At 68.8% G+C, this 56,356-nt stretch carries 51 protein-coding genes (2 of these 51 cut by a window edge); 21 read left to right on the forward strand and 30 right to left on the reverse strand.

From position 1 onward, the window contains the following. On the forward strand, nt 1–591 hold the end of the coding sequence (locus V6M57_RS02760) for a lipoprotein-releasing ABC transporter permease subunit (protein ID WP_332813444.1). It extends 666 nt beyond the left edge of the window; the window shows 591 of its 1,257 coding nt (coding positions 667–1,257); its start codon lies off the left edge, out of view; it ends in the stop codon at nt 589–591. After that, the gene (gene lolD / locus V6M57_RS02765; RefSeq protein ID WP_332813445.1) at nt 584–1,258 is read left to right on the forward strand and encodes a lipoprotein-releasing ABC transporter ATP-binding protein LolD; all 675 of its coding nucleotides are present in this window, start codon (nt 584–586) and stop codon (nt 1,256–1,258) included. Before V6M57_RS02760 ends, lolD begins: the two co-directional genes overlap by 8 nt. An 84-nt stretch (nt 1,259–1,342) precedes the next feature. Here lolD and V6M57_RS02770 read toward each other — a convergent pair whose 3' ends face one another. The 4 genes from V6M57_RS02770 to V6M57_RS02785 form a co-directional block, all read right to left on the reverse strand. Next, the gene (locus V6M57_RS02770) at nt 1,343–2,383 is read right to left on the reverse strand and encodes a VWA domain-containing protein (RefSeq protein WP_332813446.1); all 1,041 of its coding nucleotides are present in this window, start codon (nt 2,381–2,383) and stop codon (nt 1,343–1,345) included. A gap of 12 nt (nt 2,384–2,395) precedes the next feature. After that, a complete protein-coding gene (locus V6M57_RS02775) occupies nt 2,396–3,466 on the reverse strand; it encodes a DUF58 domain-containing protein (protein WP_332813447.1) in 1,071 nt (356 codons plus the stop codon). Continuing rightward, the gene (locus V6M57_RS02780) at nt 3,447–4,454 is read right to left on the reverse strand and encodes an AAA family ATPase (RefSeq protein ID WP_332813448.1); all 1,008 of its coding nucleotides are present in this window, start codon (nt 4,452–4,454) and stop codon (nt 3,447–3,449) included. Before V6M57_RS02780 ends, V6M57_RS02775 begins: the two co-directional genes overlap by 20 nt. 106 nt (nt 4,455–4,560) lie before the next feature. After that, entirely contained in the window at nt 4,561–5,550 is a 990-nt protein-coding gene (locus V6M57_RS02785) for a S1C family serine protease (protein ID WP_332813449.1), read from the reverse strand. 125 nt (nt 5,551–5,675) lie between these two features. Here V6M57_RS02785 and V6M57_RS02790 point away from each other — a divergent pair, with 125 nt between their 5' ends. From V6M57_RS02790 to V6M57_RS02820, 7 genes are all read left to right on the forward strand, one after another. Then, complete coding sequence (locus V6M57_RS02790; RefSeq protein WP_332813450.1) at nt 5,676–6,503, forward strand: TatD family hydrolase; 828 nt, start codon at nt 5,676–5,678, stop codon at nt 6,501–6,503. A gap of 9 nt (nt 6,504–6,512) precedes the next feature. Beyond that, complete coding sequence (locus tag V6M57_RS02795) at nt 6,513–7,265, forward strand: spermidine synthase (RefSeq protein WP_332813451.1); 753 nt, start codon at nt 6,513–6,515, stop codon at nt 7,263–7,265. 7 nt (nt 7,266–7,272) lie between these two features. Continuing rightward, nucleotides 7,273–9,063: a GspE/PulE family protein gene (locus V6M57_RS02800; protein WP_332813452.1), complete on the forward strand. Its 1,791-nt coding sequence runs from the start codon at nt 7,273–7,275 to the stop codon at nt 9,061–9,063. Between the two features lie 111 nt (nt 9,064–9,174). Further along, the gene (locus V6M57_RS02805) at nt 9,175–9,663 is read left to right on the forward strand and encodes a tripartite tricarboxylate transporter TctB family protein (RefSeq protein ID WP_332813453.1); all 489 of its coding nucleotides are present in this window, start codon (nt 9,175–9,177) and stop codon (nt 9,661–9,663) included. Nucleotides 9,664–9,673: 10 nt separating this feature from the next. Beyond that, nucleotides 9,674–11,188, forward strand: a complete 1,515-nt coding sequence (locus V6M57_RS02810; protein ID WP_332813454.1) for a tripartite tricarboxylate transporter permease — start codon at nt 9,674–9,676, stop codon at nt 11,186–11,188. Between the two features lie 73 nt (nt 11,189–11,261). Next, nucleotides 11,262–12,188, forward strand: coding sequence for a DMT family transporter (locus tag V6M57_RS02815; RefSeq protein ID WP_332813455.1), 927 nt, complete (start codon nt 11,262–11,264; stop codon nt 12,186–12,188). A 50-nt stretch (nt 12,189–12,238) separates the two neighbouring features. Further along, complete coding sequence (locus V6M57_RS02820; protein ID WP_332813456.1) at nt 12,239–13,036, forward strand: SDR family oxidoreductase; 798 nt, start codon at nt 12,239–12,241, stop codon at nt 13,034–13,036. A gap of 13 nt (nt 13,037–13,049) precedes the next feature. Here the strand turns inward: V6M57_RS02820 and V6M57_RS02825 are convergent, their stop codons facing one another. Further along, complete coding sequence (locus tag V6M57_RS02825; RefSeq protein WP_332813457.1) at nt 13,050–13,949, reverse strand: DMT family transporter; 900 nt, start codon at nt 13,947–13,949, stop codon at nt 13,050–13,052. A gap of 99 nt (nt 13,950–14,048) precedes the next feature. Here V6M57_RS02825 and V6M57_RS02830 point away from each other — a divergent pair, with 99 nt between their 5' ends. After that, on the forward strand, nt 14,049–15,032 hold the full coding sequence (locus tag V6M57_RS02830) for a quinone oxidoreductase family protein (protein ID WP_332813458.1): 984 nt from the start codon (nt 14,049–14,051) through the stop codon (nt 15,030–15,032). A gap of 206 nt (nt 15,033–15,238) precedes the next feature. After that, nucleotides 15,239–15,625 (forward strand): response regulator, encoded by a 387-nt coding sequence (locus V6M57_RS02835; protein ID WP_332813459.1) that lies wholly within the window; start codon nt 15,239–15,241, stop codon nt 15,623–15,625. Between the two features lie 12 nt (nt 15,626–15,637). On the opposite strand, the gene V6M57_RS02840 is transcribed toward V6M57_RS02835, so the two are convergent. From V6M57_RS02840 to V6M57_RS02870, 7 genes are all read right to left on the reverse strand, one after another. Continuing rightward, nucleotides 15,638–16,408, reverse strand: coding sequence for a gamma-glutamyl-gamma-aminobutyrate hydrolase family protein (locus tag V6M57_RS02840; protein WP_332813543.1), 771 nt, complete (start codon nt 16,406–16,408; stop codon nt 15,638–15,640). A gap of 14 nt (nt 16,409–16,422) precedes the next feature. Beyond that, nucleotides 16,423–17,556: an iron-containing alcohol dehydrogenase gene (locus V6M57_RS02845; protein ID WP_332813460.1), complete on the reverse strand. Its 1,134-nt coding sequence runs from the start codon at nt 17,554–17,556 to the stop codon at nt 16,423–16,425. Further along, complete coding sequence (locus V6M57_RS02850; protein WP_332813461.1) at nt 17,556–18,917, reverse strand: glutamine synthetase family protein; 1,362 nt, start codon at nt 18,915–18,917, stop codon at nt 17,556–17,558. Before V6M57_RS02850 ends, V6M57_RS02845 begins: the two co-directional genes overlap by 1 nt. 65 nt (nt 18,918–18,982) lie before the next feature. Beyond that, the gene (locus V6M57_RS02855; RefSeq protein ID WP_332813462.1) at nt 18,983–20,653 is read right to left on the reverse strand and encodes a Na/Pi cotransporter family protein; all 1,671 of its coding nucleotides are present in this window, start codon (nt 20,651–20,653) and stop codon (nt 18,983–18,985) included. A 49-nt stretch (nt 20,654–20,702) separates the two neighbouring features. Then, nucleotides 20,703–21,212 (reverse strand): signal peptidase II, encoded by a 510-nt coding sequence (lspA, locus tag V6M57_RS02860; protein ID WP_332813463.1) that lies wholly within the window; start codon nt 21,210–21,212, stop codon nt 20,703–20,705. Continuing rightward, nucleotides 21,212–24,058: an isoleucine--tRNA ligase gene (gene ileS / locus V6M57_RS02865; RefSeq protein ID WP_332813464.1), complete on the reverse strand. Its 2,847-nt coding sequence runs from the start codon at nt 24,056–24,058 to the stop codon at nt 21,212–21,214. Before ileS ends, lspA begins: the two co-directional genes overlap by 1 nt. Before the next feature lie 90 nt (nt 24,059–24,148). Beyond that, nucleotides 24,149–25,147 (reverse strand): bifunctional riboflavin kinase/FAD synthetase, encoded by a 999-nt coding sequence (locus V6M57_RS02870; protein ID WP_332813465.1) that lies wholly within the window; start codon nt 25,145–25,147, stop codon nt 24,149–24,151. A 132-nt stretch (nt 25,148–25,279) separates the two neighbouring features. Here V6M57_RS02870 and V6M57_RS02875 point away from each other — a divergent pair, with 132 nt between their 5' ends. After that, nucleotides 25,280–25,837: an HNH endonuclease gene (locus tag V6M57_RS02875; RefSeq protein ID WP_332813466.1), complete on the forward strand. Its 558-nt coding sequence runs from the start codon at nt 25,280–25,282 to the stop codon at nt 25,835–25,837. Nucleotides 25,838–26,147: 310 nt separating this feature from the next. On the opposite strand, the gene V6M57_RS18500 is transcribed toward V6M57_RS02875, so the two are convergent. After that, nucleotides 26,148–26,468 carry a PaaI family thioesterase gene (locus V6M57_RS18500; protein ID WP_442968770.1) on the reverse strand — a complete coding sequence of 107 codons (321 nt, stop codon included), beginning with the start codon at nt 26,466–26,468 and terminating at the stop codon, nt 26,148–26,150. A 54-nt stretch (nt 26,469–26,522) separates the two neighbouring features. Beyond that, entirely contained in the window at nt 26,523–27,215 is a 693-nt protein-coding gene (locus V6M57_RS02880) for a TetR/AcrR family transcriptional regulator (RefSeq protein WP_332813467.1), read from the reverse strand. A 100-nt stretch (nt 27,216–27,315) separates the two neighbouring features. Between V6M57_RS02880 and V6M57_RS02885 the strand changes: the two genes are divergently transcribed. From V6M57_RS02885 to V6M57_RS02905, 5 genes are all read left to right on the forward strand, one after another. Next, the gene (locus V6M57_RS02885) at nt 27,316–28,461 is read left to right on the forward strand and encodes an ABC transporter substrate-binding protein (RefSeq protein WP_442968771.1); all 1,146 of its coding nucleotides are present in this window, start codon (nt 27,316–27,318) and stop codon (nt 28,459–28,461) included. 36 nt (nt 28,462–28,497) lie between these two features. Then, nucleotides 28,498–30,177 carry a CocE/NonD family hydrolase gene (locus V6M57_RS02890; RefSeq protein ID WP_332813468.1) on the forward strand — a complete coding sequence of 560 codons (1,680 nt, stop codon included), beginning with the start codon at nt 28,498–28,500 and terminating at the stop codon, nt 30,175–30,177. Nucleotides 30,178–30,266: 89 nt separating this feature from the next. After that, entirely contained in the window at nt 30,267–31,304 is a 1,038-nt protein-coding gene (locus V6M57_RS02895) for a branched-chain amino acid ABC transporter permease (protein WP_332813469.1), read from the forward strand. Further along, the gene (locus V6M57_RS02900; protein ID WP_332813470.1) at nt 31,304–33,088 is read left to right on the forward strand and encodes a branched-chain amino acid ABC transporter ATP-binding protein/permease; all 1,785 of its coding nucleotides are present in this window, start codon (nt 31,304–31,306) and stop codon (nt 33,086–33,088) included. Before V6M57_RS02895 ends, V6M57_RS02900 begins: the two co-directional genes overlap by 1 nt. Then, the gene (locus tag V6M57_RS02905; protein ID WP_332813471.1) at nt 33,089–33,829 is read left to right on the forward strand and encodes an ABC transporter ATP-binding protein; all 741 of its coding nucleotides are present in this window, start codon (nt 33,089–33,091) and stop codon (nt 33,827–33,829) included. 299 nt (nt 33,830–34,128) lie between these two features. Here the strand turns inward: V6M57_RS02905 and V6M57_RS02910 are convergent, their stop codons facing one another. Continuing rightward, entirely contained in the window at nt 34,129–35,244 is a 1,116-nt protein-coding gene (locus V6M57_RS02910; protein WP_332813472.1) for an acyl-CoA dehydrogenase family protein, read from the reverse strand. Between the two features lie 10 nt (nt 35,245–35,254). Beyond that, nucleotides 35,255–36,436 carry an acyl-CoA dehydrogenase family protein gene (locus V6M57_RS02915; protein WP_332813473.1) on the reverse strand — a complete coding sequence of 394 codons (1,182 nt, stop codon included), beginning with the start codon at nt 36,434–36,436 and terminating at the stop codon, nt 35,255–35,257. 157 nt (nt 36,437–36,593) lie between these two features. Between V6M57_RS02915 and purN the strand changes: the two genes are divergently transcribed. The 3 genes from purN to V6M57_RS02930 all read left to right on the forward strand — a co-directional run bounded on the left by purN (nt 36,594) and on the right by V6M57_RS02930 (nt 39,810). After that, complete coding sequence (gene purN, locus V6M57_RS02920) at nt 36,594–37,178, forward strand: phosphoribosylglycinamide formyltransferase (protein WP_332813474.1); 585 nt, start codon at nt 36,594–36,596, stop codon at nt 37,176–37,178. Between the two features lie 3 nt (nt 37,179–37,181). Beyond that, a complete protein-coding gene (locus tag V6M57_RS02925) occupies nt 37,182–38,447 on the forward strand; it encodes an RsmB/NOP family class I SAM-dependent RNA methyltransferase (RefSeq protein WP_332813475.1) in 1,266 nt (421 codons plus the stop codon). A 148-nt stretch (nt 38,448–38,595) separates the two neighbouring features. Further along, nucleotides 38,596–39,810, forward strand: coding sequence for a DesA family fatty acid desaturase (locus V6M57_RS02930; RefSeq protein WP_332813476.1), 1,215 nt, complete (start codon nt 38,596–38,598; stop codon nt 39,808–39,810). 114 nt (nt 39,811–39,924) lie between these two features. On the opposite strand, the gene rpmG is transcribed toward V6M57_RS02930, so the two are convergent. From rpmG to V6M57_RS02965, 7 genes are all read right to left on the reverse strand, one after another. Next, nucleotides 39,925–40,095, reverse strand: a complete 171-nt coding sequence (rpmG, locus tag V6M57_RS02935) for a 50S ribosomal protein L33 (RefSeq protein ID WP_055899695.1) — start codon at nt 40,093–40,095, stop codon at nt 39,925–39,927. 24 nt (nt 40,096–40,119) lie between these two features. Then, the gene (gene rpmB, locus V6M57_RS02940) at nt 40,120–40,353 is read right to left on the reverse strand and encodes a 50S ribosomal protein L28 (protein WP_332813545.1); all 234 of its coding nucleotides are present in this window, start codon (nt 40,351–40,353) and stop codon (nt 40,120–40,122) included. 174 nt (nt 40,354–40,527) lie between these two features. Further along, on the reverse strand, nt 40,528–41,709 hold the full coding sequence (locus tag V6M57_RS02945; protein WP_332813477.1) for an acetyl-CoA C-acyltransferase: 1,182 nt from the start codon (nt 41,707–41,709) through the stop codon (nt 40,528–40,530). Beyond that, nucleotides 41,706–42,914 carry a CaiB/BaiF CoA transferase family protein gene (locus V6M57_RS02950; RefSeq protein WP_332813478.1) on the reverse strand — a complete coding sequence of 403 codons (1,209 nt, stop codon included), beginning with the start codon at nt 42,912–42,914 and terminating at the stop codon, nt 41,706–41,708. Before V6M57_RS02950 ends, V6M57_RS02945 begins: the two co-directional genes overlap by 4 nt. 25 nt (nt 42,915–42,939) lie before the next feature. Then, nucleotides 42,940–44,118, reverse strand: coding sequence for an acyl-CoA dehydrogenase family protein (locus tag V6M57_RS02955; RefSeq protein WP_332813479.1), 1,179 nt, complete (start codon nt 44,116–44,118; stop codon nt 42,940–42,942). A gap of 17 nt (nt 44,119–44,135) precedes the next feature. Further along, nucleotides 44,136–44,987 carry an enoyl-CoA hydratase/isomerase family protein gene (locus V6M57_RS02960; RefSeq protein ID WP_332813480.1) on the reverse strand — a complete coding sequence of 284 codons (852 nt, stop codon included), beginning with the start codon at nt 44,985–44,987 and terminating at the stop codon, nt 44,136–44,138. Continuing rightward, entirely contained in the window at nt 44,984–46,249 is a 1,266-nt protein-coding gene (locus tag V6M57_RS02965; protein WP_332813481.1) for a CaiB/BaiF CoA transferase family protein, read from the reverse strand. The genes V6M57_RS02960 and V6M57_RS02965 overlap by 4 nt, the downstream gene beginning before the upstream one ends. Before the next feature lie 94 nt (nt 46,250–46,343). Here V6M57_RS02965 and V6M57_RS02970 point away from each other — a divergent pair, with 94 nt between their 5' ends. Then, entirely contained in the window at nt 46,344–47,192 is an 849-nt protein-coding gene (locus V6M57_RS02970) for a LysR substrate-binding domain-containing protein (protein ID WP_332813482.1), read from the forward strand. A gap of 19 nt (nt 47,193–47,211) precedes the next feature. On the opposite strand, the gene V6M57_RS02975 is transcribed toward V6M57_RS02970, so the two are convergent. The 7 genes in view from V6M57_RS02975 to V6M57_RS03005 are tightly spaced (at most 52 nt apart) and all read right to left on the reverse strand, a layout consistent with a single transcriptional unit that may run on beyond the window. Next, nucleotides 47,212–48,189: a Bug family tripartite tricarboxylate transporter substrate binding protein gene (locus V6M57_RS02975; protein WP_332813483.1), complete on the reverse strand. Its 978-nt coding sequence runs from the start codon at nt 48,187–48,189 to the stop codon at nt 47,212–47,214. A gap of 26 nt (nt 48,190–48,215) precedes the next feature. Then, nucleotides 48,216–50,063 carry an acyclic terpene utilization AtuA family protein gene (locus tag V6M57_RS02980; RefSeq protein ID WP_332813484.1) on the reverse strand — a complete coding sequence of 616 codons (1,848 nt, stop codon included), beginning with the start codon at nt 50,061–50,063 and terminating at the stop codon, nt 48,216–48,218. Next, nucleotides 50,060–52,045, reverse strand: a complete 1,986-nt coding sequence (locus V6M57_RS02985; protein WP_332813485.1) for an acetyl/propionyl/methylcrotonyl-CoA carboxylase subunit alpha — start codon at nt 52,043–52,045, stop codon at nt 50,060–50,062. The genes V6M57_RS02980 and V6M57_RS02985 overlap by 4 nt, the downstream gene beginning before the upstream one ends. A gap of 1 nt (nt 52,046) precedes the next feature. Then, nucleotides 52,047–53,210, reverse strand: a complete 1,164-nt coding sequence (locus V6M57_RS02990; protein WP_332813486.1) for an acyl-CoA dehydrogenase family protein — start codon at nt 53,208–53,210, stop codon at nt 52,047–52,049. A gap of 52 nt (nt 53,211–53,262) precedes the next feature. After that, nucleotides 53,263–54,066 carry an enoyl-CoA hydratase/isomerase family protein gene (locus V6M57_RS02995; protein WP_332813487.1) on the reverse strand — a complete coding sequence of 268 codons (804 nt, stop codon included), beginning with the start codon at nt 54,064–54,066 and terminating at the stop codon, nt 53,263–53,265. Between the two features lie 8 nt (nt 54,067–54,074). Next, nucleotides 54,075–55,058 carry a Bug family tripartite tricarboxylate transporter substrate binding protein gene (locus tag V6M57_RS03000; RefSeq protein ID WP_332813488.1) on the reverse strand — a complete coding sequence of 328 codons (984 nt, stop codon included), beginning with the start codon at nt 55,056–55,058 and terminating at the stop codon, nt 54,075–54,077. Nucleotides 55,059–55,103: 45 nt separating this feature from the next. Next, nucleotides 55,104–56,356, reverse strand: partial view of an acyl-CoA carboxylase subunit beta gene (locus tag V6M57_RS03005; protein WP_332813489.1) — the 3' portion only. It continues 364 nt past the right edge of the window; the window shows 1,253 of its 1,617 coding nt (coding positions 365–1,617); the start codon falls outside the window, past its right edge — the gene reads right to left on this strand; the stop codon is at nt 55,104–55,106.

Genomic DNA, 56,356 nt, shown 5'->3' on the forward strand with positions numbered 1-56,356 from the left:
GAGGGGCCCACCGGCGTGCGCCTGAAACTCAAGGATCTGCACCAGGCGCGCGAGGTTGCGGCCGAACTGGCGCAAACGCTGACCGGCCCGGTGGTGGTGCGCGACTGGACCCGCCAGAACCGCACCTGGTTCGCCGCCGTGCAGCTGGAAAAACGCATGATGTTCATCATCCTCACGCTGATCGTGGCGGTGGCCGCCTTCAACCTGGTGAGCACCCTGGTGATGACGGTCACCGACAAGCGCGCCGACATCGCGATCCTGCGCACGCTGGGCGCCAGCCCGCGCAGCATCATGGGCATCTTCGTGGTGCAGGGCGCCGCCGTCGGCGTGATCGGCACCCTGGCCGGCCTGCTGCTCGGGCTCGGCGTGGCGCTCAACATCGACGTCATCGTGCCGGCGCTGGAGCGGGCGCTCGGCGCCAGCTTCCTGCCACGCGACATCTACCTGATCAGCCGCATGCCCAGCGATCCGCAGGGCGACGACATCCTGCCGATCGCGCTGATCTCGCTGGTGCTGGCCTTCCTGGCCACCCTGTACCCGAGCTGGCGCGCCAGCCGCGTCAACCCGGCCGAGGCGTTGCGCTATGAGTGAGCCGGTGCTGCAGGCGCGCGGGCTGGCCAAGCGCTTTTCCGAGGGCGGGCTGGACGTGGCGGTGCTGCGCGGCATCGACCTGGACGTGCACCCCGGCGAAACGCTGGCCATCGTCGGCGCTTCCGGCTCCGGCAAGAGCACCCTGCTGCACCTGCTGGGCGGCCTGGACGCGCCCACGGCCGGCAGCGTGCAGCTGGCCGGCCGGGCCATGGCTGCCCTCAGCCCGGCGCAACAGGGCGAACTGCGCAACCGGCACCTGGGCTTCGTCTACCAGTTCCACCACCTGCTGCCCGAGTTCAGCGCGCTCGACAACGTCGGCATGCCCCTGCGCATCCGGCGCGAGCCCCCGCAGGCCTGCGCCCGGATGGCGACCCAGGCACTGGAGGCCGTCGGCCTCGGGCATCGGCTGGACCACCGGCCGGCCGAGCTGTCCGGCGGCGAGCGCCAGCGGGTGGCCGTGGCGCGGGCGCTGGTCACCCGCCCCGACTGCGTGCTGGCCGACGAGCCCACCGGCAATCTCGACCGCGTCACCGCCGATGCGGTGTTCGAGCTGATGCTGCAGCTGGCGCGCGATCGCGGCACGGCGTTCGTGCTGGTCACGCACGACGAGCAACTGGCCGCGCGTTGCGGGCGGCAGCTGCGGCTGGTGGAAGGGCGGCTTTCGTGAGCGGTCTGCTCCTCTCCCCGTCGGGAGAAGGATGGGGAGAGGGGGCTGCTGGAGCCGGAGCAGCCGGCCCCTTGACGCGAAGCGTCAAAAAATCCGGTTGAACCACAGCAGGGACAGCCCTCCCGCCAGCAGCGACAGCGCCGCGGCGGCCAGCGCCAGCAGGGCCGAGACCTCGGTCTCCTTCTTCTCCACGGTCAGCTTGGAGCTGAGCGTCTCGTAGACCTTCTTCAGGTCCTGCGCCGTGCCGGCGTAGAAGTACTCGGCTTCGGTCATCTTGGCGATGGCCTTGAGCGACTCCTCGTCCAGCCGCACGCGCATGGACCAGCCCTCGAAGCCGATGGTCTCGCCGTTCACCGTGCCGATGCCCACCGTGTAGACGCGCACCCCGCGCTCGGCGGCCATCTTGGCGGCCTCGAGCGGGTCGACGCCGGTGGTGCGCTGGCCGTCGGTCAGCATGATGATGGCGGCCGAGCTGTAGGAGCCGGGCGCCACCGGGGTGAACTCCTTCTTCTCCTTGCGCTCGGCATCGATGGCGAAGCCGCGCTGGCGATCGCGGCCGCCCTGCAGCGCGGCCAGCTCGATGTCCTGGTCGGGGAACAGCGTGGCCAGCGAGATCACGATGGCGTTGCCGGTGGCGGTGGCGCGCTGCAGCTGGAAGCGGTCGATGGCGGTGACCAGGTCCTCGCGGTTGACGGTGGGCAGTTGCGCCACCTGGGCCGAGCCGGCGAAGGCCACGATGCCCACTTTCACGTGGCGCGGCAGCTCGGTCAGGAAGGCCTTGGCGGCGTTCTGCGCCGCGATCAGCCGGTTCGGCTCGACGTCGGCCGCGCGCATGCTGCCCGACACGTCCATGGCCAGGATGATGGTCTGCTGGTTGGACGGCAGCGTGACCACCGCGGTCGGCCGCGCGGCGGCCAGCAGCATGGCGACCAGGGCCAGCAGGAACAGCGCCGGCGGGATGTGCCGGCGGATCGACTGGCCCGGACCCATGGCCGCCTTGACGACCGACAGCGACGCGTACTTCACCGCCATCTTCTTCTTGCGGCGCAGCAGCCAGAGGTACAGCAGCACCAGTAGCGGGACCGCCAGCAGCAGCCAAAGGAACTCGGGCCAGAGGAAATGCATGGGACCTCCCGTTCAGGCGGTGGCCGGCTGCAGGTGCGCGGGCATGCCGCCGCCGGCGGCCAGCCGGATGCGGCGCTTGCGCATCTCGGTGAAGCGGATCACGGCATCGACCAGGTCGGCGTCGGTGGACAGCTCCAGCGCATCCACGCCGGCGCGGCCCAGCGCCTCGCGCAGTTCGGCTTCGCGTTGCGCGGCCACGCTGGCGAAGCGCTTGCGAAAGCCCGGGTCGTGGGTGTCCACCAGCAACTGCTCACCGGTCTCGGCGTCGCGCAGGGTCAGCAGGCCGAGGTCGGGCAGCTGCAGCTCCAGCGGATCCATCACCCGCACCGCCACGACCTCGTGGCGCTGCGCCAGCAGGCCGAGCGGGCGCTCCCAGCCCGGCTCGCTGATGAAGTCGGACACCACGAAGAGGGTGGAGCGGCGCTGGACCACCCCGGCGGCCGAGTCGAGCAGGTCGCGCAGCCGGGTCGGCCCGGACTCGCGCCCGGCCGGCCGGGCCTGCAGCGTGTGCAGCAGGTTCAGCACGTGGCGGCGCCCGCCGCGCGTCGGAATCACCGTGTCCACGCCCGATCCGTACAGCAACGCGCCGACCCGGTTGCCGTGGCGGGTGAGCAGCCGGGCCAGCACCGCCACGAACTCGGCCGATACGTTGCGCTTGCGCTGCTCGCCCGAGCCGAAGTCCACCGACGGGCTGAGGTCCAGCAGGAACCAGGCCGCCATCTCCCGGTCCTCGGTGAACACGCGCACGTGCGGCGTGTCGGTGCGCGCGGTGACGTTCCAGTCGATGTGGCGCACGTCGTCGTGGTGCTGGTATTCGCGCAGGTCGGCCAGGTCCAGCCCCGCGCCGCGCAGCAGGGTGCGGTAATCGCCCTGCAGCAGGCCGTCGAGCCGGCGGATCACGGTCCACTCCAGCCGCCGCAGCACGGCGTCGGCCGAGGGGCCGCCGTGCGGAGCTGCCGCCTCGACATGGCCCCTGGGGGCCGCCGCGGAACCGGCTTCGCCGGGCCGCTGGCGGCGCCCCCCAGCGGGGGGAAGCGCCGAAGGCGCCTCGGGGGGCGTCCTGTTACGCCACCAGCTTCTCATGCTCGAGCGGGCGCGCGGGCGCCGGGATGCGGGACATGATCTGGCCGATGACGGCATCGGCGTCCATGCCTTCGGACAGGGCCTCGTAGGACAGCACCAGCCGGTGGCGCAGCACGTCGCCGATCAGGTCGGACATGTCCTCGGGCAGGGCATAGGTGCGGCCGCGCAGCATGGCCAGCGCGCGCGCGCCCTCGGTCAGGCTGATGGTGCCGCGCGGGCTGGCGCCGAAAGTGATGAAGCGGCGCAGTTCCTTCAGGCCGTGGCGCTCCGGATTGCGCGTGGCCGACACCAGCTTGACGGCGTACTGCACCAGCGAGGGATCGACGTAGACACGCCGGCATTCGTGCTGCAGCGCGGCCAGCTGCTCGGTGGTGGCCACTGCGGAGACGTGCACGGCGGGCCCGGTGACGCGCTCGACGATGACGTACTCTTCCTCGTCGCTCGGGTAGTCCACCAGCACCTTCATCATGAAGCGGTCGACCTGGGCTTCCGGCAGCGGGTAGGTGCCCTCGGTCTCGATCGGGTTCTGGGTGGCCATCACCAGGAAGGGCTCGGGCACCTTGTGCGTCTGGCCGGCGATGGTGACCTGGCGCTCCTGCATCACCTCCAGCAGCGCGCTCTGCACCTTGGCCGGCGCGCGGTTGATTTCGTCGGCCAGCAGCAGGTTGGTGAACACCGGGCCGAGCGAGGTGCTGAACTCGCCGCTCTTCTGGTTGTAGATGCGCGTGCCCACCAGGTCGGCCGGCACCAGGTCGGGCGTGAACTGGATGCGCTTGAAGTGCCCGCGCACGGTGCTGGCCAGCGTCTTGACGGTCAGCGTCTTGGCCAGGCCCGGCACGCCCTCGACGAGCAGGTGCCCCTGCGCGAGCATGGCAACCATGACGCGTTCGAGGAAGCGGTCCTGCCCCACGACGATGCGCTTGACTTCGTAGAGGATCTGCTCCATCAAGCGGGCGGTGGCGCTGTCCTGTCGGGTGTTCTCTTCCATGGCGGGGTGGATGACGGGTGAGGAATGATGGAAATCGATGGCGGGCGGCTCAGCCCTTGCGGTCGTCGGCCATCGGCGCGCAGGCGAGGTCCTTCGCCATGGCTGCTCAGAAGGGCGGCATGCCGGCGGCCTGCGCCGCGTTCTCGATCGGGACCGCGAAGCCTATGCCCAGGAAGGTGCGCGCCGGCGTGGGGTTGAGGATGGCCGTGACGATGCCCACCACCTCGCCTTCCATGGTGACCAGCGGGCCGCCGGAGTTGCCCGGATTGGCCGCCGCATCGAACTGGATCAGGTTGGTCATCTCCTGCTTGCCTTCGGGCGAGCGGAAGGAGCGGTTCAGCCCGGAGATCACGCCGCCCGAGGCGGACGGCCCGATGCCGAAGGGGAAGCCGACCACCAGCGCCTTGTCGCCCGGCGCCAGGTCGCCGGTCGAGCGCATGGTCGCCGCGATCATGTCGTCCGGGATCTTGTGGGCCTGCAGCACGGCGAGGTCGTTCTCGGGCTGGGCGCCGGTGATGGTGGCGGTGGCCTCCAGGCCGTCGAAGAACGTGACCTTGATGCTGTCGGCGCCCGAGACGACGTGCAGGTTGGTCAGGATGATCCCCTTGTCGACGATCACCACGCCGGTGCCGACGCCGGCTTCGATCTCCTCGTCGTCATCGCCTGCGGGGGCGCCGCTGCCGGCCGGGTCGAGCGGCTTGGGCCGGACCCCATGCATCCGGGGCGCCTGCTCGTCCTTGAGCCGGCTCTTCTTGACGTAGCCGACCACGCGCACGACGGACGGGCGGATGGTCTCGTAGGCCTTGGCGTACTCCGAAGGCAGCGGCTGCGTCTCCAGCGTCTTGAGCACGGCGGCGTTGATGTCGGCCTGCGTGATCCTGCGCGGCGCCGGGCCGCCGCCCAGCCCCAGGCTCAGGGCCAGCAGTGCCGCCAGCAGCGCGATGGCGGACCACATCACGGCGGGGCTGGCAGCGGCCAGCCTCAGGCGGCGCTGGCGGGGGGAGGGTTGCGCCGGTTCGGGCGCGGGCTGCGCGGCGGCAGGGGCCTGCTGCGCAGGAGCCGAACGGCTGGAGCTGTACAAAGCTGGCCTGCGCATCGGATCACCTTTTCGGACTGCGGGTCGTTCGGGAACCCCAAAAAGCGAGGGGACACGGTAGCACGGTTTGCCCGCCGGCGCACAGTCATCGCCGTCCTTGCAGGCTTATCCGGCATCATCCCACGATGCCCGCCTACGTCGACACGCACTGCCACCTCGATGCGCCGGAATTCGGCGACGAGGCAGCGGCCGTCCGCCAGCGCGCGCAGCGGGCCGGCGTGGCGCATTGCGTCATTCCCGCGGTCGACGTCGCCGGCTTCGGCGCCGTGCGCGCACTGGCCCACCGGGGCGGCGACAGCTATGCGCTGGGCATCCACCCGGTTCGCACCGGGGAGGCGCGCGAGCAGGACCTGGCCGAGCTCGACCGGTGCCTGCGCGAGCTGCGCGACGACCCGCGGCTGGTCGCCGTCGGCGAGATCGGGCTCGACCATTTCGTGCCGGGGCTGGACCGCGAACGCCAGGAATTCTTCTACCGCGAGCAGTTGCTGCTGGCGCGTCGCCACGGCTTGCCGGTCATCCTGCACGTGCGGCGTTCGGCCGACCGGCTGCTCAAGCACCTGCGCGAGCTGCCCGTGGCCGGCATCGCCCATGCCTTCAACGGCAGCGAGCAGCAGGCGCGCGCGTTCGTCGAGCTCGGCTTCAAGCTCGGCTTCGGTGGCGCCGTGACCTACGAGCGGGCGCTGCAGTTGCGCCGGCTCGCCGCCGGCCTGCCGCTGTCGGCGCTGGTGTTGGAAACCGACGCGCCCGACATCCCGCCGCGCTGGCTCTACCGCACCGCGGCCGAGCGCGCCGCCGGCCAGGCGCAGCCGCGCAACGAACCGGCCGAGCTGCCGCGGATCGCGGAGGTGGTGGCCGGGCTGCGCGGCGTGCCGGCCGAGGCGCTGGCCGAAGCGACCACGCGCAACGCCTGCGAGGCGCTGGCCAGGCTGGCGCCACTGCTGGGCGCCCGATAATCGGGCGCCGTGACCGTCCACCCTGCACCGCTGCCCGAGGTCAACTTCTCCGACCACGGCGACATCCGCTACCTGCACCTGGGCACGGAATGGGTGCAGGGCTCGATGCGGATGGACGAGCCGTTCGACATCCACCTCGAGTACGTGCAGCGCATGATGGCCTGGCTGCTGTTCGTGGAGCCGGACACGGTGGCGCGCCGGCATGCCATGCAGCTCGGGCTCGGCGCAGCCGCCCTGACCAAGTTCTGCCACAAGCGCCTGCGCATGAAGACCACCGCGATCGAGCTCAATCCGCAGGTGATCGCGGCCTGCCGGCTGTGGTTCAGGCTGCCGCGCGACGACTCGCGCCTGTCCGTGATCCTGGGCGATGCGGCCGAGGTGGCCGCGCACGGGCACTGGCGCGGCCAGGTGGATGCCCTGCAGGTCGACCTGTACGACCAGCAGGCCGCCGCGCCGGTGCTGGACAGCCAGTCCTTCTATTCGGATTGCCGCCGCCTGCTCGGCGAGGACGGCTGCATGACGGTCAACCTGTTCGGCCGCTCCTCCAGCTTCGAGCGCAGCCTGGCCCGCATCCAGGCGGCGTTCGGCCCGGGCTCGACCTGGGCGTTCCGGCCCACGCGCGAGGGCAACACCATCGTGCTGGCGCTGCGCACGCCGCAGCATCCGTCGCGCGCCGAGCTGGTGCGCCGCGCCGACGCGATCCAGTCGCGCTGGGGCCTGCCGGCCGGCAAGTGGCTGCGCGTGTTCAAGGCTGTGGAATGATCCGCCCATGAGCCCATCCGCCCGCCCCCGCCCCGCCGACCGCAGCGCCCCGCAGGGCCCGCTGGACTGGCGCTGGCTGGTCGAGTGGCTGAGCGAGGACGGCGTGATCTCGGCGGAAGAAGCCCGCCGCACGGTCGCGCGCTGCGCCCAGGCCGAGAGCGCCCAGCACCCGCTGGTGCGGCTGGCGGCGGTGGCGATGACGCGGGCCGGCGACGGCAAGCCGCTGGACATCGAAGCCCTCACCCAGTACCTGGCCGGCCGCGCCGGGCTGGACTACCTGCGCATCGACCCGCTCAAGGTCGACGTGGGCCGGGTCGCCGATGCCATGAGCGCGGCCTACGCCGAGCGCCACCGCGTGCTGCCGGTGCAGGTGGCGCCCAGCGAGGTGGTGGTCGCCACCGCCGAGCCCTTCGTCACCGACTGGGTGGCCGAGGTCGAGCGGCAGGCCAAGCGCCCGGTGCGGCGGGTGCTCGCCAACCCGCGGGACATCCAGCGCTACACCGCGGAGTTCTTCGCGCTCGCCCGGTCGGTGCGTGCGGCGCAGCGCACCGGCGGCAGCGCCGGCGCCGCCAGCTTCGAGCAGCTGGTCGAGCTGGGCCGCAGCAACAAGCAGCTCGATGCCAACGACCAGGGCGTTGTGCAGGTGGTCGACTGGCTGTGGACCTACGCCTTCGACCAGCGCGCCAGCGACATCCACCTGGAGCCGCGGCGCGAGCAGGGCGTGATCCGCTTCCGCATCGACGGCGTGCTGCACCCGGTCTACCAGATGCCCATGGGCGTGCTCAACGCCATGATCGCGCGCATCAAGCTGCTCGGCCGCATGGACGTGGTGGAGAAGCGCCGGCCGCAGGACGGCCGGATCAAGACCCGGAACACGCGCGGCGACGAAGTGGAGATGCGGCTGTCGACGCTGCCGACCGCCTTCGGCGAGAAGATGGTGATGCGCATCTTCGACCCGGACACCACCGTCAAGGACCTGGATGCGCTGGGCTTTTCGCCCCACGATGCGCAGCGCTGGGAGGCGCTGGTGCGGCGCCCGCACGGGATCGTGCTGGTCACCGGCCCGACCGGCTCGGGCAAGACCACCACGCTGTACTCCACCCTCAAGCGGGTGGCCACCGAGGAAGTGAACGTCAGCACGGTGGAGGACCCGATCGAGATGATCGAGCCGGCCTTCAACCAGACCCAGGTGCAGCCGCAGCTGGACTTCGGCTTCGCCGACGGGCTGCGGGCGCTGATGCGGCAGGACCCGGACATCATCATGGTCGGCGAGATCCGCGACCTGGAGACGGCCGAGATGGCGGTGCAGGCGGCGCTGACCGGCCACCTGGTGTTCTCCACGCTGCACACCAACGACGCACCCTCGGCCGTCACCCGCCTGATGGAGCTGGGCGTGCCGCCGTACCTGATCAACGCAACCGTGCTCGGCGTCCTGGCGCAGCGCCTGGTGCGCACGCTGTGCCGCAAGTGCCGCCAGCCCGACGAAGCCGGCCCGCGCGAGACGGTGGAGGAAGTGGTCAGGCCCTGGAAGCTCAGCGGCAGCTGGCGACCCTACCGCCCGGTCGGCTGCGTGGATTGCCGCATGACCGGCTTCCTGGGCCGGATGGGGCTGTACGAGCTGCTCACGGTCACCGAAGCGTTCAAGGAGCGGGTCGCGCACCAGCCCTCGATCGACGCGCTGCGCCGCCAGGGCATCGCCGACGGCATGCGGCCGCTGCGGCTGGCCGGTGCGCTGCGCGTAGCCGAGGGCCTGACCACGCTGGAGGAAGTGCTCACCGCCACGCCGCCGCTATCCTGACGCCGGCACCGCCGTCAGCTTCGCGTCAGCCGTCGAATACGGGAAATCCACATCGGCGCGCGGCAACCCAACCGCAAGAATGGCCGGCTTACCTGCCAAGGAGACTTCACTTTGAGAATCAAGAGCCAGAAGGATTTCGCGGCCGGCCTGATGTTCACCATCGTCGGCGTCGCCTTCGCCTGGGGTGCGACCAATTACACGATCGGCGACGGCGCGCGCATGGGGCCGGGCTACTTCCCGCTGGCGCTGGGCATCCTGCTGGCGGTCCTGGGGCTGGCGATCACCTTCGGTGCGCTGGTCGTGGAGACCGAGGACGGCGAGAAGATCGGCGCCATCGCATGGAAGCCGCTGGGCTTCATCATCGGCTCCAACGTGCTGTTCGGCGTGTTGCTGGCCGGCGTGCCGAGGTTCGGCATCCCCGCATTCGGCCTGATCGCGGCGATCTACGGCCTGACCTTCGTCGCCTCGCTGGCCGGCGACGAATTCAAGTTCAAGGAAGTCGCCGTGCTGGCCACGGCGCTGGCGATCCTGAGCTACCTGGCCTTCGTCAAGCTGCTGGCCCTGCAATTCCCGGTGTGGCCTTCCTTCCTCGTCGGCTGAAAACGCACCCATGGAACTGATCAACCACCTCTCGATCGGCTTCGGCGTCGCCTTCACGCCGATCAACCTGCTGTACGCCTTCATCGGCTGCCTGCTGGGCACCATGATCGGCGTGCTGCCCGGCGTCGGCCCGGTCGCCACCATCGCCATGCTGCTGCCGGCCACCTATGCGCTGCCGCCGGTGTCGGCGCTGATCATGCTGGCCGGCATCTACTACGGGGCTTCCTACGGCGGCTCCACCACCGCCATCCTGGTCAACCTGCCGGGCGAATCGTCCTCGGTGGTGACCGTGATCGACGGCTACCAGATGGCACGGCGCGGCCGCGCCGGACCGGCGCTGGCGGCGGCCGGCATCGGCTCGTTCTTCGCCGGCTGCGTCGGCACCCTGATCCTGGCGGGCTTCGCCGGGCCGCTGACCGAAGTGGCCTTCAAGTTCGGCCCGGCCGAGTACTTCTCCCTGATGGTGCTGGGCCTGATCGGCGCCGTGGTGCTGGCCTCCGGCTCGCTGATCAAGGCGGTGGCCATGATCATCCTGGGGCTGCTGCTCGGGCTGGTGGGCACCGACGTCAACTCGGGCGTGGCGCGCTACTCGTTCGACATCCCCGAGCTGACCGACGGCCTGGGCTTCATCGTGATCGCCATGGGCGTGTTCGGCTACGGCGAGATCATCATGAACCTGTCGCGGCACGCCGACGAGCGCGAGGTGTTCACCGCCAAGGTGTCGGGCCTGTTTCCGACCCGGGAGGACTTCCGCAACATGCTCCCGGCGATCCTGCGCGGCACCGCGCTGGGCTCGGGGCTGGGCATCCTGCCGGGCGGCGGCGCGCTGCTGTCGGCCTTCGCGGCCTACACCATCGAGAAGAAGACCCGGCTGCGCCCCGGCGAGGTGCCGTTCGGCAAGGGCAACATCCGCGGCGTCGCGGCACCCGAGTCGGCCAACAACGCCGGCTCGCAGACCGCCTTCATCCCGCTGCTGACCCTGGGCATCCCGCCCAACGCCGTGATGGCGCTGATGGTCGGCGCCATGACCATCCACAACATCCAGCCCGGCCCGCAGGTGATGACCAGCAACCCCGAGCTGTTCTGGGGCCTGGTGGCGTCGATGTGGATCGGCAACGCCATGCTGGTGATCCTGAACCTGCCGCTGATCGGCATCTGGATCAAGCTGCTGACCGTGCCCTACCGCTGGCTGTTCCCGGCGATCGTGCTGTTCTGCGCCATCGGCGTGTACTCGACGAACAACAACACCTGGGACATCTGGATGGTGGCGCTGTTCGGCATCGTCGGCTACTTCTTCCTCAAGCTCGGCGCCGAGCCGGCCCCGCTGCTGCTGGGGCTGATCCTGGGCCCGATGATGGAGGAGCACCTGCGCCGCGCGCTGCTGCTGTCGCGCGGCGACTGGTCGGTGCTGGTGACCCGCCCGATCTCGCTGGGCCTGCTGCTGGCGGCGCTGCTGCTGCTGGTCATCGTGCTGCTGCCGGCCGTCAAGAGCAAGCGCGAGGACGTGTTCCACGAAGAGGATTGAGGCCCTTGCGCAGGCCCTTCCCCAGCGGCGCCTTCGGGCGCCGTTTCGCTGGCGCCGCCACGATCGGCCCCCGATGAGTTCGTCCCGGCCCGCCATGCCCGAAGCGATCGCCGCACCGGGCCGCCTGCTGCCGGGGCTGGCGCTGGCGACGGCCGGCGCGATCGCGTTCAGCGGCAAGGCCATCATCGTCAAGCTGGCCTACCGCTACGGCGTCGACGCGGTCACGCTGATCATGCTGCGCATGCTGTTCGCGCTGCCCTTGTTCGCCGCCATGGCCTGGTGGGCCAGCCGCGGCCGGCCGCCGCTGCAGCGCCGCGACTGGCTGGGCGTGCTCGGGCTGGGTTTCACCGGCTACTACCTCTCGAGCTTCCTCGACTTCGCCGGCCTGCAGTACACCACCGCTTCGCTGGAGCGGTTGATCCTGTATCTCAACCCCACCATGGTGCTGCTGCTCGGCTGGGCGCTGTACCGCAAGCCGTTCTCGCGCGCGCAGCTGGCCGGCATGGCGATCAGCTATGCCGGCGTGCTGCTGGTGTTCGGGCAGGAGATGGGGGCGGTCGGTCCGGACGCGGCGTGGGGCGCCACGCTGATCTTCATCAGCACCGTGACCTATGCCGTCTACCTGGTCTACAGCGGCGAGCTGGTGCAGCGGCTCGGCTCGCTGCGGCTGGTGGGGCTGGCCACCTCGGTGGCCTGCGTCTTCTGCATCGCCCAGTACCTGCTGCTGCGGCCCGCCGGCCTCGCGCTGGAAGTCGCACCCGAGGTGGTCTGGCTGTCGGTGCTCAACGCCACGCTGTGCACGGCGGTGCCGGTGCTGCTGGTGATGATGGCCATCGAGCGCATCGGGCCGGCCCTGTCCGCGCAGACCGGCATGGTGGGCCCGCTGTCCACCATCCTCATGGGCGTGCTGATCCTGGGCGAGCCGTTCACCGGCTGGATCGTCGCCGGCACCGCGCTGGTGATCGCCGGCATCTGGGTGTTCACGCGCGGGCGGCGCTGACCCCCCTCGCGTCCTTATGATCGACGCTTCGTTCACCAACTCGGGCTGACATGGATCTGGGCATTGCAGGCAAGTGGGCGCTGGTGTGCGGCGCCAGCAAGGGGCTGGGCTTCGGCTGCGCGCAGGCGCTCAGCCGCGAAGGCGCGAACGTGGTGCTGGTCGCGCGCGGCGCGCCGGCGCTGCAGCAGGCGGTGCAGCGGCTGCAGTCCGAGCCGGCGCGGCCGAAGGATGCGCAGGTGCTGCAGGTCGCCGCGGACATCACCACGCCCGAAGGCCGCGCCGCGGTGTTCGCGCTGCGGGCCGACTACGACATCGTGGTCACCAACGCCGGGGGCCCGCCGCCGGGCGATTTCCGCGACTGGGACCGCGAGGCCTGGATCCGGGCGCTGGACGCCAACATGCTCACGCCCATCGAGCTGATCAAGGCCACGGTCGACGGCATGGCGGCGCGCGGCTTCGGCCGCATCGTCAACATCACGTCGATGGCGGTGAAGGCGCCGATCGACATCCTCGGGCTGTCCAACGGCGCCCGCAGCGGGCTGACCGGCTTCGTCGCGGGTGTGGCGCGCACGCGCAAGCTGGCGGCGGCCAACGTCACCATCAACAACCTGCTGCCCGGTGCGTTCGACACCGACCGGCTGCGCGCCACCATGGCAGGTGCGGTGAAGAAGACCGGCCAGACGATGGATGCGGTGGCGGCCGCCCGGATGAACACCATCCCGGCGAACCGCTTCGGCACGCCCGAGGAGTTCGGCGCCACCTGCGCCTTCCTGTGCAGCCGCCACGCCAGCTACATCACGGGCCAGAACGTGCTGATCGACGGCGGCGCCTACCCGGGCACGCACTGATCGCGACGGGCGCTCAGCGCCGCGACGACACCACGATGCCGCCGACGATCAGCACGAACGCGGCGGCGTGGTACAGGTGCGGCATCTCGCCGAGCAGGGCCGCCGACAGCACGCCCGCGAACAGCGGCGTGAGGTTGGAGAAGAACCCGGCGATGGTCGGCCCCACGCGCTGCACGCCCAGGCCCCAGCTGCGGTAAGCCAGGATCGCCGGACCCAGCGCCACGTAGCCCAGGGCCGCGACCACCGGCCAGCCCCACGCGATGCGCTGCGGTTCGGCCGCCCATTCGCCGGCGGCGAACAGGCCCGACCAGCCCAGCCCGAACACCATCTGCGCCATCAGGAGCGCGGCCCAGTCCGAGCGGATCTCCGGCGGGTCGCCGGGGCGCACCAGCAGCCAGCTGTAGACCGCCCAGGCGGCGGTGGCCAGCAGGATGAAGAAGTCGCCGGGCACCAGCCGCACCTGCGCCAGCAGTTCCCAGTCGCCCCGGCCGAGCACCACCAGCACGCCGGTGATCGACATCGTGGCGCCCAGCAGCTGGCGGCGCGTGATGCGTTGGCCGAACCACACCGCGCCGATGCCCAGCATGAAGGCCGGCGTGCTGGCGGCCACCAGGGTGACGTTCAGCGGCGTGGAGGTCTTCAGCGCCAGGTACTGCAAGGCGTTGTACGCGCCCACCCCCAGCAGGCCCAGCACCGCGAACCGGCGCCACTGCGGCCACAGCGGTCCGCCGCGGCGCAGCAGCGAAGCCGTCACCGGCAGCAGCAGCACGAAGGCCAGTGCCCAGCGCAGGAAGTTCAGCGTGATGGGCGGCACCAGCCCCACCATCATGCGCCCCACCACCGCGTTGCCGGCCCACAGCAGCGGAGGGAGGACCAGCAGGCCGGCGGTCGCGGGGGTCAGGCGTTGGTGCATGGGCCGCAATCGTAGTCGGGGCATGGCGCAGCCCCGCGGCGCGCCGGTGCAATCCGTGGCAGGATGGCGCGCGTCCCGCAAGCACCCGAGGAAGAGAGCATGAGCCGAGCCGTCCGCATCGACCAGACCGGTGGTCCCGAGCAACTGAAGATCGTCGACGTGGAGGTCGGCCAGCCCGGGCCCGGGCAGATCCGCATCCGGCACAAGGCGGTCGGCCTGAACTTCATCGACGTCTACCACCGCACCGGCCTGTACTCGCTGCCGCTGCCGCTGCAGATCGGCATGGAAGCCTCCGGCGTGGTGGAGGCGGTCGGGGAGGGCGTCACGCACCTGAAGGCGGGCGACCGTGCGGCCTATGCCAGCCAGCCGCCCGGCAGCTATTGCGAAGTGCGCGTGATGCCGGCACAGAACGTGTGCCGGCTGCCCGACGCGATCGACTTCGACACCGGTGCCGCCATGATGCTCAAGGGACTGACGGCCCAGTACCTGCTCAAGCGCACCCTGCCGCAGGGCGGGTTGCAGGCCGGCGACCCCGTCCTGTTCCACGCCGCCGCCGGCGGTGTCGGCCTGATCGCCTGCCAGTGGGCCCGGGCGCTGGGGCTGCAGTTGATCGGGACGGCCGGCTCCGACGAGAAGTGCGCGCTGGCCAAGGCGCACGGCGCGGCCCACGTGATCAACTACAACAGGGAGGACTTCCGCGAGCGGGTCAAGGCCATCACCGGCGGCCGTGGCGTGAAGGTGGTGTACGACTCGGTCGGCAAGGACACCTGGGACAAGTCGCTCGACTGCCTGGCGCCGTTCGGCCTGATGGCCAGCTTCGGCAGCACGTCCGGGCCGGTCCCGCCGTTCGCACCCGCCATCCTGGGCCCCAAGGGCTCGATCTACGTGACCCGGCAAACGCTCTTCACCCACATCTCCAGCCGCGAGGCCACCCAGGCCATGGCCGACGAGCTGTTCGACGTGGTCGCCAGCGGCCAGGTGAAGATCCGCATCGACCAGCGCTACCCGCTGGACCAGGTGCAGCAGGCGCACCGCGACCTGGAAGCGCGCAAGACCACCGGCTGCACCATCCTCACGCTCTGAGGCTGCCGCCCCGGCAGGCCGGCGCCGCACTGCCCATCTGCCGGCGCGCGACGGCCGGTGGGCCTTTGCTCCTGAACAGGCGCTGAACGCCCATTCCTACAGGCGATTGGCCCGGGTGCTTGCAAGGCCTGCTGCACGCGCGGGGTAGATTGGCGCTCAGTCGAAGTACCTTCCGCAGCCCTGCAGGCGGGCCGCAGCCAATGCCCATGGCCCTGAGAGCCTATATCGTCGAGGACAGCCCCACGATCCGGGAGAACCTGGTCGAAACGCTGCAGGAACTGGCTGAGGTGCAACCGGTCGGCCTGGCGGACAGCGAGAACGAGGGCAAGCGCTGGCTGTCCCAGCACCCCGAGGGCTGGGACGTCGCGGTAGTGGACCTGTTCCTGCGGCAGGGCAACGGCCTTCGGGTCGTGGAGGCGCTGCAGCAGCGGCGGCACGGACAGAAGGTGATCGTGCTGAGCAACCACGCGACCGCCGACATGCGTCGGCGTTGCGCGCAACTCGGCGCCGACGCCGTCTTCGACAAGTCCACCGAGATCGACGCCTTGCTCGACTACTGCGTCCGGGCGCGCGGCGAGCTGGAAGCCGCCTGAGCGCCGGCCGGCTCAGTCGCGGGCGGCCCGCGCCGCTTCCAGGAAATCGAGCAGCAGCGGGGTGTCGTCCACCACGCCGAGGTCGGCCCGGTGCAGCTCCGGGTGCCATTGCACGGCCGCGATCCAGGCCCGGCTGGTGTGGCGGACGGCCTCGACCACGCCATCGTCGGGCGAGACCGCCTCGACCGTGAAACCGGGAGCGAGATCCTTGATACCCTGGTGGTGGACGCTGTTGGTGCGGTGCCGCCGGGCGCCCAGCAGCTGCGCCAGCCGCGTGCCGGGCAGCACGTCGACGTCATGGAAGTGCAGGTCGTAGGCCTGCGCGTCCCGGTGCACGCGGGCGCCCGGCTTCTGGGTGACGATGTCCTGGTAGAGCGTGCCGCCGTGCGCCACGTTGACCAGCTGCAGCCCGCGGCAGATGCCGAACACCGGCTTGCCGGCCGCGACGAAGGCACGCACCAGGGCGATGTCGTACTCGTCGCGCAGCCGGTCGCCGCTCCACTCGGGTCGTAGCGGCTCCTCGCCATAGCTGCCGGGCCAGATGTCGGCGCCCCCGTGCATCACCAGTCCGTCGAGCCAGCGCGCGTAGTCGGCCAGCCCCACGTCGCCACGGGCCGTGTCGCCGAAGGGCGAGGGCACCATCACCGGCAGGGCGCCTTGCGACATCACCCAGTGCGCCGTGGATTGCTCGATCCACTGCAGCGTCTTGCTGGCCGCCGCCTTGCGGTCCGGGTCGGGGTGGAAGAAGCAGGCGCTGATGCCGATCTTGAGCCGGTCCGTCATCCTGCCCTGGCTGCTCACATCGCCTCCTCGAAAAAGCGTCTGAAATCGGCCGGCGTGCACGGCCGCGGGTTGGTCCGGTGGCAGATGTCGGCGCTGGCGACGTCGGCCAGCCGCGGCACCTGTTCCACTTGCACGCCGTGGGCCGCCAGGCCGCCGCGGATGCCGATGCGGTCCTTGAGGGCGCGCAGCCAGTCCACGAACGCCGCGCCACCGCCGGCCACGCCGCTGACGTGCGCCAGCTCGTCGAATTTCGCGGGCACGGCCGCGCGGTTCCAGTCCAGCACGGTATCGATCATGAGCGCATTGGCCAGGCCGTGGTGCAGGTTGCAGACGGCGCCCAGCGCGTGCGCGCAGGCATGCACGGCACCCAGGTCCTTCTGGAAGGCGATGGCGCCCATCATCGCCGCCATCAACATGTCGCCGCGGGCCTCCAGGTCGTGCGGCTCGCGGACGGCCCGCTCCAGCGCGCGCGCGGCGATCCGCGTGCCTTCCAGCGCGATGCCGTCGCACAGCGGGTGGTAGGCCGGCGACAGGTAGCTCTCGACGTTGTGCGTCAGCGCATCCATGCCGGTGGCGGCGGTCACCGACGCCGGCAGGTCGAGCGTCAGTTCCGGGTCGGCGAAGACCTGCCGCGCGAGCAGGGCGGCGCCGAACACCACCCGCTTGAGGTGCGTGTCGTCCTCGCTGATCACGGCCGACCGGCCGACCTCGGAGCCGGTGCCGGCGGTGGTGGGCAAGGCCACGAACCAGGGCAGTTCACCGGGGACCGGGCGGGCAGACGGGTGGCCCCAGGCGTACTGGAGGATGGGGCCTTCGTGGGTGGCGGCCAGCCCGACCACCTTGGCCACGTCCAGCGCCGCACCGCCGCCGAAGCCGATCACGCAGTCGGCCCCATGGGCGCGGAAGGCGGACGCGCCATCCATCACCTGCTGTGCCGTCGGGTTGCCCGACACGCCCGCGTACACGGACACGGCCAGGCCCTGCAGGTGCGACCGGAATTCGGCCAGCAAGGGCAGCGCCGCCAGCGCACCGTCGGTGACCAGCAGCGGCCGCGCCAGCCCGCGCTCGCGCAGGTGGCCCGCCACTTCGCGGCGCACGCCGGCGCCGAAGCGGATCGCGGTCGGGAAGGAAAAGCCGGCGGCGGCCATCAGATGATCTCGAAGTAGCGCTTCAATTCCCAGTCGGTCACGCCATCCTGCCACTGCCGCCATTCCCATTCGCGGGTGGCGGCGAAGTGCTCGACGAAGGCATCGCCCAGCCAGTCGCGCGCGATCGCCGACTGCCGGAAGTTGCGGGTGGTCTCGATCAGCGAGCGCGGCGCCGGCGGCACGCCTTCCGCGCCCCGGTTGGTGCCGGTGATCGGGGGCGTCGTGAGTGCCAGGCCCTGCTCGACGCCGTGCAGGCCGGCCGCGATCACGGCGGCCATCGCCAGGTAGGGGTTGACGTCGGCGCCGGGGCAGCGCGTCTCCAGCCGCGTGGACTTGGGCGAGCCCGCGATCACCCGGAAGCTGGCGGTGCGGTTGTCCAGGCCCCAGGTCGGCTTGACCGGCGCCCAGAAGCCTTCGACCAGCCGCTTGTAGCTGTTGATGGTGGGCCAGAACATCGGCGCGAACTCCATCAGCACCTGCAGCTGGCCGGCCAGCCAGCTCTCGAACAGGCGGCTCATGCGGCGCGGCGAGCCCGGGTCGTGGAAGAGGTTGCGCTGGCCATCCGACAGGCTCTGGTGGATGTGGCCGCTGCAGCCCGGGTACTGCTGGCTCCACTTGGCCATGAAGCTGGGCATGATGCCGAAGCGCTTGCCGATCTCGCGCGCGCCGGTCTTGAACAGGATGGAGCGGTCGGCCTGCTCCAGGGCCTCGGAAAAGGCCAGCGCGGCCTCGTAGACGCCGGGGCCGGTTTCCGTGTGCAGGCCCTCGATCGGGACGTTGAAGGCCAGCATCTCGTCCATCAGCGCGTGGAGGAAGCCGGGGTTGTCGGCCATGCGCAGCACCGAGTAGCCGAACATGCCCGGCGTGATCGGCTCGGGCGGCTGCCCGCGCTTGGCCGCCCAGCTCTGGGGCGTTTCGCGGAAGTTGAACCACTCGAACTCCATGCCGGCCATGACCTGGTAGCCGAGCCTTTCGGCGCGGCCCAGCACCCGCTTGAGCGCCTGGCGCGGGCACAGGGCGTGCGGCGTGCCGTCGGCGTTGACGAATTCGCCCAGGAAGAAGGGCACGCCCTGGTCCCAGGGCACGCGCCGCTGCGTGCCCAGCTCGATGCGCACGAGTGCGTCGGGAAAGCCGTGCTGCCAGCCGGTCGCCGTGGCGTTGTCGTAGGGGCTGTCCTGCATGTCCCAGCCGAACACCACGTCGCAGAAGCCGAAGCCGCCTTCGCAGGCGGCCAGGAACTTGTCGATGTGCAGGTACTTGCCGCGCAGGATGCCGTCGATGTCGCTGACGGCCACCTTGACCTGGGTGGCGCCGTCGTCCTTCAGGGCGGCCAGGGCGGGATGGGGCTTGCGGGTCGGCATGGGCGGGGCCTGGGTGGCCCTGCCATGCTGGCACGGTTCGGCCGCGCCGTGTGGCCGCCGCTCTCTCAGGCCGCCGTTTCGTGCTGGGTGGCCAGCACGTCGGCGCGCAGCCGGCTGGGCGCCAGCGCGCCGGCCGACTCCAGGATCGGGTAGGCGATCGAGCAGATGTGCGAATTGATCCGCTTGAGGTCGCTGATCAGGTCGATGTGCAGCGAGCTGGTCTCGATGCTCGGCACGCTGTTGTCGGACAGGCGCGACAGGTGGGTGGACGCGAAGGCGTGCTCCAGGTCGCGAAAGCGCGCCTTCTCCTCCAGCAGCTTCTGCGCGTCGCGCACCGAGCCGTTGAGGAACACGCTCATGCCCAGCCGCAGGTTGTCGATCAGGTGGGCGTGCAGCTCGCAGATCTCGGCCATGCCGGCGTCCGAGAAGCTGCGGCCCTTGCGGATCTTCTTGTCCTCGATGTCGATCAGGATGCGCTCGATGGTGTCGCCGATCTGCTCCATGTTGATCGTGAAGCTGACGATGTCGGTCCAGCGCCGGCTTTCCTCCTCGCCCAGTTCCTCGCGCGAGATCTTGGTCAGGTAGTACTTGATGGCCGAATAGAGCTCGTCGACCGTGTCGTCGAGCTTGCGCAGCTCCTGCGACAGCCGCATGTCGTCCGTCTTCACCACCGTGAGCATGCCCTGCAGCATGGTCTCGACCACGTCGGCCTGGTGCAGCGCCTCGCGCGCCGCGCAGGAGATCGCCAGCGAGGGCGTGCCCAGCGCCGAGGGATCCAGGTGGCGGGGCCGGCTGCTGGGGGCGCGCTGCGGCTGCGGCGGCAACCAGCGCAGCACGGCGCGGGCGATCGGGTGGATCAGGGCGATGAACAGCACCGCCATCACGATGTTGAAGCTCAGGTGGAACATCACCACGGTGGTGGCCAGGTCGCCCAGGAACGGGCGCAGGTAGCGCAGCCACAGGCCGACGAGCGGCGCCGCCACCAGCACGCCCAGGCACTTGAAGATCAGGTTGCCCAGCGGCACGTGCCGCACCTGCAGCGGCGAGCGCGCGGTGGTGAGCACGCCCAGCAGCCCGCTGCCGAGGTTGGCCCCCAGCACCAGCCCGAGCGCCATCTCGATCGGCACGAACCCGGTGGACGCCAGCGCGGCCACCAGCAGCACGGTGGCGAGGCTGGAATAGGACAGCACCGCCAGCACGGCGCCCACGGTGATCTCCAGCAGCAGGTCGCTGCTGACCGACTCGAGCAGCGCCTTGACCACCGGCGACTGCACCATGATCTGGGTGGATTCGGCGACCAGCCGCAGCGCCAGCAGCATCAGCCCCAGGCCGATCAGCACCCGGCCGAAGCGCCCGACGTTGGTGTCGGTGCGGGAGATGAACAGCACCACGCCCAGGAAGATCAGCAGCGGCGACAGCCAGGACAGGTCGAAGGAGAACACCACCGTCACCAGGCTGGTGCCGACGTCGGCACCCAGCATCACGGCCAGCGCCAGCGGCAGGGTGATCAGGCCCTGGCCGACGAAGGCGGACACGATCAGCGCCGTGGCGGTGCTCGATTGCAGCAGCGCCGTGACCCCGATGCCGGCCAGGCCTGCGGTATAGCGGTTGCTGATGCTGCGCGCGAGGACCTGGCGGAGGTTGGCGCCGAAGACGCGCAGGATGCCGGTCCGGACGAGATGGGTGCCCCACACCAGCAGCGCGACGGCTGCCAGCAGATTCAACAGATGCTTCATGCCTGAAGCACCGGATGATACGACGGAGGTTCCTGTTTGCGGCGCAGGCTCAGCGGCTTCGGCGCACGCGCAACAGTTCGTCCAGGATCAGGCAGGCGGCGCCGGCGGTGATGGCGGCGTCGGCCACGTTGAAGGCCGGGAAGTACCAGCCGCGCCAGTGCACCTGCAGGAAGTCCACCACGTAGCCGTGCAGCAGCCGGTCGACCACGTTGCCGACCGCGCCTCCCAGGATGCAGGCCAGCGCGAAGGAGAACAGCCGCTGCCCCGGGTGGGTGCGCAGCATCCAGAGGATGAACAGGGTGGCGGCCACGCCGATCGCGGTGAACAGCCAGCGCTGCCAGCCGGAGGCCGCCGCCAGGAAGGAGAAGGCGGCCCCGGTGTTGTGCACCCGCACGATGTTGAAGAAGGGCGTCACGTAGGTGGAGTCGCCCAGCTGGTACCAGCCCAGGATCAGCACCTTGGTGAACTGGTCGGCGATGAACAGGAACAGCGCCAGCCCCAGCCAGGGCAGCATGCCGGCGCTGCGGCTCGCGCCGCGGGCGAATGCGCGTGCCGCCATCAGGCGTGCTGCCGGTCTTCGCCGGCGCCGAACAGGTTGCTCACGCAGCGGCCGCAGATCTGCGGGTGCGCGGGGTCGCTGCCGACGTCGGCACGCCAGTGCCAGCAACGCTCGCACTTGGTGTCGGCCGAGGGCGTGGCCTGCACCGCCAGCGCCTCGCCCGGTTGCAGCGTGACGGCGGAGGTGATGAAGACGAACTTCAGGTCCTCGCCCAGGCCTTGCAGCAGCTGCAGCTCGGCCGGCGGGGCGGTGATCGCCAGGCTGGCCTGCAGCGAGGAGCCGAGCCGGCCCTCGGCGCGGACCGCCTCGATCTCCTTGTTGGCGAGCTCGCGGATGGCGCGGATGCGGCCCCAGCGGGCCAGCAGCTCGCGGTCGGGCGAGCCGATCTCGGCGTACTCCTCGATGAAGATCGAGTCGGAGTGGCCGAACACCTTCCAGGCCTCCTCGGCGGTGAAGCTGAGGAAGGGCGCCATCCAGCGCAGCATGGCGTGGGTGATGTTCCACAGCGCGGTCTGGGCGCTGCGGCGGGCGTGCGACTTCGGCGCGGTGGTGTAGAGCCGGTCCTTGAGCACGTCCAGGTAGAACGCGCCCAGGTCCTCCGAGCAGTAGACCTGCAGCTTGGCCACCACCGGGTGGAACTCGTACACCTCGTAGTGCGCCAGCACCTCGGCCTGGAACTGCGAGGCGCGGCTCAGGGCGTAGCGGTCGACCTCCAGCATCTCGGCCAGCGGCACCGCGTCCCTGGCGGGGTCGAAGTCGCTGACGTTGGCCAGCAGGAAGCGCAGCGTGTTGCGGATGCGCCGGTAGGCGTCGACCACGCGCGCCAGGATCCTGTCGTCGCCGGCGATGTCGCCCGAGTAGTCGGAGGCGGCCACCCACAGCCGGATGATCTCGGCGCCCAGCTTCTTCCAGGTCTCCTGCGGATCGACGCCGTTGCCCAGCGACTTGCTCATCTTGCGGCCCTGGGCGTCGACCGTGAAGCCGTGGGTGAGCAGGCCGCGATAGGGCGCGCGGCCGTACATGGCGCAGGCGGTCAGCAGCGCGGAGTGGAACCAGCCGCGGTGCTGGTCGTGGCCTTCCAGGTACAGGTCGGCCTCGGGCCCGTTCTCGTGGCCGGCGCCGGCGTGCGAGCCCTTGAGCACCGTGGTGTGGGTGGTGCCGGAGTCGAACCAGACCTCCAGGATGTCGCTGCTGCGCGTGTAGGCGGTCGCGTCGGCCGCGGCCCCCACTTTCGCCAGCACGTCCTCCGGCGAGGACTTGCTCCAGGCCTCGATGCCGCCGGCCTGCACCAGGTCGGCGGCGATGTCGAGGATTTCCATCGTCTTCGGGTGCAGCTCGCCGGTGTCCTTGTGCAGGAAGAAGGGCAGGGGCACGCCCCAGCTGCGCTGGCGGCTGATGCACCAGTCGGGCCGGCCGGCGATCATGTCGCGCAGGCGGGCCTTGCCGTTCTCCGGATAGAAGCTGGTTTCCTCGATCGCGGCCAGCGCCATCTGGCGCAGCGTGGCGGGCGCCTTGTCCCGGGTGAACACGCCTTCGCCCTCGTCCATGCGCACGAACCACTGGGCGGCGGCGCGGTAGATCACCGGCGACTTGTGGCGCCAGCAGTGCGGGTAGCTGTGCGAGATCGGCGAGGTGGCGAGCAGGCGGCCGGCCTTGTCCAGGACGTCCAGGATGGCCGGGACCGCCTTCCAGATGTTCTGGCCGCCGAACAGCGCGAAGTCGGCGGCGTAGCTGCCGTTGCCCTGTACCGGGTTGAGGATGTCGTCGAATGCGAGGCCGTGCGCCACGCAGCTGTTGAAGTCGTCCAGGCCGTAGGCCGGCGAGGAGTGGACGATGCCGGTGCCGTCTTCCGCGGTGGCGTAGTCGGCCAGGTAGACCGGCGACAGGCGGCGATAGGCCGGGTCGACCTCGTACAGCGGGTGCCGGAAGGCCAGCCCCGCGAGCTGCGCGCCCTTGACCGTCGCGAGCACGGTGCCGCCCTGCAGGCCATACCTTTCCAGGCAGCGCTCCACCAGCGAGCTGGCCAGCACCAGGCAGCCCCGCTTGGTGTCGACCAGCGAGTAGTCCAGCTCCGGATGGAGGTTGAGCGCCTGGTTGGCCGGGATGGTCCAGGCGGTGGTGGTCCAGATGACGGCGAACACCGGCTGGTCCCGGCGGACGGGATGGCCGAACGCAGCGAACACGCGGGCCGGCTCATCCGCCTCGAACGCCACGTCCAGCGTCTGGCTCTGCTTGTCGGCGTACTCGATCTCGAACTCGGCCAGCGAGGACCCGCAGTCGAAGCACCAGTACACCGGCTTCAGCCCGCGGTAGACGAAGCCGCGCTCGATCACCCGCTTGAAGGCGCGGATCTCGTCGGCCTCGTTGCGGAAATCCATGGTGCGGTAGGGATGGTCCCAGTCGCCCAGCACGCCCAGCCGCTTGAAGTCGGCCATCTGGATGCCGATCTGCTCGGTGGCGAAGGCGCGGCTTCTGGCCTGCATCTCGTCGCGCGGCAGGTTGCGGCCGTACTTCTTCTCGATCGCGTTCTCGATCGGCAGGCCGTGGCAGTCCCAGCCGGGGATGTAGGCGGCGTCCAGCCCCTTGAGCTGGCGCGACTTCACGATCATGTCCTTGAGGACCTTGTTGACCGCATGCCCCATGTGGATCTGCCCGTTCGCATACGGGGGGCCGTCGTGCAGGATGAACTTCTGGCGGCCCTTGCGCGCATCGCGCAGGCGCTTGTACAGGCCCTTGTCCTCCCACTCCTTCACCCACCCCGGCTCGCGCCGGGGCAGGTCGCCGCGCATGGGAAAGGGCGTGTCGGGCAGGTTCAGGGTGGCGCGGTAATCGGTCTTGTCGGTCATGGGGAAGCCTCGGATTCGTCATCCCGGCCCGCAGCCGGGATCCACCAGGGGGGAGCATGGATTGCGGGCCGGGCCCGCAATGACAAACCCTCAAATTCGGTCGCGCGTGGTCTGGCGCCGGGTGGAGGCGAAGTACTCGCAGGCCTGCTCGCGGTCGCGGGCGATGCCGGCCCGCAGCGCATCCAGGCTGTCGTACTTCAGCTCGTCGTGCAGCTTGTGCAGCAGTTCCACCCGGATGATTTTACCGTAGCCCCCCTGCAGGCCGAGCTGCTGCGGCCACTCCAGGCAGTGCGTCTCCAGCAGCACGCGCCCGCCGTTCACGTCCTGCGGATCGATCGATGGACGGATGCCCAGGTTGGCGACGCCGGCCAGCGGCCGGTCGGCCAGCCCGTGCACGAGCACCGCGAAGATGCCGCTGGCTGCCGGCTTCCAGTGCGAGAAGCGCAGGTTCACGGTGGGAAAGCCGAGCTCGCGCCCGAGCTTGCGTCCGTGCACCACGTGGCCGCTGATGCTGTAGGGGCGGCCCAGCAGCCCTCCCACCGCTTCCATGTCGCCGCGCGCCAGCGCCTCGCGCACGGCCGAGCTGGACACGCGCAGGTTGTGCACCTCGTAGCTGTTCATGCGCGCCACGTCGAAGCCCTGGCGGCGGCCGGCCGCATCGAGCATGGCGTAGTCGCCGGCCCGCTTGGCGCCGAACCGGAAGTCGTCGCCCACCAGCACGTAGTGCGCGCCCAGGCCCGCCACCAGCACCTGCTGGATGAAGGCCTCGGCCGACTGCCCGGACAGGCGGGCATCGAATCGCAGCACGACGCATTGGTCCACCCCGCAGGCCGCCAGTTCGGCGAGCTTGTCGCGCAAGGTCGCGATGCGCGCCGGCGCCATTTCGGGCCTGCGGGCCACGCGCGCGAAGTAGTCGCGCGGATGCGGCTCGAAGGTCAGCACGCAGCTGGGCACGTCGCGGTGGCGGGCTTCGTTGTCGAGCAGCGCCAGCATGGCCTGGTGGCCGCGGTGCACGCCGTCGAAGTTGCCGATGGTCACGGCACAGGCCGGCGCGATGCCCGGGTGGTGGAGGCCTCTGAAGATGCGCATCTGCTTGGTATCGTTTTGATAGCAGCCGGCGCACGACCCGAAAGCCCGTGACGCAGATGCCGCCGTGAATCAGGGTATATTGTGCGTGTTGTCCGGTTCCCTGTTGGCCTCGTATCGCCGAAGGAGCGCCTGTTGAAGGTCTTGAAGCTGTCCGCCCAGGGCCTGCCCCAGTCCTGGATCTCGCTGGAGCAGGCCGTGCTGCACTACGCGGCCGATGAGGTGCGCTGGGAAGTGGGCGCGCGTGTGGCGGTGTTCCGCGGCGGGCACAACGCGATGTCGGGCGAGCAGTCGGTCATCACCGTCAACAGCATCATCGGCACCAAGGGCGTGCCCAACATCAACCCGTTCGAGCTCAAGCCGGGCCTGACCAACGCCAAGCTGTTTGCGCGCGACCGCAACGTCTGCGCCTACTGCGGCGGACACCACCGCGAGGAAGAGCTGACGCGCGAGCACATCATCCCGTTCGCCCAGAACGGCAAGGACCACTGGATGAACGTGGTCACCGCCTGCCGCGCGTGCAACCACCGAAAGAGCAGCCGCACGCCCGAGCAGGCCCGCATGCCCTTGCTGTACGCCCCCTACGTGCCCAGCCTGTGGGAGGACTTCATCCTGCGCAACCGGCGCATCCTGGCGGACCAGATGGAGTTCCTGATGGCGCACCTGCCGAAGACCTCGCGCCTGCATTCATAAGGCCGTCGTCCCTGCCTTTGGTCGTGGCGGATGAGCATCGCGTGCGTGTAGTCCCGTCATCCTAGGGAAGGCGGGGATCCCGTGCTCCCCTCGACGATCGCCGAATGCCGACGCCCAGGGATTCCCGCCTGCCCGGGAATGGTTGAGCGAGTGCGAGCCACAGAACGCCAGCCTCCGCTTTCGCGGAGGATGACCCTTACGCCGTCATTCCCGCGGAGGCGGCGCCCATCCCGTCATCCAAGAAGGTGCATTGCGGCACAGATAGCCGATCGTGCATATCGGGCGATCCAATGACGCGGAAAGTGCCTTGTCAGAGCGCGACGATGGTGCCTCGAGAACCAACGATCTCCGCACGAATGAATATAGTGCGTACGACTTTGCGCGCACTCGTGGCATGGCAGGTGAAGGGGCCGAGTGCAGCAGGCGCAGGGTAGTGGATACTGCAATCCACTGTGGCGACGCTTTCGCCCACTTTGGTCAGCGACATCGCTGCCCACGCCATGGTTGAATCGGCAATGGCGAAAAGCACGCCGCCGTGTGGCCGCTCGACCCACGGCCAGCAGGCGCTCTCGGTGGGAGTGACCGTGGAGCGGGCGCTCCCATCACGACAGTAGTCCACCCGAGTGCCCAATGCACGGTAAAGCGCGTGTGAGCGTGTCAGCCCAAAAATGCACGTCCTTGGTGTCTACTTGGTCGCTGCGCGGCCAGGACTCTTCCTCGCCAGCCTGGGCGGTTGGGGCTTCGCTGCGCCATGTGGTTCGCTGACGGCCTGCATGCCGTTGACGCAATAGGAGGTGAGCTTCTCGCACATGGCAGTGATGTCCGTCGGTGCCATACCCTCCAGCATCCCGATGATGCCGTTACACATGGCCAGCACGCTCGCTGCAGCTAGCTCGCAGTCGAGGTCGGGTCGCAAGGTGCCCTCCCGAATGCCGCGCCGCATCATCTGAGTCCACAGCTGGAGGTTCTGTTTCGCCATCACCCCGAGGCGATGCCTCGCCTCCTCCGAAAGGTTGCCGCGGCTGAAGGCGAAGGCGCCCGCGTGATTGAACCAATCGGGGTGGAGGTGCATGGCGATGGCGCGCCGGAGCATTTCGGGGGCGCTCGTCCCGCTGTTCAGGATCTCTGTCAGGCTCCGGTTGTAGTGCGAGCCAACCGTTTCGCAGATCTCCTCCAGCAGCCGCTCCTTGGAGGGCGCGTAATGGTAAAGCGCCGTCGCTCTCACTCCCAGGCGCGAAGCAATGTCCTGCATGGTCGCTGCTTCATAGCCACTCAGCCGGAAGGTGTGGGCCGCAGCGTCAAGGACCTCCTGCATGCGTCGGTCGCGCTTGTCCTGCTTGTATGCGCTCTTGGTTTGGACTTGAGGGGGAAGTTCCATCGCTCTAGGTTAACATGGGTTCAAATTTTTTCTTCTGGCTTGTTTTTTTTCGTGGAGTTAAGTAAACTGATCACTCCCGCGTCTCAAAGGAGAGCCCGTCATGCCTCGTCGATCCTCGTCTGCCGCTTTGCTCGGTTTCGTCTTCATGGGTTTAGTCACTACCAGCTCACTGGCTGAGGTGACGGTCGGGGTGAGCGTGAGCGCCACCGGCAACGGTGCATCGCTGGGCATTCCCTACAAGAACGCGTATGCAATGATGCCGAAAACCATCGCCGGCGAGCCGGTGCGGCTCGTTCTGCTGGACGACGCCAGCGATCCGTCCAACGCCACAAGGAATGCGCGCCGGTTCGTCAGCGAGGACAAGGTCGACGTCATCCTTGGCGGAACCCTGTCGGGGACCTGCATGGCGATTGCTGAAGTCGCTGCCGAATCGTCCACTCCGCAGATCTGCGGGGCTCCGATCGACATTCCGCAGGGCGCCTTCAAGTGGGTGTTTTCCATTGCCCAGCCCCTGCCGATCATGATGGAAGCGGTCGTCGAGCACATGAAGGCCAACGGGGTGAAGACAGCCAGTTACATCGGCTTTGGCGACCATTGGGGCGAGAACGTCGAAAAGGCGCTCAAGCAGCACATGGCTAATGCCGGTATCAAGCTGCTAACCAGCGAACGGTACGCGCGTAGCGACACGTCAGTCCAGGGTCAGGTGCTGCGCACTGTCGCAGCAAAACCGGACGCCGTCGTGCTCGGTGGAGCCGGAACTCCCGGCGCATTGCCGCATATCCAGCTGGTCGAACGCGGCTACAAAGGTCCGATCTACCAGAACCACGGCGTCGTCAATAACGACTTCATCCGGGTTGGCGCGAAGTCAGTCGAGGGCGCGCTGGCGCCTACCGGGCCGCTCGTCGTGGTCGATCAGCTCCCTCAGTCCAACCCGCTGAAGAAAACTGGCGTCGAGTTCAAGAAGGCGTACGAAGCGACCTACGGCAAAGGGACGCTGAACGCCTTTGCGGGACACGGTTGGGACGCCGTTCTCCTGCTCGAGAACGCAATTCCGCAAGCACTGAAGAAGGCGAAACCGGGCACTGCCGAATTTCGAAACGCGCTCCGCGACGCGCTTGAGAACACCAAGGAGCTGGTCGGCACACACGCCGTCTTCAACCTCGGACCGAAAGACCATAACGGCACCGACAGTCGCGCGCGAGTCTTGGTCAAGGTGAAGAACGGCACCTGGGAGCTCGTTCGTTGAACGCCAACCCCAACTGACAGAGAGAGAAATGGTCCAATGAAAAAGTCAGCATCTGAACCGAAATACGGCATCAAGACGGAGTGCGACGTCTCGGTTCCCCTAAGAGACGGCGTCAAGCTGTCCATCGATGTCTATCGTCCGGACGCCGCTGGGAAATTTCCGGTCTTGCTCGCGCTATCGCCCTACGGCAAGTCGACGCAGCGCCTGATGTATCCGCAACCGATGCCGGCATCGACGCTGGGAGATGCATGCATCGAGGCGGGAGACACCAATTACATCGTCCCACGTGGGTATGTGCACGTGATCGCCGACACGCGCGGCAGCGGCAAGTCCGAAGGCGAATACCTCAGCATGTACTCCGAGCAGGAATCGCTGGACGGATACGACCTGGTCGAGTGGCTCGCGCAACAGCCGTGGTGCGACGGTCAGGTAGGCATGATCGGTATCTCCTATTACGGGACCATCCAGCTCGTTGTTGCTTCTTCGCGGCCGCCCCATCTGAAGGCAATCGCGCCCCTCGAGGCGACCACGGACCAGTATCTTGCCTGCTATCACGGGGGTGTCGTCGATGCGTTCTACACGGAGCTGCTGACGGGGCGGCACTCGACGCTAAGTTGGCACGGCTACACAAAGGGCAACTACCGATCGTGGTCGCAGAAACACCTGTCGAAGGAAGAATACGAACGGCGCCTGGACGAGCGAATGAGCGACCCGGGAATTCGGCAGTACAACTTGCTGTACAGCATTCTCCAGGCGCCCGAGAAGAATCCCATCTTCTTCGACATCCTCATGAATCCCAACAGCGATTCACCATATTGGTGGAGTCCGGATCTCTCGAAGATCGAGATTCCGGTGCTTTGCGGTGTGGGGCAATTCCCGAACTGCGGCCCGAAGTTTGTGCGCGGTCCCGGAATGATCTGGCAGGGAGTGAAAGGCCCGAAGAAGATGCTGATCACGCCGCCAGGCTGGCTGGATCGCCCGTTCGTGCAGTATCACGACGAAATCATCCGTTGGTATGACTACTGGTTCAAGGGGGTGCAGAACGGCGTCATGGAGGAGAAGCCGATCCGGTGGTTCGTCACCGGAGACGACGAGTACCACGAGGAGCAGGAGTGGCCGGTAGCGCGTACCCAGTGGACCGACTACTACCTGCGCAGCTTCGGCCGCCTGATGAAGGAGCCGGAGACTTGGGGCGAGATCGAGCCGGACGGCTATACCCAGGAACCATTGCTGGTCACCAACAAGATCAAGGCGGTGAGCTATGCGACCGCTCCAATGTCGCGCGACACCGAAGTCTCCGGACCGATCAGTCTTTACCTGTACGCTTCAATCGATGCAGAGGACTCGTACTTGAAGGCCACTGTCTACGACACAGACCCGAACGGAAAGGAGCGCGCCCTGACTCACGGCCATTTGCGCCTGTCGCATCGCAAGCTCGATGAGGTGCGGTGCAAGCCATGGCAGCCGTTCCATGACCATAGCGAGGCCGCTGTAACACCTGTTGTTCCAGGTGAGGTCAACGAGTACGCGATCGAGCTCTATCCATTCATGCACGTTTTCCGGAAGGGACACCAGTTGCGCCTGGAAATCTGTAGCGCCGATTTGCCGGGAGCTGCCTTTTCGTACCACGTCGGATCTGCGAAGACGATTTCTCACAAGATCTACCGGGACAGCAAATTCCAGAGCAGGTTGAACCTGCCGATCATCCCGCGCTGATCCTCGCCCGACGGGGCCAGAAGGCTCCGTCAGACGAGTCATGGAGGACCGTCGTTCTCCTCGCTCATTACCCCCGGAGACCGTCACACGTGACCTTTGATATCGCGCTGCTTCTCAGCCAGGACGGGATTACCGCAGGGGCGGTTTATGCGCTACTGGCCATGACCCTCGTCATGCTGTTCACGGTGACTCGGGTCATATTTCTTCCGCAAGGTGAGTTCGTCGCGTTCGGCGCGCTAACTCTCGTGGATTTGCAAGCGGGACGCTTCCCGGGCGTTGCGCTCCTGCTGCTGGTGATCGGAGTTGCGGTAGCGCTGGTCGACGCCGCCGTGGCACTGCGGCGCCGGCGGCCAAAGGGCCTAGCAGGCTCGATCGCACGCAACATCGTGCTGCCGCTGCTCGTAATCGCTGCGCTTTGGTTCATCGATTTCAGAACGTTGGGACTTGCCGCGCAGATTGCAATTGCCCTGTTGGTCGTGGTGCCGCTCGGCCCGATGATCTATCGGCTCGCCTTTCAACCGATCTCCGAAAGTTCGGTCCTCGTCCTGCTGATTGTGGCCGTTGCCGTTCACCTGGCTTTGGTTGGCCTTGGACTAATGTTCTTTGGGCCTGAAGGGTCCCGCGTACCGGCTTTCGTGAATGCCGACGTGGTCATCGGCGGCATCCCTGTGAGTGGACAGGCGCTGATGATCGTGGGCGCCTCACTGGTGCTGATCATTCTCATGCACCAGTTTTTCGCACGCTCCATGCATGGCAAGGCGCTTCGCGCAACCGCCAGCAACCGGGTGGGCGCCCGGCTGATGGGCATTCCGCCTGCAGTGGCGGGGCGTCGCGCGTTCACGCTGGCCGCCCTCATCGGCGCGATCTCGGGGATTCTGATCGCCCCGATCACCACGACCTACTACGACACCGGCTTCCTCATCGGCTTGAAGGGGTTTGTCGCCGCAATCATCGGCGGCCTGGTCAGTTATCCGCTGGCGGCGGCTGGCGCCATCCTGGTCGGCCTGCTCGAGTCCTATGCTGCCTTCTACTCTTCCGCCTTCAAGGAAGTGATTGTGTTTACCTTGATCATTCCAGTGCTTTTGTGGCGCTCGCTGCGCTCCGGGCATGCGTTGGAGGACCAATAATGAGGCGCTGGGCCATCGCCGTACTCGTCGCGGCCATCAGCATCGTGCCACTGACGTTGCCTGAGTTCTATGTCACGCTGCTGAATTACACCGGCTTGGCGGCACTGGCCGCCCTCGGCTTGGTCCTGCTGACAGGGGTCGCGGGACTCACTTCTTTCGGGCAGGCCGCTTTCGTCGGAATTGGCGCCTATGCCACGGCTTGGCTGACCACGGCGGATGTGCCCGTATGGCTGGCCTGGATGGGGACAACACCTTGGGCAGGGTTGGCCCTCGGCGTCAGCTTGACATTGGCTGTGGCCTGGGTCCTGGGTCTCTTGACGTTGCGATTGTCAGGACATTATCTGCCGCTGGGCACCATTGCGTGGGCGATTGCCTTGTATTTTCTGTTCGGCAATCTGCAGTTTCTCGGCGCACACACCGGCATCAGCGGCATTCCGACGGTCAAGCTCCTCGGGTATGAGCTGCGCAGCGGACGGGAGTTCTTCTTCCTCATCTGGGTCATCCTGTTCGCGGCCATGTGGCTTACCTCCAACCTGCTCGACTCCCGCGAAGGCAGGGCGATTCGGGCGTTGAAAGGCGGCGTACTGATGGCAGAGTCGATGGGTGTCGATACGGCGCGGTCCAGGATGGCCGCGTTTCTGGCCGGCGCCTTGTTCGCGGCTTTGTCCGGGTGGCTGTTCGCTCACCTGCAGCGGTTCGTGAACGCAACCCCTTTTGGCCTGCAATATGGCATCGAATACCTATTCATGGCGGTCGTTGGTGGTGCAGCGAGCGTGTGGGGCGCCGTTGTCGGATCGGGACTTGTGCTGGCTTTGAAGCAGTGGCTGCAGAACCTCTTGCCGAGCCTCTTTGGCACCACCGGCAACTACGAAATGGTGGTGTTCGCGATCCTCATGATTCCGCTGCTGCAATGGGCCCCCAATGGCTTGCTGTCGCTTTTCCCCAGTCTGTTTGTTTCGGTCAGAAAGGAGCTGCAGAATCTCTCCAGCGCTCCTGCGATGCCAAGGAACCCGCCCGAGCAGCATGGCCGCGAACTGCTGCAGGTGCGCAACCTGACCAAGCGCTTCGGCGGGTTGGTCGCCAACGACAACGTCAGCTTGTCAGTGCACGCTGGCGAAATCCTCGCGCTGATCGGGCCCAACGGCGCGGGGAAGAGTACATTGTTCAATTGCATCTCCGGGGTCGCTCCCGCGACCGAGGGTGAGGTATTCTTCCTGGGCAAAAGGGTTGATGGGCTTGCGGCACGGGAGATTGCCATACGCGGAATGAGCCGGACGTTTCAACACGTTCGCATCCTGCCTGCCATGTCGGTCCTCGAGAACGTTGCGATCGGCGCACATGCGCGCGGTCGGCGGGGGCCGATTGCGGCAGCGTTGCGGCTTGAGCGAGACGAGGAGCGCAGCATTCTGGCAGAAGCCGCGAACCAGTTGGAGCGCGTGGGCCTGAAGGACCAACTCTATCGCGACGCGGGAACGCTGCCGCTCGGCCAGCAACGAGTCCTGGAGATTGCACGAGCACTCTCCCTAGACCCGCGGCTGCTGCTACTCGACGAGCCGGCGGCCGGGCTTCGTCATAACGAAAAGCAGGCGCTGGCGGAGCTGCTCTCCAAGCTGCGCGCCGAAGGCCTCGGCATCCTGCTGGTCGAACACGACATGGAGTTCCTCATGAATCTCGCCGATCGGGTTGTCGTCATGGAATTCGGAAGAAAGATCGCTGAGGGCCTCCCTGCGGACATCCAAAGCAACCCGGCCGTGCTGGAAGCCTACCTTGGCGGAGTGGAATGAATGGAGCCGACTCCGATCCTTGAAATCTCCGATCTCCGGGTCTCATACGGCAAGGTAGAAGCTTTGCATGGGATCGACATCAAAGTGGGCGCCGGACAGATCGTCACCGTGATCGGCCCGAACGGGGCCGGCAAGACTACCTTGCTGACGGCCATCGCCGGCTTATTGAGCAACGTGAGCGGAACGCTGCGCTATCACGGCAAGCTGCGGCTGGACGAAGAGGTTGAGGAAATGGTCGCCAGCGGCATGGTCCTCGTGCCGGAAACGCGCGAACTCTTCACTGATATGAGCATCGAAGACAACCTGATGCTCGGCGCCTACATTCGCCGCGAGAGCGCGAGGGAGCGCGACGGCTTGCTGAAAAGCGTTTTCCAGCTATTCCCGCGGCTCGAGGAGCGTCGCAACCAGCAAGCGGCAACTCTCTCCGGAGGCGAGCGGCAGATGCTGGCGATCGGTCGTGCTCTGATGGCACGCCCGAAGCTGTTGATGCTCGACGAGCCAAGCCTGGGGTTGGCCCCACGCATCGTGAAGGACATATTCGAGATCATCGCGAACCTGAGGCGATCGGGCACTTCAATCCTGCTAGTCGAGCAAAATGCGCGAGCTGCACTACACGTGGCTGACTTCGCTTACGTCCTAGAAACAGGCGCTGTGTCATTGCAGGGAAATGCTGCCGAATTGGCCAACGATCCCCGGGTGATCGAAACCTACCTCGGTTTGGGAGCACGTCGAGCCACGTAACTAGAGCGATGCCGCGTTTCTGCCTTGATCCGCTCTTCAGCTTGAGACTTGAAGTCCAGCAACAGATGATGGACTTCGTCTCCGTGGAGGCCAAGCTCGGACAAAGTGATGTGTATCCCACCTCTGTCGAGGCTTGCAGCCCCCTGGCGCGATTGCCTATCCGATAGAAGGACATTGGCAACCCGTGTCCTCCGCGGAAGCGGAGGATCCACGATACGCACGGGCATCAGGGTCGAACACGGATTGCCGCGTTCGCAGGAATGGCGGTTAGGGTGCTTTCGCGGGAATAACGCGGCGAGTCAGGCGAACACCCCCGCCGTGTCCTGCATGCGCGCCGACACTTCGCCCAGCTGGTGCAGGGTGTCGCCCCAGGTCATCTCCAGCTGGGTGAGCTTCTTGAAGTAGTGGCTGCCGACGTATTCGTCGGTCACGCCGATGCCGCCGTGCAACTGCACCGAGTTCTGGCCGACGAAGCGCATGCTGACGTTCAGCTGGTACTTGGCCCGGGCCAGCGCGCGGCGCCGCTCGGCCGTGGGTGCGTTGAGCTTGAGCGACGCGTAGTAGCTCATCGAGCGGGCCAGTTCCTGCTGCATCTTCATGTCGGCCATGCGATGGCGCAGGGCCTGGAAGCTGGCGATGGCCACGCCGAACTGCTTGCGCGTGTTCATGTACTCGGCGGTCAGCTCCATGGTCCTGTCGATCGCGCCCACGCCTTCCGCGCAGGCGGCGGCGATGCCGATGTCGGCCGCGTGCTCCAGCGCCGCCAGGCCGTCGCTGGTGACCTGCGTGGCGGGCGCCCGGTCGAAGCGGACTTCCGCGGCACGACTGCCATCGACCGTGACATAGCCCTTCGCGTCCACGCCGCCGGCTGCGCGCTCGACCAGGAACAACGCGATCCTGCCGCCCGCCATCGCCGGCACCAGGTATGCATCGGCGTGGTCACCGGCCGGCACCAGGCCCTTGGCGCCGCTCACGGCCCATGCGCCGCCCTGTTGCGCCGCCTGCGCCTCGCACACGTCCAGCCGATAGCGGGCCTTGCGTTCCTGGTGCGCCAGCACCACCAGCGCTTCGCCCGCGGCCACCTTGGGCAGCCAGGCCGACTTCAGGTCGTCCGGCGCGTAGCCGGCGAGCACGCCGCCGGCGACCAGCGCCTGCGCGAGCGGCTCCAGCACGATGCCGCGGCCCAGTTCCTCCATCGCCACCATGGCCTCGACCGGACCCATGCCCATGCCGCCGTGCGCCTCGGGGATGTAGAGGCCGGCCAGGCCGAGTGCGGCCAGCTCGCTCCAGGTGTCGCGGTCGAACCCGCCCGCGCGCACCGATGCGCGGCGCCGCTCGAAGCCGTAGCTGCGGTCGACCCACTTGCGCACCGCGTCGCGCAGTTGTTCCTGGTCGTCGGAAAAGTCGAAGTCCATTCCTGCCTCCTCAGCCCAGCACGTTCTTGGAGACGATCTCGCGCTGCACTTCGTTGCTGCCGCCGTAGATCGTGGTCTTGCGCATGTTCAGGTAGGTGGCGGCCAGCGGCGCCAGCCCCACGGCCCCACCGGGGAAGTCGCCCTGCCAGCCGGCTTCCATGGCCTCCCGGATGAAGGGCAGGCTGTACGGGCCGCCGGCCAGCATCATCAGCTCCGTATACCGCTGCTGGATCTCGCTGCCCTTGATCTTCAGGAGGCCGGCGATGTCCAGCGGGTTCTTGCCCGATTTCTCGGCCGACAGCACGCGCAGCACCAGCATCTCCAGCGCGACGACGTCCACCTCCAGCCTGGCGATCTCGTCGCGGAAGCGCGTGTCCTCGTACACGCCTTCGGCCTTCGCGATGCGCTTGAGGCGCTCCAGCTCGCGCTTGGCGCGGTTGACGTCGGCGATGTTGGTGCGCTCGTGCGACAGCAGGTGCTTGGCATAGGTCCAGCCCTTGTTCTCCTCGCCGACCAGGTTCTCGGCGGGCACCTCGACGTTGTCGAAGAACACCTCGTTCACCTCGTGCCCGCCGTCCAGCATGATGATCGGGCGCACCGAGATGCCGGGCGACTTCATGTCGATCAGCAGGAAGGAGATCCCGGTCTGCGGCTTGCCCTCCGTGCTGGTGCGCACCAGGCAGAAGATCCATTCGCCGTACTGGCCCAGCGTGGTCCAGGTCTTCTGGCCGTTGACGATGTATTTGTCGCCCTTGCGCTCGGCGCGGGTCTTGAGCGAGGCCAGGTCCGAGCCCGCGCCGGGCTCGCTGTAGCCCTGGCTCCACCACACCTCGCCGCTGGCGATGCCGGGCAGGAAGCGCCGCTGCTGCTCGGGGCTGCCGAAGGCCATGATCACCGGTGCCACCATCACCGGGCCGAAAGGCACGATGCGCGGCGCGCCGGCCAGTGCGCACTCCTCCTCGAACAGGTGCTTCTGCACCGCGGTCCAGCCGGGACCGCCGAATTCCTTCGGCCAGCCGTAGCCCAGCCAGCCCTTCTGGCCCAGGATCCTCGCCCAGCGCTGCATGTCCTCGCGCGTCAGGTGCAGGCTGTTGTGCACCTTGGTCGAGAGGTCCTGCGGCAGGTTCTCGCGCACCCAGGCGCGAACCTGCTCGCGGAACTGCTGTTCCTCGGGGGTGAAAGCCAAATCCATCGTGCTCGCCTCCGGCGTTCGTGCAATGCGCGTTTCTAGCACGCCCGTGCTTTTTTGCCTGTCCGTGGCGCGACAAAGCGTGCCGGCTCGCATCCATGCCGCCGGCCCCGGCCAACGCGGGCGTGCGGCGCAGCGGCTGGGGATAATCGCCGCCGGCATGAAGAACATCGTGATCCTGATTTCCGGCGGCGGCTCCAACATGGCGGCCATCGTGCGCGCGTCCCGCCAGGGCCGGTGGGAAGAGCGCTACGGTGCGCGGGTCGCGGCGGTGGTCAGCAACCGGCCCGACGCCGGCGGCCTGGCATTTGCCCGCGAGCACCAGATTGCCGCCGAGGTGGTGGACCACAAGCGCTTCGAAACGCGCGAGGCGTTCGATGCCGAGCTGGCCGCCGCGATCGACCGGCACCGTCCGGCGCTGGTCGTGCTGGCCGGCTTCATGCGCATCCTGACCCCCGGCTTCGTGGCGCGCTACCGGGGCCGGCTGGTCAATATCCATCCCTCGCTGCTGCCGGCGTTCCCCGGGCTGCACACGCACCGGCGCGCACTGGAGGCCGGCTGCCGGGTGGCCGGCGCCAGCGTGCACCAGGTCACCGCCGAGCTGGATTTCGGCCCCATCCTCGAGCAGGCGGTGGTGCCGGTGCTGCCCGGCGATACCGAGCAGTCGCTGGCGGCGCGCGTGCTGACGCAGGAGCACCTGATCTATCCCCGCGCCATCGAGTCGCTGCTGCGGGCCGGGCTCTGAGCCATGCATCCCAAGGCGCTGCTGCAAGCCTGCGGCGACCTGCTGGAGCAGGTCCTGAAATTCGAGCATCCGGCCGATGCGGTGGTGGCGCGCTGGTTCCGCGAGCACCGCAACCTGGGTCCGCGCGAGCGGGCCACGCTGGCCGACACGGTCTATGCGGTGCTGCGCCGCAAGCTGCTGTTCGAGCACCTGGCGGCGTCCGGCAGCGGGTCCAGGGCGCGCCGCCTGGCCATCCTCGGCTTCCCGGGCCCGCGCGACTTCCTCGCCGCGGCCCTGGACGAGCAGGAAAAGCGCTGGCTGGCCCAGTGCGATGCGGTGGACGCCAGGGACCTGCTCGAGCGGCACCGGCACAACCTGCCCGAATGGCTGGCCCAGCCGCTGCGCCAGCAGCTCGGCGACGAGTTCTGGGCGCTGGCCGAAAGCCTGAACGAGCCGGCGCCGCTGGACCTGCGTGTCAACCTGCTGACCGACAAGCGCGAGGACGTGCGCCATGAGCTCGAACTGGCCGGGCTGGAGGCCGCGCCCACGCCGTACTCGCCCTGGGGCCTGCGCCTGGGCGGCAAGCCGGCGCTGCACCGGCTGGACGCGTTTGCCCGCGGCGCCATCGAGGTGCAGGACGAAGGCTCGCAACTGCTGGCCCTGCTGCTGGAAGCGCGGCGCGGGGAGATGGTGGTGGACTTCTGCGCCGGCGCCGGCGGCAAGACGCTGGCGCTGGGCGCGGCGATGCGCAACACCGGCCGGCTCTACGCCTTCGACACCTCGGCGCACCGGCTCGACGCCCTCAAGCCGCGGCTGGCGCGCAGCCGGCTCAGCAACGTGCATCCGGCGGTGATCGCGCACGAGCGGGACGACCGCATCAAGCGGCTGGCCGGCAAGATCGACCGGGTGATCGTCGATGCGCCCTGTTCGGGGCTCGGCACGCTGCGCCGCAACCCGGACCTCAAGTGGCGGCAGGGCCCGCCGCTGGTGCAGGAGATGGCCGCCCGGCAGGCCGCCATCCTGCGCAGCGCGGCACGGCTGCTCAAGCCCGGCGGGCGGCTGGTCTATGCCACCTGCAGTTTCCTGCCCGACGAGAACGAAGCCGTCGCCGAAGGCTTCAGCGCGGATGCCGCCGGTTTCAGGCCGGTGCCGGTGGCCGGCCTCCTGCAGCACCTGGGCGTCGCAGGCGACCGCCTGGCCAGCGGCGGCGACGGCGGCCAGTTCCTGCGCCTGTGGCCGCACCGGCACCGCACCGACGGCTTCTTCGCGGCGGTCTGGCAGAAGGCCTGAATCCCGGCCATTGGCCGGCAAAGTGGACGCAGGGCCGGCAATGACGCGGCCAGCACGGAATTTGCGTCCGACCCGGAACCGCCTTGCCTAAAATCAATCGGATGGGTTGCGGCACCCTGCCGCCCCTTGCCTGAAAGATCCCCGACCCATGTTGCTCCCCGAGTGGGCCGTCCTCGACGCGGCCATCGCCTGGCTGGCCCACGGCCTGTGGAACCTGTCCTGGTGGCAGATCGTGCTGTACACGCTGGTCACCACGCACGTCACGATCGCGGCCGTCACCATCTTCCTGCACCGCACCCAGGCGCACCGCGCCATGGACCTGGGGCCCATCCCCTCGCACTTCTTCCGCTTCTGGCTGTGGCTGGGCACGGGCATGGTGACCAAGGAGTGGGTGGCCATCCACCGCAAGCACCACGCCAGGTGCGAGACGCCCGACGATCCGCACAGCCCGCAGACGCGCGGCATCGAGACGGTGCTCTGGCGGGGCTCGGAGCTGTACCGGCAGGAAGCGAAGAACCCGCAGACGCTGTCCAAGTACGGTCACGGCACGCCCGACGACTGGATGGAGCGCAAGGTCTACGCGCGCCACAGCGTGCTCGGCGTGAGCCTGATGCTGCTGCTGGATCTCGCGCTGTTCGGCGCGGCCGGCCTGACCGTGTGGGCCGTGCAGATGCTGTGGATCCCGGTCACCGCGGCCGGGGTGATCAACGGCATCGGCCACTACTGGGGCTACCGCAATTTCGAGGCGCCCGACGCCAGCACCAACATCTCGCCCTGGGGCGTGCTGATCGGCGGCGAGGAACTGCACAACAACCACCACACCTATCCGACTTCGGCGCGCTTTTCGGTCAAGCCCTACGAGTTCGACATCGGCTGGGTCTACATCCGGCTGATGCAGCGGCTGGGCTGGGCCCGGGTCAAGAAGGTGCCGCCCAGGCTGCGGCTGGGCGCCGTCCAGGCAGTGGCCGACGAGAAGACGCTGGAGGCGCTGATCGCCCATCGCTACGAGGTGATGGCCGGCTATGGGCGCGAAATGCGCCGGGCCTGCAAGGCCGAGATCGCGCTGCTGAAGCAGAAGAAGGCCGACCTGTCGCCGCTCAAGGCCGCCAAGCGCTGGCTGCACCGCGATGCCGAGCGCGTGCCGCCGTCGGCCCGCGCCAAGCTGGCGCAGGCCAGGGCCGATCACCCCGTCCTGGACCAGATGGTCACCATGCGCGAGGAACTGCGCCAGATGTGGCTCAACACCTCCCAGTCACGCGAGCAGCTGGCCGCCGACCTGCAGGGGTGGTGCCGCCGTGCCGAGGAGAGCGGGATCGAGGCGCTGCGGCAGTTCTCGATGAAGCTGCGGGCGGCGCACGCCTGAGCAACGGGGTCAGATACGCATTTCTGGCGGCTGAAAAAGGAAAAGCCCCGCATGCGGGGCTTTTTTCCTTGTCCCCGCTTTCGCGGGGACAAGCTGAATCAGCGGTGCAGCCGCTTACTTCAGCTTGGTTTCCTTGTACTCGACGTGCTTGCGAGCCTTGGGGTCGAACTTCATGATCGACATCTTCTCGGGCATCGTCTTCTTGTTCTTGCTGGTCGTGTAGAAGTGGCCGGTGCCCGCCGTGGACTCCAGCTTGATCTTTTCGCGTCCGCCTTTGCTGGCCATGGTGCGCTCCTTCGGTAATCGGGATTAAGCCTGGCCGCGGGCCCGCAGGTCCGCCAGCACGCTGTCGATGCCGTTCTTGTCGATCAGGCGCAACGCGGCGCTCGACACGCGCAGGCGCACCCAGCGGTTCTCGCTTTCGACCCAGAAACGGCGGTATTGCAGGTTCGGCATGAACCGGCGCTTGGTCTTGTTGTTGGCGTGGGAGACGTTGTGTCCCACCATCGGGCCCTTGCCCGTCACTTCGCAGACGCGTGCCATGAGCACTCCATTCGCATCGACGGCGGTCACTGGCGGCTGCTGTGCTTGCGCCGCAGCCTCGCGACCGCCTCACCTCGCCAGTAGGGTGGCGGTAACCCATCGCCGGCTTGCGGCTTTCCCAAGCTGCAGTCAGCAAAACCGAGCATTATAGTGGCCTCGGCCGGCCGGCGCTGCTCAGACGACTTCCATCAGGCCGGCCGCGCCCATGCCGCCACCCACGCACATGGTGATGACCACGTAGCGGGCACCGACGGCCTTGCCGGCAATCAGCGCGTGCCCGGCCAGCCGGGACCCCGACATGCCGAACGGATGGCCCATGGCGATGGCTCCGCCGTGGATGTTCAGGCGCTCGTCCGCAATGCCCAGGCGGTCGCGGCAGTACAGCACCTGGACGGCGAACGCTTCGTTCATTTCCCACAGGCCGACGTCTTCCATGCGCACGCCGCAGCGCTGCAGCAGGCGCGGCACGGCGAACACCGGGCCGATCCCCATCTCGTCGGGCGCGCAGCCGGCCACGGCAAAGCCCCGGAAGATGCCCAGCGGCTCGATGTTGCGCTGCTCGGCCAGGCGGCCGCTCATGAGCACGCAGACGGAGGCGCCGTCGCTGAGCTGGCTGGCATTGCCGGCCGTGACGGTGCCGCCCTCGAGCACGGGCTTGAGCGCGGCCAGCTGCTCGGCCGAGGTGGCCCGCAGTCCCTCGTCATGGACCAGCTCCACGTCCGCGAAGCTGTCGGGCTCCTCGCCCTGCCCGGCGATCCGCTTGCGGGTGGCCAGCGGTGCGATCTCCTGCGCGAAGGCGCCGGCGTCCCGCGCCGCGATCGCGCGCTGCTGGCTTCGCAGCCCGTACGCGTCCTGCTGCTCGCGCGTGATGCCATAGCGCCGGGCCACCGTCTCGGCGGTCTGGATCATCGTGTGGTACAGGCCGGGCACCTGCTCCTGCAGCCATGGGTCGCGCTGCCGGTAGACGTTGGTGTGCTGGTTGACGGTGAGGCTGACGGCGTCCAGGCCGCCGGCCACGACGATGGGCACACCGTCCTGGCGGATGCTGCCGGCGGCCATCGCAATGGCCTGGAGGCCGGAGCTGCAGAAGCGGTTGACGGTGACGCCGGCCGTCTGCACCGGCAGGCCCGCGCGCAGGGCCGAGGTGCGGCCGATGTTCATGCCGGTGGTGCCTTCCGGCCGGGCCGTGCCGAGGATCACGTCTTCGACCTCGGCCGGCTCCAACCCCGCCCGCGCCACGGCGTGACGGATGGCGTGCGCGCCGAGTTCGGTGCCCAGCGTGTCGTTGAGCGCGCCGCGGTAGGCCTTGCCGATGGGCGTTCGCGCCGTCGACACGATGACGACATCCGCGCTCATCGGGCCGGTCCCTCTGGCGCGGTAGCGTCTGCCTGGTGCACGATGCCGGCGGCCAGCAGCTTCTCGATCGTTTCCGCGTCGAGTCCCGCCTCCTCGAGCACGCGCACCGTGGCCTCGCCGATCTGCTGCGGCCGGCTGCGGTAGCTGGCCGGCGTGCGGCTGAGCTTGATCGGGGAGGCCACGGAGCGGTGTCCGTCGACCTCCGCGATCATCTGCCGGTGCGAGGTATGCGGATGGGCCAGCGCTTCGACCACGTTGTGGATCACGCCGCACGGCACGTCGATGGCGATCAGCTTTTCGAACAGGCTGGCGGCGTCGAACGCGCTGAAGGCCGATTCCAGCTCCTTGCGCAGCTCGAAGCGGTGCACGGCGCGGGTGGCATTGGTGACGAATCGCGGGTCGGCCGGCAGGTCGGGCCGGCCGACCGCTTCGCACATGCGCGAGAACTGCCCGTTGTTCCCCACTGCCAGGAAGATCGGTTCGGTCCGGGTGGCGTAGCTGTCGTAGGGGGCGATGTTGGGGTGGCCGTTGCCGGAGCGTTGCGGCGGGCGGCCGGTGAACAGCGTGTTGATCGAGTGCGGGTAGAGCGAGGCAAGGGCGCAGTCGAACAGGGTCGCCTCGATCTGCTGGCCACGGCCGCTGCGCGTGCGCTCGGCCAGCGCCAGCAGGATGCCGATGGTCGCATTCAGGCCGGTACTGACATCGACGATGGGAACGCCCAGCCGCGTGGGCGGATCCTCGGGGGTGCCATTGATGCTCATCAGGCCGGAAATGGCCTGGACCGCCGCGTCGTAGCCCGCCACTCCGCCGAGCGGGCCGGAGTCGCCGTAGCCGGTGATCCGGCAGTGGATCAGGCGCGGAAAGCGCTCGGCCAGCACCTCGCGGTACCCCATTCCCCAGCGCTCCAGCGTTCCGGTCTTGAAGTTCTCGATCAGGACATCGGCGTCCTCCAGCAGCCGGAACAGCACTTCCCGGCCCTGCGGCCGGGACAGATCGACGCAAATGGCATCCTTGTTGCGATTGATGCCTGCGAAATACGACGCCATGTCGTCCTTGAACGGGGGACCCCAGGTGCGCGTCTCGTCGCCGGCCGGGCCTTCGAGCTTGATCACGCGAGCGCCGTGGTCGCCGAGGATCTGTGCGCAGAACGGGCCTCCCAGCACGCGCGACAGATCGACGACCTTGAGGCCTTCCAGAGCGGTCATGGTCTTGTCTCCTTTCCGATGCATCTCAGTACGACTTGGGCAGGCCCAGGACCTTCTCGGCGATGAAGCACTGGATCATCTGCGGGCTGATCGGCGCGATGCGCGGGATCAGCGATTCGCGCAGGTAGCGCTCGACGTGGTACTCCTTGGCGTAGCCGAAGCCGCCATGCGTCATGACGGCGGTCAGGCAGGCCTGGTAGCCCGCTTCGGCGGCCAGGAACTTGGCGCTGTTGGCCTGGGCGCCGCACTCCTTGCCGGCGTCGTAGAGTTCCGCGGCGCGCTGCACCATCAGGTCGGCGGCTTCCAGCTGCATCCAGCGTTCGGCGAGCGGATGCTGGATCGCCTGGTTGGTGCCGATGGGCCGGTCGAACACCACGCGCTCCTTCGCGTACTGCACGGCCTTGCGCAGCGCCGCCCGCCCGAGGCCGACGGCTTCCGCTGCGATCAGGATGCGTTCGGGATTCATCCCGTGCAGGATGTACTCGAAGCCTCGGCCTTCCTCGCCAATGCGGTCCTCCACCGGGATGCGCAGCCCGTCGATGAACAGCTCGTTCGAATCCACCGCGGTGCGCCCCATCTTGTGGATCTCGCGCACCTGCACCCGGGCGCGGTCGAGCGTGGTGTAGAACAGCGACAGGCCGTGCTGCGGACGGGCGCATTCCTCGATCGGGCGGGTGCGCGCCAGCAGCAGCATCTTCTCGGCGACCTGGGCAGTGGAGATCCAGACCTTCTGCCCATGGACCACATAGTGATCGCCGTCGCGCACCGCCCGGGTCTTCAGCCGGGTGGTGTCCAGGCCGACGCTGGGCTCCGTCACGGCGAAGCAGGCGCGCTCGCGCCCGGCGATGAGGGGCGGCAGCATGCGCGCCTGCTGCTCGGGGCTGCCGAACACCACGACGGGCTGCAGGCCGAACACGTTCATGTGGATGGCTGAGGCGCCGGACATGCCTGCGCCGGAAGCAGCGATGGTCTGCACCAGCAGGGCCGCCTCGCGCATGCCCAGGCCGGCGCCACCGAGTTCGGTGGGCATGCAGATGCCCAGCCAGCCCGCCCGGGCGACGGCCTGGTGGAATTCGACGGGAAAGCCGCCTTCGGTGTCCTTGCGCAGCCAGTAGGCGTCATCGAAACGCTCGCACAGTGCGGCGACCGCTTCGCGGATGGCATCGAGGTCCACCTCTTGGGTGCTGCGACCGGAGTGGGTCATCGGAGTCTCCCTTTCGTTCAGATCGCCGCGGAAACGGCCCATTCGGGCTTGCGCTTGGCGCGCGCGGCCGCAACGCCTTCCACGGCTTCCGTGCGCATCTGGCGGGCGAACAGCGTGGAGGCCTCGTCGAGGTAGCGCCCCAGGTCGCTGCCGTGTCCGTCGGCACGGTTGGCAACCTGGCGCAGCAGCTGCTTGGTGCCGGCGCTGGCCGCGGGGCCGCAGGCCAGCACGGAGTCGAGGATCGCGCGCGTGCGGCTGGCGAGCTCGGCGGCGTCCTGCACCAGGTAGTCCAGCAGGCCCAGTCGATGCGCTTCGGCGCCATCGATGCGTTCGCCGGTCAGCATCAGCCGGCGCGCCGCCTGCACGCCGATGCGGGCAGCGACGAAGGGCAGGATCTGCCCGGGCACGAGGCCGATGGCCGCTTCCGGAAAGCCGAAGCGCGCGGACGCGACACCGATGCTGATGTCGGCGGCGCAGGCCAGCCCGGCGCCACCGCCCATGGCCGGGCCTTGCACCGCGGCCACGCTGACCTTGTCCGAGGAGGCCAGCCGTGCAAGGAAGTCCCCGTACAGCCGGTTGCCGGCGGCGATCGGGTCCTTGCCGTCAGGCCCGGCGGGGGCTTGCAGCCGCTCCTGCAGATTGCCGAGGTTGCCGCCGGCGCTGAAGGCATCGCCGGCGGCCGTGAACAGCACCGCACGAACGGTGCGGTCCGCTTCGGCTTCGTCGATCGCCGCGCCGAGCGCTGCGACCATCTCGGCGCCGAGCGGATTGCGCGCCTGCGGCCGGTTCAACTCGATGTGGAACACGGCGTCGTGCCGGAAGATGCGCAGCGGGGCGTCGGCCGCTGGAGTGGGTCTGGCGATGCTCATGTCAGGTCGGTGGGTGGATGGAAAACGGATCGGCCGGCAGCCGTTGCGACGGCAATGACGCCGGCATCGGCCAACCGGGCGATCGAGGCTTCGTCGTACTGCAGGGAGCGCAGGATTTCGGCACTGTGGCCCCCGATGGCCGGTACGCCTTCGGTGGCGGGGTGGGCGCCCGGCGCCACGCCGGGCAGCCCGGCGAAGGGCAGCGACCCGGGTCCGCCTTCCGGCGACGGTATCGGCTGCAGCAGGCCAAGATGCCGCACCTGCGGATCGTCGGCCAGCTGGGGCAGGCGCGCGACCGGTGCCGCCAGCACGTTGGCGCGGGCAAAGCGTTCGATCCAGTGGGCGGAGGGGCGGGTGCGCACGACGGCCGCGATCTGCTGGTTGAGCTGTGCTGCCGCCGCCTTGCGCCCATCGGCCTTGCGCAACGCCGGGTCGGCGAGCCAGTCGGGCCGCTCCAGCACGTCGGCGATGGCGGCGAACATCCGGTCGTCCAGGGCCACCAGCACGATGTGGCCGTCCTGCGTCTCGTAGAAGCCCTGGGGCACGGTGGCGGGGCCCGGCGGCAGCCCGCCGTTCCAGGCGTGCTCGACCAGCAGGCAGTTCTGCCAGGCGGCCAGGCACGCCAGCAGGCTGACGTCGATGTGCGTTCCCAGGTAGTCGGGGCTGCGCTCGCGGGCGAAAAGCGCGGCACCCGCGGCGTTGGCCGCGTAGACCCCGCTCACGATGTCGGCCGCGTACGGGCGCGCGCCTGCGGGAGAGCCGTCGGGCGTGCCGTTGGTCCGCGCCATGCCGGCCACGGCCTGTGCCACGGAGTCGGTCGCCGGCAGCGCGGCGTAGGGTCCGGTCAGCCCGAAGCCGGAGATCGAGACGTAGATCACCGCCGGGTTGCGCGAGCTGACCTGTGCGTAGCCCGCCCCCAGGCGCTCCGCCACGCCGGGGCGAAAGCTCTGCACCACGACGTCGGCCTGGGCGGCCAGGGCCACCAGGATGGTCTGGCCTTCGGGCCGGCGCACGTCGCAGGCCAGGCTGCGCTTGCCGCGGTTGAAGGCGATGGCCAGCGCGCTCATGCCGCCGCGCGCGCTGCCCATGGTGCGGCTCCAGTCCCCCTGGATCGGTTCGAGCTTGACGACGTCGGCGCCGAGTTGCTGGAGTACCTGGGCGCAATAGGGCCCGGCCACGCCTTGCGAAAGGTCGAGCACGCGAAGTCCGGCATAGGCGAGGTGCAGGCCGGACGTCGGGTTCGCGGGCAGGGCGGATTCCATGAAAACTTATGAGTCGAAGCCGATCATAGGTTTGTGCAGAGCGGCGATCCAGTTAGATAATCCGCGAAATCGGCCTGATACTTAAAATTTGCTTATGAAAATTCGCAACCTGGACCTCACCTTGCTGCGCACTTTCGTGGCCGCGGCCGAGCGGGAGAACTTCGCCCAGGCCGCCGAGAAGGTGGCCCGCACGCAAGCCGCCGTGTCCCAGCAGATGCAGCGGCTGGAGGCGGTGGTCGGCTGCGAGCTGTTCAGCCGCGTGGGCCGCAACAAGCGCCTGACCGACCAGGGCGTGCGCCTGCTGGAGTACGCACGCCGCATGATCATCCTCAACGACGAGGCGTATCGCGCCATGACGCAGGAGGTGTTCGAATACCCGGTCAAGGTCGGCGCATGCGTCGATGCGGTCGACACCCTGCTGCCCGAGTACCTTTCGATGTGCGCCGAGGCCTACCCCGGCTTGCGGATCGACATCCAGGTGGGGCGCAGCCGCTGGCTGGCCTCGGCGCTCCGGCGCGGCGACATCGACCTGATGCTCGACGTGGCCTCGCACGAGGATTTCCACCACGTCGTGCTGCGGACATCGCCGGTGGTGTGGATCGCGGGAGCCCGGTTCCATGTGAAGCAGAACATGCCGCTGCCGCTGGTGCTGGTGGACTCGGGCTGCCCTTTTCGCGCAATGGCGGTGGAGGCGCTGGCCCAGGAGGAGCGACCGTGGCGCGCGGCGTTCCAGACCTCCACGCTGACGGGCGTGCGCGCCGCGTTGCGGGCAGGCCTGGGCATCACGCCCCGCACGATCGAGATCCTCACCCCCGGCCTGAAGGTCATCGACCAGGAACTGGCGCTGCCGAGCCTGCCTCCCATCAGCTACCGCCTGTACTCGCGCGTCAACGACTGCAGCGACAGCGCCCGCAAGTTCAGTGCCCTGATCTCGCGCGGCTGACAGGAGGCCGCACCGCGCCCTATTGCTGCATGCCCGTCTCGCGGATGATCTTGCCCCACACCGCCGTGTCGCGGCGCTGCAGCTGGGCCAGCGCGGTGGCTCCGCTGGGCGCCGGCAACAGCCCCTTGCCCAGCAGGAATTCGCGGCCCTCGGTCGAATCCATCGCCTCGCCGACCCACTGGGCCATGCGCGCCGACACGTCGGCCGGCGTGGACGCGACCGCGCTCCAGATCGCGATCCACGAAGCGACATCGAAGTCCGGGAAGCCCGATTCCGCCAGGGTGGGCACCTCCGGCAGCGCGGCCAGCCGCTCGCGGTAGGAGACCGCCAGGGCGAATGCCTTGCCGGCCTTGACCTGCGGCAGGGCCGTGGCGACATCGCAGAAATAGAAATCGAACTGCCCGCCCAGCAGCTCCGTCATGGCCTGGCCGCTGTTGCGGTACAGGACGTTGACCGCCTTCAGCCTGGCCACCTGCCGGAAGCGCTCGCCCGCCACGCGGTTGCCCACGCTGGTGCTGGCGAACGAGAGATCCTGTCCACCGCCCGTGTGTGCCCAGTCCAGGAACTCCTTGATCGAGCGCTGCCGCACCCGCTGCGGGTTCACCAGCAGGACGAAGGGGGCCACGGCGAGCGTGGAGACCGGCGTGAAATCCGCTTCGGGGTCGAACGGCAGCTTGCGGTAGATGGATGCGTTGGCAGCGTGCGTGGAAGAGCCCGAAACGAGCAGCGTGTACATGTCGTTGGGAGCGCGCATGGCGGCCTCAGCGGCGATGTTGCCGTCCGCGCCGGCCCGGTTCTCCACCACCGCCGGGCGCCCGCTGCGCTTGGCGATCCGATCGGCGAGAAAGCGCGCCAGGATGTCGGTGGCGCTGCCCGCGCCATAGGCCACGATGAGCCGGGTCGACTTCTCCAGCGGCTGGGCCTGGCCCAGGGCCGGCCAGCCGGTCGCCGCCGCCGCGACGGCCATTCCAATCCACTCTCTTCTGCGCATCTGCATGCTTGTCTCCTTCATGGTTGGCAAAGTCAAAACGTCGCCGGTGATGCGGGATGGCGGCCCGTCGGCAGCAGGGCCCGCGGACAGGGAATCTCCAGGTCGAGCAGCATCTGGGCGTAGCACTTGCCCAGCGGGTCGGAGCGCAGGCTGCACGATCCGCCGCCGCCCAGCGCCCGCTCCAGGAAGAAGTTGAATGCGCCCAGGCCCGGCACCGCGAAACGCGTGACCGGCCCCTCGACCAGGTGGGCGAAGTAGTCGCGCACGCGTTCCGCGGTCAGGTGGCGCTCCAGCACGGCCACCCATTCCGGCCGCCGGGCGATCACGCCGATGTTGGCGTCGTCGCCCTTGTCGCCGCTGCGGCCGTGGGCGAGCAGCGACAAGGCCACGGGAACGGTGTCGAGGTCGCAGGCATCGGTATCGCGCGCGGCCGTCGCGGTATCGCGCCCCGGGGCCGTGGATGCCGGCTCCGTTCCGGTCGGGGGCAACGGGGCGCCGAGATCGACGGCCGGCAGTCCCGGGCCCATCTGCAGATGCACCGGCACCTTGTGCTTGGCGATGTAGCAGGACGCCGTGCCGATCACGCCCTGGATGTCCGAGCGGCCGCCGAAGTGGCTGCGCGTGCCGGGGCCCATCGAGGTGCCGGCGGACGCCGATTCCTTCTGCAGGAAGGCCAGCGCCTTGCGATCGTCATGCTGTGCGGCGATGCGCAGCACGATCTCGCGGCTCTCCTCGACCCGGCCGTGCCGGCCGTACATCGATTCGGCGCCGAGCAACTCGACCAGCGTTGCGCTGTAGTCGCCCAGGCCGGCGCGGGCCATCTGGGTGCGGGTGCGCCCCAGCAGCTCCTGCGCGGTGCGCACGGCCTTGGCCTTGGCCCGCTGGCCGCGGATCGCCATCATGATCGCGATCTGGAAGCCGCGCGGATAGGTCGCGGTGACCTTGTAGCGCCCGCTGGGCGCGCGGCCGCGGGCGCCGGTCACACGCACCCGGTCGGGTCCGCTCTCCTCGATGCGCGCCTGCGTGAAGTCGCACACCACGTCGGGCAACTCGTAGGCGGCCGGATCGCCGATCTCGTACAGCAACTGCTCGGCGACGGTCGCGCGGTCCACGCGACCGCCGGTGCCCTGCGGCTTGCCCAGCTCGAAGCTGCCGTCCGCCTGCATCTCGACGATCGGATAGCCGATGTTGGCCCAGTCCGGCACGGTTTCCCAGTCGGTGAACAGTCCGCCGGTGGCCTGCGCGCCGCATTCGACCAGGTGCCCCGCCAGGCTGGCCTGGGCCAGCTGGTCGAAGTCGGCGAACGACCAGTCGAACTCGTGCACCGCGATGCCCAGCACGGACGCGCTGTCCACGCAGCGGCCGGTGATCACGATATCGGCGCCCTGGCGCAGTGCCTCGGCAATCGGCAGCGCACCCAGGTAGGCATTGGCGGACATCAGTGGCGCGGCCGGCAGCTGCGCGGGATCGCCCTGGGCGGTCTCGAACTGGCTCGCCTGCCCCAGCACGTCGTCGCCGGTCACGACCGCGATCCGCGGCTCCAGGCCCTGCTCGCGGGCCAGCGCCAGCAGCGCGTCGCGGCACCTGGCCGGATTGAGGCCGCCGGCGTTGGAGACCAGCCGGATCCCGCGTTCCATCAGCGTCTTCAGGTGCGGTTTGACGGCGGTGGTGACGAAGTCGGTCGCGTAGCCGAGATCCGGATCCTTCAATCGGGCCCGCTGCAGCACCGACATGGTCGTCTCGGCGAGATAGTCGAACACGATGTAGTCGAGGCGGGGCGCGCCCAGCAGTTGCGGCACCGCGAGGGCGGAATCGCCCCAGAAGCCGGAGCCGCTGCCGATGAAGACCGTGCGCCCGGCGGCCGGGTTGCGCGTGCTCATGCGGCCTCCAGTTCAACCAGCAACTGGCCGGCACTCAGCTGCGCCCCGACCTCCACCAGCACGCGCGCGACGCGGCCGGCGCTCCTGGCGCACAGCGGCATTTCCATCTTCATCGACTCCATGACCAGCAGGGGCGCGCCGGCCCCCACCTGTTCGCCCTCGGCGACCGGCAGGGCGATCACCCGGCCGCTCATGGGCGCGCGGACCAGCCGGTCCTCGGCGCCGCCCTCGCCGGCCCGCTCGAAGCGCAGGACGCGCCGGTAAAGCCAGGCGTCGGCGCCGTCTTGGATCCAGACGCAGTCGGGATCCGGCTGGAACCAGGCCAGGCGCCGGAACACCCCTTCGAGCGCGAACCCGAGTTCATGCTCCGCGCGGTGCAGGTTGGCGACCTGCCGCTGCCGGTCGGCGGCCCCGTCGGCTCCGGCGTCGTTGCCGAGCTTGAGGGTCAGGCTGCCGTCGGCCTGCGGCTCGATCTGCACCTGCCGTGCGGCCGGCGCAGGGCTGCCCGGCGCGGATTCGGGGGCAGGGGACAGCCACAGCGCCGTCGGCGGTGCCAGCGCGGCGGCGCGCTGCCGGGCCAGGCCGCCGAGCACCAGGGCCGCGGCCGCCAGCGCGTGTTCCGACGGCAGGGCGCGCCAGTGCTCGCCCTGCAGGTCCTGTTGCGCCAGGAAACCGGTCGTCACCTCGCCGGCGCGGAACGCCGGGTGGCGCAGGCAGCGCTGGAGAAAGCCGAGGTTGGAGCGAATGCCGAGCAGCACCGTGCGGTCGCACGCCGCGACCAGCTTCTGGATGCACTCGTCACGGCTTGGCGCGCCGGCCAGGACCTTGGCCACCATCGAGTCGTAGTGGGGGCCGACCACGTAGCCGCTTTCCAGCATGGTGTCGGTCCGCACGTCGGCGGGTGCCTGCCAGCGCTCGATGCGCCCGACCTGCGGCAGGTAGCCGGCGGCCGGATCTTCGGCGCAGACGCGCAGCTCGATCGCGTGGCCGGACAGGCGGACGTCGGCCTGTGCGAAGGACAGGCGCTCGCCCTGGGCCACGCGCAGTTGCTGCTCCACCAGGTCCAGGCCGGTGACCAGCTCGGTCACCCCGTGCTCCACCTGCAGCCGGGTGTTCATTTCCATGAAGTAGAAGGACCGGTCGGCGCCGAGCAGGAATTCCAGCGTGCCCACGCCCGTGTACCCGATGGCTTCGCAGGCCTTGCTGGCGATCTCGCCCATGGCCTGCCGCAGGGGTGCATCGACGGCCGGCGAGGGCGCCTCCTCGATCACCTTCTGGAATCGCCGCTGGGTGGAGCAATCGCGCTCGCCCAGGTGCAGGCAGGTGCCGTGCTCGTCGCAGAGCACCTGGATCTCGATGTGGCGGGCGTGCTCGATCGCCCGCTCGATGATGATCTCGTCCGAGCCGAAGGCACCCAGGGCCTCCGAGCGGGCAAGGGCGAACAGGGGAAGCAGCTGGTCGCGGGTGTGCACCACGCGCATGCCGCGCCCGCCGCCGCCGGCGGCCGCCTTGAGGATCAGGGGATAGCCGATGCGGCCGGCCGCCTCCAGCACCGAGGCGTCGGTGCGGCAACCCTGGGCGCCCGGCACCGTCGGCACACCGGCGTCGCGCATGGCGATCTTGGCCTGCGCCTTGTTGCCCATCAGCTCGATGACCCGCGCGGGCGGCCCGACGAAGACCAGCCCCGCATCGGCGACGGCCTGCGCGAAGGCGGCGTTTTCCGACAGGAACCCGTAGCCCGGATGGACGGCCTGCGCGCCGGTGCGGCGGCACGCGCCCAGGATCGCGTCGGTGTTGCGGTAGCTGTTGGCGGCGTCGGCCGGGCCCAGCCGCACCGCGAGGTCCGCCTCCCGTACGTGCAGGCTGTCCGCATCCGCATCGGAATAGACGGCCACGGTCCGCAGCCCCAGCCGGCGCGCCGTTCGCATCACGCGCAGCGCGATCTCGCCGCGGTTGGCGATGAGGAGGGTGTCGAACCGCATGTCAGCCGCGCTTTGGGAGAATGCCCATGTGCTTGCAGATGATGGTCAGCATGATCTCGTCGGCGCCTCCGCCGATGGAGATCAGGCGCAGGTCGCGCCAGGCGCGCGAGACCGGGTTGTCCCAGGTGAAGCCCATGCCGCCCCAGTACTGCAGGCAGGAATCGGTCACCTCGCGGCACAGCCGGCCGGCCTTGAGCTTGGCCATCGACGCCAGCTCGGTCATGTCGCCGTCGTTCATGTGGATCTGGGCGGCGCGGTAGATCAGCGAGCGCAGCAGCTCCACCTCGGTCTTGAGCTCGGCCATCCGGAAATGGACCGCCTGGTTGTCCAGGATCGACTTGCCGAACGCCATGCGCTGGCGGGTGTAGTCGATGGTCTCGTTGATGACGTTGGTGAGCGCCGTGACGCGCCGGGTGGCTCCGCTCAGCCGCTCCTCCTGGAACTGCTTCATCTGGTAGGTGAAGCCCTTGCCTTCCTCGCCGACGCGGAATCGCTGCGGCACCCGGACATCGTCGAAGAAGACCTGGGCGGTGTCGGACGACCACATGCCCACCTTCTTGATCTTGTTCATCGTGATGCCGGGACGCAGCTTGCCGTTCTCGCGCAGCGGCAGGCAGATCATCGACTTGTTGCGGTGGACGTCGTCGCCGCCGGTGTTGGCCAGCAGGCACATCCAGTCGGCCTGGGTGCCGTTGGTGATCCACATCTTGGAGCCGTTGATCACGTAGTCGTCGCCGTCCTTGCGCGCCGTCGTCTTGAGCGAGGCCACGTCCGAGCCGGCCCCGCTCTCGGACACGCCGAGGCAGACCACGTAGTCGCCGGCGATGGTGGGCTTGAGGAATTGTTCGCGCAGCTCGTCGGAGCCGAATCGCGCCAGCGCGGGCGTCGCCATGTCGGTCTGCACGGCGATGGCCATGCCCACGCCGCCGGAGCCGATGGCGCCGATGGCTTCGCAGAAGGCGATCTCGTACGAGTAGTCCAGGCCCATGCCGCCGAATTCCACCGGCTTGTTCACGCCCAGGTAGCCGGCATTGCCGAGCTTCTTGAACAGGTCATGGGCCGGAAAGATCTCGGCGGCTTCCCATTCGTCGATGTGCGGCGTGATCTCCCGCGCGATGAACTTGGCGACGCTGTCTTGCAGGGCGATGTGGTCGGGTGTGAGCATGGTTGCAGTGCGTGGAGCGGAAATGCGACGGGAGCGAGCGGCACGGCCAGGATCAGGACGGCCGCTCCCAGTCGAAGCGGAACGGCCGACCGGCCGCGAAGTCGGCGAGCGCCTGGCGGTGCCCGGCGGAGTGGAAGAAGATGGCCTGCGCCGACGCTTCCATCTCGACCAGCGCACGCGCGTCGAGATGGAAGGACTGGTTGAGGATGCGCTTGCTGGCGCCGATCGCGCCGGTCGGCGCCGCCTCGAAGCGGCGGGCCAGGGCGAGGGCCTCGTCGAGCAGGCACTCGGGTGGATGCACGGCCATCGCGATGCGCAGGTCCAGCGCTTCCTGCGCATCGACCCGGCGGCCGGTGAAGATCAGCTCCTTGGCCAGCTGCAGCCCGACGATGCGGGGCAGCGTGAAGAACAGGCCGCTGTCCGGCACCAGGCCGACGCGGCAGAACGAGGCACGGAACCACGCGTCGCGGGCGCACAGGACGAAGTCGGCCGCCAGCGCCATGCCGAAGCCGGCGCCCACCGCGGGGCCGTTGACGGCGGCGATGACCGGCAGCTCCAGGTTCATGAACGGCTGCACCCAGTCGTGCGACTGGTACAGGCGGCGGCGGTCCGCTTCGGGCGTGCGGTCGTCGGCGGCCAGCTCGCGCAGGTCGCCGCCGCTGCAGAAGCTTCCGCCCTCGCCGGTGACCACCAGCGCCGCCAGCTCGCGCCCGTGCGCCAGCTGGCCGAGCAACTGCCGCAGTTCGGCCTTGAGGACCTCGCCCAGGCTGTTGCGCCGCTCGGGTCGGCACAGGGTGAGCACGCCGGTGCGCCCCGTGACCTCGAACGACAGGGCCTGGTACGGTGGCGCTGGCACGGCGGCGGTCACTTCGCCTGCAGCCCGGCTGTCCGGATGGCTCGGCCCCAGCGCTCGGTCTCGCGCCGCTGCAGGGCCAGCAGCGATTCGGGCGAGCCCGGGTAGGGCAGCAGGCCGAGCTTGTCCAGGTGCTGCTGGCCGCTCGCCGAACCCAGCGCATCGTTGATGGCCTTGCTGGCCGCCTGAACGTGAGCAGGCGGTGAGCCCGCGGGCGCCCAGACGGCCAGCCAGGAGGCGAAATCGAACTCCGGGAACCCCGATTCCGCGATGGTCGGCAGCTCGGGCGCGGCCTGCAGGCGCTGGGCCACGGTGACGGCCAGTGCGACGGCCCGTCCCGCCTTGGCCTGCTGCAGCCCGTTGGCGGCATCGGCGATGTAGAAGTCCACGTGGCCGCCCAGCAGGTCGCTCATGGCTTGCGCGCCCGACTTGTAGTTCACGTTCATCGCCTCGAAGCCGGCCATGAGCTTGAGCTGTCCGACTCCAACCCGGCTGGCGACCGCTGCGCTGGCGTAGCTGAGCTTGCCCGGGTTGGCCTTGGCGTGCGCGATGAAGTCCTTCAGGTTGCGGGCGGCCACCCGGTTCGGGTTCGCGAGCAGCACGTAAGGCACGCGCGCGTACGTCGTGACGGGCGCGAAATCCTTGTCGGGATCGAACGACAGCGACTTGTACAGGTGCACGTTGGCCGCATGGGTGTTGTTGCCCGTCACCAGGAACGTATGGGCATCGGGGGCCGCGCGGGCGACGAATTCCGCCGCCAGGTTGCCGTCTGCGCCAGGGCGGTTCTCGACCACCACCGCCTGCCCCGATCGTTGCGCCATCTGCTCGGCGTAGTAGCGCGTGACCACGTCCGATGCCGAGCCGCCGGCGGCGGCACCCACCACGAAGCGGACGGACTTCTGGGGCCAGGCACCGGTCTGCGCCGCAGCCGGAACGCGCCAGCCGGCCGCCATCGCCGCGAGGGCGCCCAGAACCTGTCTTCTGCCGAGGGTCATGCTTTGTCTCCTTTGGTCGTTGGATGTCGTGGGCGATCTCGCCCGCTAGAGGCGCGCGACGCCGAACTGGATCGGCGAGACGGCGCGCAGCCGGGCCTGGCTGACCGTCTCCAGCACGATGCCCAGCACCTCGCGGGTGTCGCGCGGGTCGATCACCCCGTCGTCGAGCAACAGGCTGCTGGTGTGGATCGCACTGGACTGCGCGTTGAAGGTGTCGACGATCGCCTGGCTCTCGCGCGCCAGCGCCTGCTCGTCCAGCGGCTCGCCGCTGCGCCGGGCCGCGGCCTCGGCGACCTGGCGCATCGTCATCGCGGCCTGCTCGCCGCCCATCACCGCCGTCTTCGCGTTGGGCCAGGAGAACAGGAAGCAGGGCTTGAAGGCCCGCCCGCACATGCCGTAGTTGCCGGCGCCGTAGGAGGCGCCGCACAGCACCGTGATGCGCGGCACCGGAGCATTCGACAGCGCCTGGATCAGCTTGGCGCCGTGCTTGATCATGCCGGCCTCTTCGTGGGCGCGGCCGACGATGAAGCCGGTGATGTTCTGCAGGAACAGGATGGGGCGCGCGAGCTGGACGCACAACTGGATGAACTGCGCGGCCTTGGTCGACCCCGCGGTGTCCAGCGGCCCGTTGTTCGTGAGGATGCCGATCTCGCGCCCCTTGATCCGGGCGTAGCCGCACACGGTGGGGCTTCCGTACAGCGCCTTGAACTCGTGGAAATCGGAGTCGTCCACGATGCGCGCGATCACCTCGCGCATGTCCACCGGGGTGCGTGCCTCGGCCGGCATCAGGCCCAGCAGGTCCTCGCGGTCGTACCGCGGCTCGCGCCAGCCCTCGGCGGGCCCGGCGTCCGGCCAGTGCAGCGACTGCAGGATGTCGCGCACGCGGGCGATGCCGTCCAGGTCGGTGTCGGCGACGTAGTCCGCCAGGCCGGAGATGCTCGCATGCATCTCGGCGCCGCCCAGCTCCTCCTCGCTGGCCTCTTCGCCGGTGGCTGCCTTGAGCAGGGCGGGTCCGGCCAGGAAGGCGCGGGCCTGTCCGCGTACCATCACGACGTAGTCCGACAGGCCGGGCAGGTAGGCGCCGCCGGCGGCGGAGGAGCCGTGGATCAGCGAGACCACGGGCAGGCCGGCCGCCGACAGGCGCGCCAGGTTGTAGAACATGCCGCCGCCGACGACGAAGCGCTCGACGCGGTACTTCTTCAGGTTGCCGCCGGCGCTCTCGACCAGCTGGACGAAGGGCAGCTTCTGCGCGATCGCGATCTCCTGCGCGCGAATCAGCTTCTGCCCGGTCAGCGCCT

The sequence above is a fragment of the Ramlibacter sp. genome, from assembly GCF_036676645.1.
In the GTDB taxonomy this organism is placed as follows: Bacteria; Pseudomonadota; Gammaproteobacteria; order Burkholderiales; family Burkholderiaceae_C; genus Ramlibacter.

Bases quoted from the DNA above. Each gene is read 5' to 3' on its own strand.
- lolD (WP_332813445.1), top strand. From the start codon at position 584: ATGAGTGAGCCGGTGCTGCAGGCGCGCGGGCTGGCCAAGCGCTTTTCC.
- V6M57_RS02770 (WP_332813446.1), bottom strand. From the start codon at position 2,383: ATGCATTTCCTCTGGCCCGAGTTCCTTTGGCTGCTGCTGGCGGTCCCG.
- V6M57_RS02775 (WP_332813447.1), bottom strand. From the start codon at position 3,466: ATGAGAAGCTGGTGGCGTAACAGGACGCCCCCCGAGGCGCCTTCGGCG.
- V6M57_RS02780 (WP_332813448.1), bottom strand. From the start codon at position 4,454: ATGGAAGAGAACACCCGACAGGACAGCGCCACCGCCCGCTTGATGGAG.
- V6M57_RS02785 (WP_332813449.1), bottom strand. From the start codon at position 5,550: ATGCGCAGGCCAGCTTTGTACAGCTCCAGCCGTTCGGCTCCTGCGCAG.
- V6M57_RS02790 (WP_332813450.1), top strand. From the start codon at position 5,676: ATGCCCGCCTACGTCGACACGCACTGCCACCTCGATGCGCCGGAATTC.
- V6M57_RS02800 (WP_332813452.1), top strand. From the start codon at position 7,273: ATGAGCCCATCCGCCCGCCCCCGCCCCGCCGACCGCAGCGCCCCGCAG.
- V6M57_RS02810 (WP_332813454.1), top strand. From the start codon at position 9,674: ATGGAACTGATCAACCACCTCTCGATCGGCTTCGGCGTCGCCTTCACG.
- V6M57_RS02815 (WP_332813455.1), top strand. From the start codon at position 11,262: ATGAGTTCGTCCCGGCCCGCCATGCCCGAAGCGATCGCCGCACCGGGC.
- V6M57_RS02820 (WP_332813456.1), top strand. From the start codon at position 12,239: ATGGATCTGGGCATTGCAGGCAAGTGGGCGCTGGTGTGCGGCGCCAGC.
- V6M57_RS02825 (WP_332813457.1), bottom strand. From the start codon at position 13,949: ATGCACCAACGCCTGACCCCCGCGACCGCCGGCCTGCTGGTCCTCCCT.
- V6M57_RS02830 (WP_332813458.1), top strand. From the start codon at position 14,049: ATGAGCCGAGCCGTCCGCATCGACCAGACCGGTGGTCCCGAGCAACTG.
- V6M57_RS02835 (WP_332813459.1), top strand. From the start codon at position 15,239: ATGGCCCTGAGAGCCTATATCGTCGAGGACAGCCCCACGATCCGGGAG.
- V6M57_RS02840 (WP_332813543.1), bottom strand. From the start codon at position 16,408: ATGACGGACCGGCTCAAGATCGGCATCAGCGCCTGCTTCTTCCACCCC.
- V6M57_RS02845 (WP_332813460.1), bottom strand. From the start codon at position 17,556: ATGGCCGCCGCCGGCTTTTCCTTCCCGACCGCGATCCGCTTCGGCGCC.
- V6M57_RS02850 (WP_332813461.1), bottom strand. From the start codon at position 18,917: ATGCCGACCCGCAAGCCCCATCCCGCCCTGGCCGCCCTGAAGGACGAC.
- V6M57_RS02855 (WP_332813462.1), bottom strand. From the start codon at position 20,653: ATGAAGCATCTGTTGAATCTGCTGGCAGCCGTCGCGCTGCTGGTGTGG.
- lspA (WP_332813463.1), bottom strand. From the start codon at position 21,212: ATGGCGGCACGCGCATTCGCCCGCGGCGCGAGCCGCAGCGCCGGCATG.
- ileS (WP_332813464.1), bottom strand. From the start codon at position 24,058: ATGACCGACAAGACCGATTACCGCGCCACCCTGAACCTGCCCGACACG.
- V6M57_RS02870 (WP_332813465.1), bottom strand. From the start codon at position 25,147: ATGCGCATCTTCAGAGGCCTCCACCACCCGGGCATCGCGCCGGCCTGT.
- V6M57_RS02880 (WP_332813467.1), bottom strand. From the start codon at position 27,215: ATGGAACTTCCCCCTCAAGTCCAAACCAAGAGCGCATACAAGCAGGAC.
- V6M57_RS02885 (WP_442968771.1), top strand. From the start codon at position 27,316: ATGCCTCGTCGATCCTCGTCTGCCGCTTTGCTCGGTTTCGTCTTCATG.
- V6M57_RS02890 (WP_332813468.1), top strand. From the start codon at position 28,498: ATGAAAAAGTCAGCATCTGAACCGAAATACGGCATCAAGACGGAGTGC.
- V6M57_RS02900 (WP_332813470.1), top strand. From the start codon at position 31,304: ATGAGGCGCTGGGCCATCGCCGTACTCGTCGCGGCCATCAGCATCGTG.
- V6M57_RS02905 (WP_332813471.1), top strand. From the start codon at position 33,089: ATGGAGCCGACTCCGATCCTTGAAATCTCCGATCTCCGGGTCTCATAC.
- V6M57_RS02910 (WP_332813472.1), bottom strand. From the start codon at position 35,244: ATGGACTTCGACTTTTCCGACGACCAGGAACAACTGCGCGACGCGGTG.
- V6M57_RS02915 (WP_332813473.1), bottom strand. From the start codon at position 36,436: ATGGATTTGGCTTTCACCCCCGAGGAACAGCAGTTCCGCGAGCAGGTT.
- purN (WP_332813474.1), top strand. From the start codon at position 36,594: ATGAAGAACATCGTGATCCTGATTTCCGGCGGCGGCTCCAACATGGCG.
- V6M57_RS02925 (WP_332813475.1), top strand. From the start codon at position 37,182: ATGCATCCCAAGGCGCTGCTGCAAGCCTGCGGCGACCTGCTGGAGCAG.
- V6M57_RS02930 (WP_332813476.1), top strand. From the start codon at position 38,596: ATGTTGCTCCCCGAGTGGGCCGTCCTCGACGCGGCCATCGCCTGGCTG.
- rpmG (WP_055899695.1), bottom strand. From the start codon at position 40,095: ATGGCCAGCAAAGGCGGACGCGAAAAGATCAAGCTGGAGTCCACGGCG.
- rpmB (WP_332813545.1), bottom strand. From the start codon at position 40,353: ATGGCACGCGTCTGCGAAGTGACGGGCAAGGGCCCGATGGTGGGACAC.
- V6M57_RS02945 (WP_332813477.1), bottom strand. From the start codon at position 41,709: ATGAGCGCGGATGTCGTCATCGTGTCGACGGCGCGAACGCCCATCGGC.
- V6M57_RS02950 (WP_332813478.1), bottom strand. From the start codon at position 42,914: ATGACCGCTCTGGAAGGCCTCAAGGTCGTCGATCTGTCGCGCGTGCTG.
- V6M57_RS02955 (WP_332813479.1), bottom strand. From the start codon at position 44,118: ATGACCCACTCCGGTCGCAGCACCCAAGAGGTGGACCTCGATGCCATC.
- V6M57_RS02960 (WP_332813480.1), bottom strand. From the start codon at position 44,987: ATGAGCATCGCCAGACCCACTCCAGCGGCCGACGCCCCGCTGCGCATC.
- V6M57_RS02965 (WP_332813481.1), bottom strand. From the start codon at position 46,249: ATGGAATCCGCCCTGCCCGCGAACCCGACGTCCGGCCTGCACCTCGCC.
- V6M57_RS02970 (WP_332813482.1), top strand. From the start codon at position 46,344: ATGAAAATTCGCAACCTGGACCTCACCTTGCTGCGCACTTTCGTGGCC.
- V6M57_RS02975 (WP_332813483.1), bottom strand. From the start codon at position 48,189: ATGCAGATGCGCAGAAGAGAGTGGATTGGAATGGCCGTCGCGGCGGCG.
- V6M57_RS02980 (WP_332813484.1), bottom strand. From the start codon at position 50,063: ATGAGCACGCGCAACCCGGCCGCCGGGCGCACGGTCTTCATCGGCAGC.
- V6M57_RS02985 (WP_332813485.1), bottom strand. From the start codon at position 52,045: ATGCGGTTCGACACCCTCCTCATCGCCAACCGCGGCGAGATCGCGCTG.
- V6M57_RS02990 (WP_332813486.1), bottom strand. From the start codon at position 53,210: ATGCTCACACCCGACCACATCGCCCTGCAAGACAGCGTCGCCAAGTTC.
- V6M57_RS03000 (WP_332813488.1), bottom strand. From the start codon at position 55,058: ATGACCCTCGGCAGAAGACAGGTTCTGGGCGCCCTCGCGGCGATGGCG.